This is a genomic window from Desulfosporosinus cupriresistens, from assembly GCF_001707885.1.
In the GTDB taxonomy this organism is placed as follows: domain Bacteria; phylum Bacillota; class Desulfitobacteriia; order Desulfitobacteriales; family Desulfitobacteriaceae; genus Desulfosporosinus.
In genome coordinates, this window is the sequence record NZ_MASS01000003.1 from 1 (window position 1) to 57,671 (window position 57,671).

The 57,671-nt window shown below is 41.5% G+C and carries 50 protein-coding genes and 1 tRNA gene; 8 read left to right on the plus strand and 43 right to left on the minus strand.

The features are described 5' to 3' along the window. Positions 1 to 88: 88 nt before the first annotated feature. The 4 genes from DSBG_RS01695 to DSBG_RS21570 all read right to left on the minus strand — a co-directional run bounded on the left by DSBG_RS01695 (position 89) and on the right by DSBG_RS21570 (position 2,445). The gene (locus tag DSBG_RS01695; RefSeq protein WP_068962509.1) at positions 89 to 487 is read right to left on the minus strand and encodes a VOC family protein; all 399 of its coding nucleotides are present in this window, start codon (positions 485 to 487) and stop codon (positions 89 to 91) included. A gap of 200 nt (positions 488 to 687) precedes the next feature. Beyond that, positions 688 to 1,182, minus strand: a complete 495-nt coding sequence (locus DSBG_RS01700; protein ID WP_176716134.1) for a GNAT family N-acetyltransferase — start codon at positions 1,180 to 1,182, stop codon at positions 688 to 690. Positions 1,183 to 1,274: 92 nt separating this feature from the next. Then, on the minus strand, positions 1,275 to 1,817 hold the full coding sequence (locus DSBG_RS01705) for a hypothetical protein (protein ID WP_068962510.1): 543 nt from the start codon (positions 1,815 to 1,817) through the stop codon (positions 1,275 to 1,277). A gap of 460 nt (positions 1,818 to 2,277) precedes the next feature. Next, on the minus strand, positions 2,278 to 2,445 hold the full coding sequence (locus tag DSBG_RS21570; protein WP_207647206.1) for a hypothetical protein: 168 nt from the start codon (positions 2,443 to 2,445) through the stop codon (positions 2,278 to 2,280). 183 nt (positions 2,446 to 2,628) lie between these two features. Here DSBG_RS21570 and DSBG_RS01710 point away from each other — a divergent pair, with 183 nt between their 5' ends. Next, positions 2,629 to 2,955, plus strand: coding sequence for a hypothetical protein (locus DSBG_RS01710; protein ID WP_068962511.1), 327 nt, complete (start codon positions 2,629 to 2,631; stop codon positions 2,953 to 2,955). Positions 2,956 to 3,244: 289 nt separating this feature from the next. Here DSBG_RS01710 and DSBG_RS01715 read toward each other — a convergent pair whose 3' ends face one another. From DSBG_RS01715 to DSBG_RS01730, 4 genes are all read right to left on the minus strand, one after another. Continuing rightward, a complete protein-coding gene (locus tag DSBG_RS01715; RefSeq protein WP_068962512.1) occupies positions 3,245 to 4,642 on the minus strand; it encodes a sensor histidine kinase in 1,398 nt (465 codons plus the stop codon). Beyond that, positions 4,632 to 5,327: a response regulator transcription factor gene (locus DSBG_RS01720; protein ID WP_068962513.1), complete on the minus strand. Its 696-nt coding sequence runs from the start codon at positions 5,325 to 5,327 to the stop codon at positions 4,632 to 4,634. Before DSBG_RS01720 ends, DSBG_RS01715 begins: the two co-directional genes overlap by 11 nt. A gap of 439 nt (positions 5,328 to 5,766) precedes the next feature. Beyond that, on the minus strand, positions 5,767 to 7,338 hold the full coding sequence (locus DSBG_RS01725) for a COG4705 family protein (protein WP_068962514.1): 1,572 nt from the start codon (positions 7,336 to 7,338) through the stop codon (positions 5,767 to 5,769). A gap of 292 nt (positions 7,339 to 7,630) precedes the next feature. After that, positions 7,631 to 8,176 carry a nucleoside-triphosphatase gene (locus DSBG_RS01730; RefSeq protein ID WP_068962515.1) on the minus strand — a complete coding sequence of 182 codons (546 nt, stop codon included), beginning with the start codon at positions 8,174 to 8,176 and terminating at the stop codon, positions 7,631 to 7,633. 295 nt (positions 8,177 to 8,471) lie between these two features. On the opposite strand from DSBG_RS01730, the gene DSBG_RS01735 reads away from it, so the two are divergent. The 4 genes from DSBG_RS01735 to DSBG_RS01750 all read left to right on the plus strand — a co-directional run bounded on the left by DSBG_RS01735 (position 8,472) and on the right by DSBG_RS01750 (position 12,472). Further along, positions 8,472 to 9,485 carry a FecCD family ABC transporter permease gene (locus DSBG_RS01735; RefSeq protein ID WP_068962516.1) on the plus strand — a complete coding sequence of 338 codons (1,014 nt, stop codon included), beginning with the start codon at positions 8,472 to 8,474 and terminating at the stop codon, positions 9,483 to 9,485. After that, positions 9,482 to 10,288: an ABC transporter ATP-binding protein gene (locus tag DSBG_RS01740; RefSeq protein ID WP_068962517.1), complete on the plus strand. Its 807-nt coding sequence runs from the start codon at positions 9,482 to 9,484 to the stop codon at positions 10,286 to 10,288. The genes DSBG_RS01735 and DSBG_RS01740 overlap by 4 nt, the downstream gene beginning before the upstream one ends. Before the next feature lie 32 nt (positions 10,289 to 10,320). After that, positions 10,321 to 11,427: an ABC transporter substrate-binding protein gene (locus DSBG_RS01745; protein WP_068962518.1), complete on the plus strand. Its 1,107-nt coding sequence runs from the start codon at positions 10,321 to 10,323 to the stop codon at positions 11,425 to 11,427. A gap of 244 nt (positions 11,428 to 11,671) precedes the next feature. Further along, positions 11,672 to 12,472 (plus strand): EFR1 family ferrodoxin, encoded by an 801-nt coding sequence (locus DSBG_RS01750; RefSeq protein WP_068962519.1) that lies wholly within the window; start codon positions 11,672 to 11,674, stop codon positions 12,470 to 12,472. Positions 12,473 to 12,610: 138 nt separating this feature from the next. Here DSBG_RS01750 and DSBG_RS01755 read toward each other — a convergent pair whose 3' ends face one another. From DSBG_RS01755 to DSBG_RS01775, 5 genes are all read right to left on the minus strand, one after another. Further along, positions 12,611 to 13,477, minus strand: a complete 867-nt coding sequence (locus DSBG_RS01755) for an SAM-dependent methyltransferase (RefSeq protein WP_068962520.1) — start codon at positions 13,475 to 13,477, stop codon at positions 12,611 to 12,613. A 145-nt stretch (positions 13,478 to 13,622) separates the two neighbouring features. After that, positions 13,623 to 15,860 (minus strand): ATP-binding cassette domain-containing protein, encoded by a 2,238-nt coding sequence (locus DSBG_RS01760; RefSeq protein WP_068962521.1) that lies wholly within the window; start codon positions 15,858 to 15,860, stop codon positions 13,623 to 13,625. Between the two features lie 398 nt (positions 15,861 to 16,258). Beyond that, a tRNA-Lys gene (locus tag DSBG_RS01765) sits at positions 16,259 to 16,334 on the minus strand. Positions 16,335 to 16,395: 61 nt separating this feature from the next. Beyond that, complete coding sequence (gene pepV, locus DSBG_RS01770) at positions 16,396 to 17,799, minus strand: dipeptidase PepV (RefSeq protein WP_068962522.1); 1,404 nt, start codon at positions 17,797 to 17,799, stop codon at positions 16,396 to 16,398. A 73-nt stretch (positions 17,800 to 17,872) separates the two neighbouring features. Beyond that, positions 17,873 to 19,891 (minus strand): penicillin-binding protein, encoded by a 2,019-nt coding sequence (locus DSBG_RS01775; RefSeq protein WP_068962523.1) that lies wholly within the window; start codon positions 19,889 to 19,891, stop codon positions 17,873 to 17,875. Positions 19,892 to 20,038: 147 nt separating this feature from the next. Between DSBG_RS01775 and DSBG_RS22775 the strand changes: the two genes are divergently transcribed. Then, complete coding sequence (locus DSBG_RS22775) at positions 20,039 to 20,206, plus strand: hypothetical protein (protein ID WP_009615111.1); 168 nt, start codon at positions 20,039 to 20,041, stop codon at positions 20,204 to 20,206. A gap of 262 nt (positions 20,207 to 20,468) precedes the next feature. Here the strand turns inward: DSBG_RS22775 and DSBG_RS01780 are convergent, their stop codons facing one another. From DSBG_RS01780 to trxB, 9 genes are all read right to left on the minus strand, one after another. Then, positions 20,469 to 21,455, minus strand: a complete 987-nt coding sequence (locus DSBG_RS01780; protein WP_083236683.1) for a rhomboid family intramembrane serine protease — start codon at positions 21,453 to 21,455, stop codon at positions 20,469 to 20,471. Positions 21,456 to 21,476: 21 nt separating this feature from the next. Beyond that, positions 21,477 to 22,277 (minus strand): nickel pincer cofactor biosynthesis protein LarC, encoded by an 801-nt coding sequence (larC, locus tag DSBG_RS01785; protein ID WP_068962524.1) that lies wholly within the window; start codon positions 22,275 to 22,277, stop codon positions 21,477 to 21,479. A gap of 13 nt (positions 22,278 to 22,290) precedes the next feature. Next, on the minus strand, positions 22,291 to 23,052 hold the full coding sequence (larB, locus tag DSBG_RS01790; protein ID WP_068962525.1) for a nickel pincer cofactor biosynthesis protein LarB: 762 nt from the start codon (positions 23,050 to 23,052) through the stop codon (positions 22,291 to 22,293). After that, on the minus strand, positions 23,049 to 23,882 hold the full coding sequence (gene larE, locus DSBG_RS01795; RefSeq protein WP_068962526.1) for an ATP-dependent sacrificial sulfur transferase LarE: 834 nt from the start codon (positions 23,880 to 23,882) through the stop codon (positions 23,049 to 23,051). The genes larB and larE overlap by 4 nt, the downstream gene beginning before the upstream one ends. A gap of 225 nt (positions 23,883 to 24,107) precedes the next feature. After that, on the minus strand, positions 24,108 to 24,389 hold the full coding sequence (locus DSBG_RS01800) for a ferredoxin family protein (RefSeq protein WP_040411296.1): 282 nt from the start codon (positions 24,387 to 24,389) through the stop codon (positions 24,108 to 24,110). Beyond that, positions 24,386 to 25,678, minus strand: a complete 1,293-nt coding sequence (locus DSBG_RS01805) for an FAD-dependent oxidoreductase (RefSeq protein ID WP_068962527.1) — start codon at positions 25,676 to 25,678, stop codon at positions 24,386 to 24,388. Before DSBG_RS01805 ends, DSBG_RS01800 begins: the two co-directional genes overlap by 4 nt. Positions 25,679 to 25,690: 12 nt before the next feature. Next, a complete protein-coding gene (locus tag DSBG_RS01810) occupies positions 25,691 to 27,022 on the minus strand; it encodes an electron transfer flavoprotein subunit alpha (RefSeq protein ID WP_068962528.1) in 1,332 nt (443 codons plus the stop codon). Continuing rightward, positions 27,022 to 27,855, minus strand: coding sequence for an electron transfer flavoprotein subunit beta/FixA family protein (locus tag DSBG_RS01815; protein WP_009615096.1), 834 nt, complete (start codon positions 27,853 to 27,855; stop codon positions 27,022 to 27,024). Before DSBG_RS01815 ends, DSBG_RS01810 begins: the two co-directional genes overlap by 1 nt. A 146-nt stretch (positions 27,856 to 28,001) precedes the next feature. Continuing rightward, complete coding sequence (gene trxB / locus DSBG_RS01820; RefSeq protein ID WP_068962529.1) at positions 28,002 to 28,916, minus strand: thioredoxin-disulfide reductase; 915 nt, start codon at positions 28,914 to 28,916, stop codon at positions 28,002 to 28,004. A 226-nt stretch (positions 28,917 to 29,142) separates the two neighbouring features. On the opposite strand from trxB, the gene DSBG_RS01825 reads away from it, so the two are divergent. After that, positions 29,143 to 31,887 carry a UPF0182 family membrane protein gene (locus DSBG_RS01825; protein ID WP_068962530.1) on the plus strand — a complete coding sequence of 915 codons (2,745 nt, stop codon included), beginning with the start codon at positions 29,143 to 29,145 and terminating at the stop codon, positions 31,885 to 31,887. A gap of 187 nt (positions 31,888 to 32,074) precedes the next feature. Here the strand turns inward: DSBG_RS01825 and DSBG_RS01830 are convergent, their stop codons facing one another. From DSBG_RS01830 to DSBG_RS01875, 9 genes are all read right to left on the minus strand, one after another. Continuing rightward, positions 32,075 to 33,316, minus strand: a complete 1,242-nt coding sequence (locus DSBG_RS01830; RefSeq protein ID WP_068962531.1) for a hypothetical protein — start codon at positions 33,314 to 33,316, stop codon at positions 32,075 to 32,077. A gap of 28 nt (positions 33,317 to 33,344) precedes the next feature. Continuing rightward, positions 33,345 to 34,310 carry a phosphodiester glycosidase family protein gene (locus DSBG_RS01835; RefSeq protein ID WP_068962532.1) on the minus strand — a complete coding sequence of 322 codons (966 nt, stop codon included), beginning with the start codon at positions 34,308 to 34,310 and terminating at the stop codon, positions 33,345 to 33,347. Between the two features lie 607 nt (positions 34,311 to 34,917). Continuing rightward, positions 34,918 to 35,334 carry an OsmC family protein gene (locus tag DSBG_RS01845; protein ID WP_068962534.1) on the minus strand — a complete coding sequence of 139 codons (417 nt, stop codon included), beginning with the start codon at positions 35,332 to 35,334 and terminating at the stop codon, positions 34,918 to 34,920. A 23-nt stretch (positions 35,335 to 35,357) separates the two neighbouring features. Next, on the minus strand, positions 35,358 to 35,939 hold the full coding sequence (locus DSBG_RS01850; protein ID WP_068962535.1) for an ANTAR domain-containing response regulator: 582 nt from the start codon (positions 35,937 to 35,939) through the stop codon (positions 35,358 to 35,360). Between the two features lie 154 nt (positions 35,940 to 36,093). Further along, positions 36,094 to 36,756, minus strand: coding sequence for a hypothetical protein (locus DSBG_RS01855; protein WP_068962536.1), 663 nt, complete (start codon positions 36,754 to 36,756; stop codon positions 36,094 to 36,096). A gap of 247 nt (positions 36,757 to 37,003) precedes the next feature. Next, positions 37,004 to 37,735, minus strand: coding sequence for a phosphatase (locus DSBG_RS01860; protein ID WP_068962537.1), 732 nt, complete (start codon positions 37,733 to 37,735; stop codon positions 37,004 to 37,006). Positions 37,736 to 37,822: 87 nt separating this feature from the next. Continuing rightward, entirely contained in the window at positions 37,823 to 38,401 is a 579-nt protein-coding gene (locus tag DSBG_RS01865; protein ID WP_083236684.1) for a hypothetical protein, read from the minus strand. A 127-nt stretch (positions 38,402 to 38,528) separates the two neighbouring features. Continuing rightward, positions 38,529 to 39,392 carry an ATP-binding protein gene (locus DSBG_RS01870; RefSeq protein WP_068962538.1) on the minus strand — a complete coding sequence of 288 codons (864 nt, stop codon included), beginning with the start codon at positions 39,390 to 39,392 and terminating at the stop codon, positions 38,529 to 38,531. A gap of 50 nt (positions 39,393 to 39,442) precedes the next feature. After that, positions 39,443 to 40,207, minus strand: coding sequence for a DnaD domain protein (locus DSBG_RS01875; protein ID WP_009612890.1), 765 nt, complete (start codon positions 40,205 to 40,207; stop codon positions 39,443 to 39,445). 228 nt (positions 40,208 to 40,435) lie between these two features. Here DSBG_RS01875 and DSBG_RS01880 point away from each other — a divergent pair, with 228 nt between their 5' ends. Then, a complete protein-coding gene (locus DSBG_RS01880) occupies positions 40,436 to 41,026 on the plus strand; it encodes an HD domain-containing protein (protein WP_068962539.1) in 591 nt (196 codons plus the stop codon). Between the two features lie 7 nt (positions 41,027 to 41,033). Here the strand turns inward: DSBG_RS01880 and DSBG_RS01885 are convergent, their stop codons facing one another. The 12 genes from DSBG_RS01885 to DSBG_RS01940 all read right to left on the minus strand — a co-directional run bounded on the left by DSBG_RS01885 (position 41,034) and on the right by DSBG_RS01940 (position 57,203). Next, positions 41,034 to 42,770 carry an MBL fold metallo-hydrolase gene (locus tag DSBG_RS01885; RefSeq protein WP_068962540.1) on the minus strand — a complete coding sequence of 579 codons (1,737 nt, stop codon included), beginning with the start codon at positions 42,768 to 42,770 and terminating at the stop codon, positions 41,034 to 41,036. A gap of 193 nt (positions 42,771 to 42,963) precedes the next feature. After that, positions 42,964 to 43,602: a response regulator gene (locus tag DSBG_RS01890; RefSeq protein ID WP_068962541.1), complete on the minus strand. Its 639-nt coding sequence runs from the start codon at positions 43,600 to 43,602 to the stop codon at positions 42,964 to 42,966. Beyond that, complete coding sequence (locus DSBG_RS01895) at positions 43,577 to 44,740, minus strand: sensor histidine kinase (RefSeq protein WP_068962542.1); 1,164 nt, start codon at positions 44,738 to 44,740, stop codon at positions 43,577 to 43,579. The genes DSBG_RS01890 and DSBG_RS01895 overlap by 26 nt, the downstream gene beginning before the upstream one ends. 112 nt (positions 44,741 to 44,852) lie before the next feature. Continuing rightward, a complete protein-coding gene (locus DSBG_RS01900; protein ID WP_068962543.1) occupies positions 44,853 to 45,797 on the minus strand; it encodes a hypothetical protein in 945 nt (314 codons plus the stop codon). 240 nt (positions 45,798 to 46,037) lie between these two features. Further along, positions 46,038 to 46,838 carry a methyltetrahydrofolate cobalamin methyltransferase gene (locus DSBG_RS01905; RefSeq protein WP_068962606.1) on the minus strand — a complete coding sequence of 267 codons (801 nt, stop codon included), beginning with the start codon at positions 46,836 to 46,838 and terminating at the stop codon, positions 46,038 to 46,040. A gap of 115 nt (positions 46,839 to 46,953) precedes the next feature. Continuing rightward, on the minus strand, positions 46,954 to 47,913 hold the full coding sequence (locus tag DSBG_RS01910; protein WP_068962544.1) for an acetyl-CoA decarbonylase/synthase complex subunit delta: 960 nt from the start codon (positions 47,911 to 47,913) through the stop codon (positions 46,954 to 46,956). A gap of 15 nt (positions 47,914 to 47,928) precedes the next feature. Further along, positions 47,929 to 48,690 (minus strand): ATP-binding protein, encoded by a 762-nt coding sequence (locus tag DSBG_RS01915; protein WP_068962545.1) that lies wholly within the window; start codon positions 48,688 to 48,690, stop codon positions 47,929 to 47,931. 25 nt (positions 48,691 to 48,715) lie between these two features. Further along, complete coding sequence (locus tag DSBG_RS01920) at positions 48,716 to 50,626, minus strand: ASKHA domain-containing protein (RefSeq protein WP_068962546.1); 1,911 nt, start codon at positions 50,624 to 50,626, stop codon at positions 48,716 to 48,718. A gap of 111 nt (positions 50,627 to 50,737) precedes the next feature. Further along, a complete protein-coding gene (gene acsC / locus DSBG_RS01925; protein ID WP_068962547.1) occupies positions 50,738 to 52,063 on the minus strand; it encodes an acetyl-CoA decarbonylase/synthase complex subunit gamma in 1,326 nt (441 codons plus the stop codon). A 96-nt stretch (positions 52,064 to 52,159) separates the two neighbouring features. After that, entirely contained in the window at positions 52,160 to 54,328 is a 2,169-nt protein-coding gene (gene acsB / locus DSBG_RS01930) for an acetyl-CoA decarbonylase/synthase complex subunit alpha/beta (protein WP_068962548.1), read from the minus strand. A gap of 16 nt (positions 54,329 to 54,344) precedes the next feature. Next, complete coding sequence (gene cooS, locus DSBG_RS01935; RefSeq protein ID WP_068962549.1) at positions 54,345 to 56,363, minus strand: anaerobic carbon-monoxide dehydrogenase catalytic subunit; 2,019 nt, start codon at positions 56,361 to 56,363, stop codon at positions 54,345 to 54,347. 75 nt (positions 56,364 to 56,438) lie between these two features. After that, positions 56,439 to 57,203, minus strand: coding sequence for an ATP-binding protein (locus DSBG_RS01940; RefSeq protein WP_009612877.1), 765 nt, complete (start codon positions 57,201 to 57,203; stop codon positions 56,439 to 56,441). Between the last annotated feature and the right edge of the window lie 468 nt (positions 57,204 to 57,671).

Consider the following 57,671-nt stretch of genomic DNA (forward strand, 5'->3'; position numbering starts at 1 on the left):
GTACCACAAGGGGTGGCTTCTTTATCGAACTTTATAATAAATTATGCTTTTTACTTGCTATCAACAGTGAAAAATGAAGTTCTTGTGTCTATTTAGGAAGATTTAGTTGCCACGAAACTCCAAAGCGGTCATTTAGCCAACCGAACTTTTTGCTAAAACCATAATCATCTAGAGGCATAAGTGCTTGTCCGCTTTCATTGAGTCTCTGATAAAGATTCCGAATTTCATCTTCAGTATTGCAAGTAACATAGATTGAGAACGATGGTGTAAAGGAGAACTCATGTTTTATATTACTGTCAATACACATAAATTCTTGTCCTTTTAAGGTAAAATTGGCTTGCATAATAGTCCCTTCGTCTCCACCTTCATTAGCACCATACCGAACTATGGTTGTAATTTCTGAATCCTCAATCAGTGAAGTATAAAAATTCATTGCTTCTTCTGCCTTACCATCTTGAAACATTAAGAATGGTATTACTTTTTCCATTTTGAATTTACTCCTTTCCATATCTATAGTCTTATGTATAATTTAATTGTATTATAACATCCCTTGCGAGTCATATTCAGGGTTTAACTAGCCTTATGACACACCTAAATTATGTAATTTTAAGAAACTGTACAAATAGACATTTTGTTCGTTATATCCTACCAATGCGTCACAGTTTAAGAATATTTAATAAAAGTCCTTTATAATTTCTTCTCAAGTAAATAAAATAATCCTTTTCTCCACTTTGCTTCTCCAGCCTTTTGATATCCAAGTGTTTGATACATTTTTGAGGCGTATGGATTTAGAGAAAACGCATCTAATCTTATAGATTGAATTCCCTCTGTCTTCAATAGCTCCTCTATCTTAATCATAGTGTCTTTCCCGATTTTTTTATTTTGGTGGATTGGGTTAACACACAGTCGATGTACTACGGCAAATTTGTCATTGTCATATCTCCAGTTGCCATTCTTATACTCTTCTTCACAGTCATTATTAATTACTAAAGCTGAAACGATTCCACCATCTTTAATTCCAACATACATTTGTCCATTTAATACGTCTTGTTCGAGATTTATATTAGTCGGGTAAATGTCATCCCATTGGTTAATATTGTTGTCATTCATTACCTTAATGGCATTCCTAAACATTTCTATGATTATATTTAAATCCTCATGCTTTGCTTTTCTGATTTGCAAACCGACACTCCCTTCTTATATAAAAAATAAGCAACCTTTCCTAACGCTTACTATCAATGCATAACAATGCGAAGTAAATTAAGACCAACAATTTAATTATATATTGGTCGCATTCCAAACCCTTTTTGCTTGTTCAAATCATATACCCTGATAAAATACTTGTTCTTTTCAAGAGTATCGGTAAACTCTTTGCCACCATCAACCGTTATTAAATACTTGGTTGGTTGATTATTAGTAATCATGCCAAAAAATACGCCATAATCTTTCTCTGAATTAGTGCCTTTATTTGTAACCAATACCACAGGGGACCCTTGAAAGAATGTATCATATCTGTATTTATTATTTGGCAGACGTTTAAATGCTGCAAGTCCAGTAACTTGAGAAAAATTTGGGGTTGGCCGGTATGACAAAAGCAGCAAATGCAAATTGTCAACATTTTCTTCTAAATCAATAATAAAGTTTATTGGTTTACCCTGAAACCAGTATTGGTCAATACATTTTGTTAGTTCATCGTGCGTTAAGTCTTTGTTCGCAATGAATGCTTTACTATTAATGTATACGGAAAATCCGCAAGACCCAATTATCAGTAGAATACCAACTAATACTACTAGAAATTTTACCTTATCTTTTGCCATTAACATCCCCCCTAATAACAAGCATCTAGTAACCATGTTATTACAACGATTTGAGTCATGATTTTATGAACAATTAGCAGTTTCAGAGTCAAGACAAAACCTAGTACCAATACGAATTAACTCTGACTACATGAACAGTCTACCATAATCGTCGATAAGTTTCTCTAATTATCTCCCACTTTACTCCATGCCCTGAAGAACATTTGAGTTATAAAAGTTTTACAAAATACACTCGTCTGTAACCGTCTTCTAATCGGCGTTCCACTCATACTTACACATTCAAAAATGGCCTGTTCATGTTTCCTTTCAGCAAGTTGAATATCTACAATACTCAACTCATTACACACCTCCTTAAAACTCATCTGACAAGCATGTCAATAATCACATTTCTAAAAATAAACCTGAAGAATAGTCGTTAGTTTCCATGGCCGCCCATAAGAGTGTCAGTCCATGGCTCTGGCTAATGTGGTAATTCTTTTTTACATTTTATCATTATAAAGTTTACTGGAGGTTTATTTTTCATATTCTTATTTGGCTCATCAATTTCTGAAAACTCTACCAATCCATATTTCTCGAATTCTTGTTTTACTGAATCAGTATCATAAAAAAATATTTTTATACCTTTCATTATTTCGAAGCGGTCGGGCTTGTTCTAATCATTCTCACTAGCATAGGAATTGGTGTTGTAAGCTATAGAGCAGGAAGTGCGGTTAAAAAGGATATTCTATCAGTAAGGGATGTTACGCGTACCGTCGAACAATCAGGTTTGACACTAACCTCAAATTCAACGGTGAACCCAGCAGACTACAAAATGGGTCAGGTTGAACCCAACATTTATCAAGTCAAAGATTTCGACGGAATGCTATTTATCTATAATTTTGCCTCTATCGGAGACCGGAACACAATCTATGATCATTGGCAAGAAAACAACCGGAAAAACAGTAATGGTTCAAACTTAAATATGTTTTCGCCAAAGTGGCAATATAATTTGGCTTATGCCGCAAGAAATACAATCACAGTTGTTTGTTTAAGCCAGTTTCCCAACGAAGAGTATGCACAGAAAATTTCACCGAGACTAAAGAACTTAGGTAAGGCGATTTTTTTCAACTTAAATGGAGGACAACAAACCGTATATTAAGGAGAAGGCGAGAATTGGAAAGGGAAAGTCATAATAAACTACTATAATCACTTTTGGACAGATGATAAAGGAGTTCTCCAATATGATGGCTGGAATCATAGGCAACCCGTACTGGAGTTTAAAGGGGCCCCTGGTAATATTCAGGGTGATTTAAGTTATGAATTTAAGTCTTCCATTGACAAATTTGGTGGCATGGATTCTAATGGGTTTGATGCAAGGCGATTTACCGAAAGCGATACTGCTGCAAACTATGGCGGTGTAATAGTTTCATTACTTAAATGCTATTTATTTAGGTTTCGGCTTTATAATTCATCAATTGTGGTAATTCAACAGTAATATTTGTTCCTTCACCAATGTTGCTTTCAACAGCAATCTTACCTTTATGTGCATCAACTATCCATTTAACAATTGCTAATCCTAGTCCACTCCCCCCTGTTTCCTTCGCTCTAGCCTTATCTGTTCTGTAAAATCGATCGAAAATTCGGATAACCTCCTGGGACGGAATTCCTATACCAGTATCTTTTATATTAATATTTACAGAATTATTATTGCTATATGCCAGCAATGTAATAGACCCATTTTCTGGCGTAAATTTAACACTGTTATCGATTAACGCTCGAAGCATCTGTTTAATCATTTTTCTATCTGCCAATAATGAAATTTCCCCAACTGATGTATATTGAATCAAATGTTTTTGACTGATTAATTCACTTTCTTTGCCAACTTCATCGATTAACTCATTAAAGCTAAATTCGTGTATTTTGAGCTTTTGATTTCCGCTGTCCCCTTTAGCAAGAAATAGAAGCTTTTCAATCAATTCCATCATTCCTATTGATTCATTTTTAATGGCATTAATTGACTCATGTAATACATCTGTATCTTCCTTACCCCAGCGATCTATCAAGCCTATATATCCTAGTATAACGGATATAGGGGTTCTAAGTTCATGAGAGGCATCTGACACAAATTGTTTTTGCTTTTCAAAAGATAAATGAAGTCTTTCAATCATTTCATTAAATGTCTTAGCAAGCCTTGACAACTCATCATCAGTTTGGCTCACCTCTATCCTTCGATTCAGATCATGAACGCTTATACTTTGAGCCGCCCTTGTAATCCTATCAATTGGATAAAGCATCCTCCTGCTCATTAGATAACCAGCAAATAGAGAAATCGCAATACCGACTAAGTCAGCACATGCCATAAGGACAAATAAAGCCTCTAGGAATACATATTCCTTATTCATGTTAACCACAACTTGCAGGTATGCTATGACCTTATCGCGATTTAAGATTTGTCTATTTGCAACCACTAGATGTAGTTTATCTATTTCTGTTTTTTTTACCGAATTATCTGCTAAAATCTGTAATTTAGACCAGTTGAATTTGTTTAATGAATTTATCATAATTTTTTTAGAATTTACTATTCTAGCACTAATAGTTGAGTCTTGCTCTGCTGCAAATAATTCAGGATCATCCAGAGACATCTGCTCACCGGTAGAACCATTTATTCTTTCTATGATCGAGTTACTTGTATCCATTGCCTTATTAATCGCCTGGTTGATAAGGTATAATCTTATGCCATAAAGCACTGAAGCACTCAACATCATCAGTACAAGTGAGAATATGGTTGCATAATAAATCGTTAGCTTCCAAGATATTTTTTGCGATTTAAATAACTTAATTTTCATTCCTTTCCTCCCGGATGATGTATCCAACGCCTCGAACAGTTAGGATCAACTTGTTTTCATATGCCTCATCTAATTTGCTTCTTAAATACCTAATATAAACATCAACAATATTTGTATCTCCCACATAATCATAACCCCATACTTTTCCCAGTATCTGATCCCGGGTAAGAACAATTCCTTTGTTCATCAGCAAATATTCCAACAAGTCGTACTCCTTCTTTGTCAGTTCAATTGCTTCTTTACCCCTAAATACCTGATGCTTTAACAAATCCATCCTTAAATCGCCTGATATAAGAACCTTTGAATTATGAGCTAAGGGAATTCTTTTTCTAAGTGCAGCTCTTATCCGGGCGAAAAGTACTTCAATGACAAATGGTTTTGTAATATAGTCATCCGCTCCGATATCAAGTCCCATGACCATATCTGTTACTTCATCTCGTGCAGTAAGCATAATAATTGGCACCTCGGAAAACTGTCGTATTTTCCGACAGACTTCCAAGCCATCAATTTCAGGCAGCATAATATCAAGTAAAATCAAATCCGGAACATATTTTTCAATCTTTCTTAATCCACCCCAGCCATCGTATGCAATATCCACGGCATAACCCTCATGCTTTAGCTCAAGCTCAAGAAATCTAGCTATCTGTTTTTCATCTTCTATAATCAATATCCTTTTAGGAAGCATATTAATGTTACTCCTATCTGCCTCAATGTTTATCAGTCAATCCCACATAATCCAAAAGTCATCCATATATTGCATGTTTAAGTCATTGTATAACTGCCATGTCTTTGGCGAGACTAATAATCGGTTTTTCAATACTATCAAGCCCCTAATGCCTATAAGGTATTAGGGGCAAATAAACACATTAGATCTTTCCATTATTTAGAATATTATTTTATTAACATTCCTAATAGAATTTGCTCTAATCTCATTTACTTATAGTTTAAGCAATACTTTTATTTAGGCTTAGTTAAACTATCGTGTTGATTTTACCAAAGATAATTTAAATAGTAGGCGATACTAAGAGTCATGCTTCGAAAATCATTTCCTTTAAGCTATCTTGAGTTTTCACTATATGCAGTAAACACAGTCGTATATAGATAAATGACCGTTTTTTTCTATATTAATTTGCACCGTTTAAAATGTTGGTTGAGTTTTGAATAGCGGATTTGCACTCTCCAGAATTAGGGTTATTTGAGCGCACTGCCGACAATACGCTATCAATGGTTCCGTCAATTTGTATCCATGTTGAACTATCGATCTTCCTCAATTTAGGTTCAGATGTATCCCAATCATTCTCCAATTCGTCAGCCTTCTTTTTTGCTGACGTAAAGTTTTTTAAATTCACGTAGTTTAGCATTTCATTTTCAATTGTAATAAAATCTGTTAATTGTCCTTTTAATTTTGTTGATGATGTTGTTTGTGGGTTTGATTGAGATGTTAATTTAGATGATGTTTGCAAAGAATTCGATGATGGTGCAACATTATTTGACTCGCTTAATACATTAAGAGAATTTTGAAGTACAGTTTTGCATTTATTGGCGTCAGGATTTTTTGAGCGCACTGCCGACAATACGCTATCAATGGTTCCGTCAATTTGTATCCATGTTGAACTATCGATCTTCCTCAATTTAGGTTCAGATGTATCCCAATCATGCTCTAATTCATCAGCTTTCGTTTTTGCCGAAGTAAAGTTATTTGAGCTTGCGTATTTTAGCATATCATTTTCAATTCTAATAAAATCTGTTAATTGACCTTTAAGTGTTGTTGGTGATGAATCTGTTTTGGACACAATATTATTATTGCACCAGACATATCCACCTATTCCAACAATTAAGAATGCAACCAATACTGTAAAGGTTTGTAATAAAACGTTTTTCTTACTTTCGCTTGTTTGCTTAGGTGATACTGTTTCAATTTCAATTTTGGGGCTCGTATCACATTTTGTAACAGCAAGAAAAATTATTATCGCTGAAATAGGTATAAGAAAGATCACGCTGGTAACTGTTGTACCAAAACCTAATCCACCATATTCTTTAGGTTGAGATAGAAAATCTCCTAGTGATGCTCCAAGTGGGCGGGTAAAAATATACGCAACCCAAAATGATAATACAGAATCAAGGTTAATCAATTTCCATGCTAAAAATGAACAAGCTATTATGATAGCTACGAATATTCCTGTGTGAAGATAACCAAGGCCAAGTTGTTCTGAATACAAGTCGCCGACTGCTGTACCGAGAGCGAACGTGAAAAGAATAGTAAGCCAATAGAAAGTTTCTCTTTTTCTTGTATAAATTGAGTGTACAGATAGTGTCTTTTCACTTAGATACCAAAAGAGAAAAGTTAATCCTAATAGCACACTGAAAACTACTGTACTTAACTCAAGCGGTACCCCGATTCCGTCTGTCAGATTATCAGTAACTAACGTTCCGAATACGCTTATAAGGACTACTGTTACCCAGTAAATTCCGGATACATATTTTGTTGTTTTAAATTGAAAATACAACATTATGACAAATGCTATTCCCATTATAATTGTAGTGAGGGTTAACCCCAATCCAACGTTGACATTTAAGAAATCCGAAAATGTTTCACCTACAGTTGTACATAATACTTTGATTATCCAAAAGAAAATTGTTACTTCAGGAACTTTGCTTAGCATACTTTTTGTTTCATTTACTTTGATCGTTTCCATTTAGCATCTCCTTTTAAAAATTCTTTCCGAAAACAATAATATACATTTTGTCTTAGAACTTTATTAGAATAAGATTAGAATAGGATTAGAAATATTAATATAAACTATCTGAGCTAGTTAAGCATGTCACTTTCGTCACGCCTTAAAGATATTCCCACTCTTTAGGTGCGGAGACATCAATTTCATAAAAAACCCAAGATGAAAATAACTAAGGCTTTCGCCTTAGCTATTTTCATCTTGACAAATTTCAAAACGCTTTAGTTAATACCTTCCTGGGACATTATTTTAATAATTAATCCTCCTTATAACACAATGCCCGAACTCTACTGAATGAATGAGCCAGCAGCCGCGGCAGCAGATCTCTGTTTTCCCGAGTTACCGTAAGCAGAGTCACCTTGGCGTGCTCTCTGATTTGGTCCGTCCAGCCGCTACTGGCTAGTTTGACGACACCGAGTATCGGCTTGGAGCCATCTAGGGCAGCTAAAATCTCCTGCTGAAATACCAGAGCCCTGCTCTCCAGGCTGCCGCATTCATCCATTAAAATCAGGGCTGAATTAGAATCAGCCCTGGCCGCGCGAATCAAATGGGCTCCATACCTGTCGAATCTTTCGCTCAAAACCTCCTGCTGCCGCCCTTCCCTAAAACGCACAACGGCCTTTTTTTCATTGTATGCCGGCGGCAGAGCTGCTGAATTCAGATAAAGCAGTCTATCCCCTTTGGCCCGATCGTGTCCAAAGTAAGTCCGGAAACCCTGAGGGGTTATCTTTAATAAATCCAGAGTCTTGTTGATGACTGTGCTTTTGCCGATTTGGATTTCACCGGTCAGAAAGATATGCACTGCTCATAGAACCCCTTTTGGTTATCTTTGTTTTTATTCTGTTATTTTATTTGGTATCTATAATTTATCCATTTATCAGCCTTTTGTCCAGTTTATTTATATTGGTTTTTATTTGCTTACTTACATTAGTGTTTGTTTATGTTCGTTGACAAAATGTTTCTCCCCTTGTATAATTTTTAACAAATCAGGAAATTACTTATTCTCTTGCCGGCTTTTTCCTCTCTCAAACCCTCTGCCTGCATCTTAATTTTTCCTGTACGTTTTGATGACAGTATCTTTAGAAGGCGGTAAGCATATGAGGAAAATGAATCGGAATCAAGTAGTGGTCTTCAGTCTGGGCATTTTGCTCATTTTCTCAATCATCATCTCCATTCGGTTTGGCCGCTACCCTATCCCCAGCAAAGAACTCCTGGGAATTTTGCTCTCCAAATTTTATCCCCTAGAGAAATTTTGGCCCGTACAGGTTGAAATTGTGCTGCTCAATATCAGGCTACCGCGCATCCTTTTAGCCTGTCTGGTGGGCAGCTGCCTAGCTGCTGCGGGCGCAGCCTATCAAGGGGTTTTTCAAAACCCTATGGCGGCGCCGGATGTCTTGGGGGCCTCTCAGGGGGCCGCCTTTGGAGCTGCTTTGGCGATCCTCTATTACAGAAACAGTACTTTTATTACCTGCAGCGCCTTTTTCTTCTCACTTCTGACGGTGGCTTTAGTGTTTCTTATCAGTCAGCGTGCCCAAGGAAAAAGCATTCTGGCTTTAGTTCTGTCGGGAATCATGATCAGCTCCCTCTTCTCCGCGGGTACATCGTTTATCAAATTAGTGGCTGATCCCACCGATCAGCTTCCCGCTATCACCTATTGGCTGATGGGAAGCCTGGCGGGAGCAAAGTTCAGCGATATTTTATTCTCCATAATACCCATGAGCCTTGGGCTTATTCCTTTGCTGCTTCTGCGCTGGCGCTTGAATGTTCTCACTTTAGGGGACGATGAAGCCAAGACCATGGGAGTCAATGTCCGTAAAATCCGCCTGCTGGTCATCATCTGCGCCACCATTGTCACGGCAGCCAGTGTATCCGTAAGCGGCATGATCGGCTGGGTAGGTCTGATCATCCCCCATTTGGCCAGAAAACTGGTGGGAAACAATTTCAATCATCTTATGCCCGCATCCATGTTACTCGGGGCAATTTTCCTCTTGTTTGTGGACAATTTCTCAAGAAATTTGTTTACAACGGAAATCCCCCTGGGGATACTCACTGCTTTTATCGGGGCACCCTTTTTCATTTACTTAATTACCAGAAAGGGGGAAAGTTTTTGAGTATTGAGGTGGCTAATCTGAGTTTCAGCTATGGGGATCGGCTTATTCTCGATGGGATCAGCTTTGTGGCCAAGGATAAGGAATTGTTATCTATCCTGGGGCCGAATGGTACAGGAAAAAGCACGCTGTTTCGCTGTATCCTCGGTCTGCTCAGCAAATATAAAGGGCAGGCTCTTTTGAACGGCATTGACATTCGTAATTTTGGGATCCAGGAAATGGCCCAGGTCATCGCCTATATCCCTCAATCACACTATCCTTCCTTTAACTATACGGTCTTCGATATGGTTCTCATGGGCACCACCGTTCAGGTATCCACTATTTCCAGCCCGGGCACCAAACAGCGCAAACTTGCGGAGTCTGCTTTGGAACGCCTGGGCATCGCTCATTTAAAGCAGCGGGGCTACACCCAGATCAGCGGCGGAGAACGGCAGCTTGTTTTAATGGCCCGGGCCCTAGTCCAGGAAGCCAGAATCCTAATCCTGGATGAACCTACTGCCAATCTGGACTTCGGCAACCAGATCCGGGTTCTCACCCAGATAAAATCCTTGGCCAAAGAAGGGTATACCATTATCCAATCCACTCATAATCCGGATCAGACCTTTTTATTTTCGGACAGAGTAATGGCTATGAAGGATGGCAAAGTTCTGGCTCTAGGCGCACCCTGTGAGGTGCTTACCCAAGAGCTCATTCAACAGCTCTACGGAATAGAAGTTGAGCTGCAAAGCCTCTATGAAGACAAAGCCAGAGTCTGCATTCCTAAGAGCATAATCGAAAGCAAATGCCCGCAACAATTTTGCTCTTAACATTAGAAATTAAATATTAAGGAGGACTTCCCATGAGAAAAAAACTTATCGCAGTGCTCATTGTTTTTTGTTTAGCCCTGACCATGACAACAGCCTGCGGCAAACTCACCGGCGAGCCCAACCAGCCTGCGTCAGCGCCCGCCAACAAGGGTACGGATGACAAAGCAACGGTCAGTTTTATGGATTCAGCCGGGCGAGTCGTTGAAATCCCCAAGCATATTACCCGCATTGTCCCTTCCGGCTCTATGGCTCAGATCGTCCTCTTTGCCTTGGCCCCGGATATGTTTGTGGGTCTTTCCGGAAAATGGGCTCCGGTTGCTGAGCAATATCTCGCTACCAAATACTACAATCTCCCCGTTCTGGGGCAGCTGTACGGAACTGCGGATCTGAATCTTGAGGAAATAGACAAGGTTAATCCCCAGCTTATCATTGACGTGGGTGATCCTAAATCCACCATCGTGGATGATATGGACGGGCTGACAAAACAGGTGGGAATTCCCGCAGTTCATATCAACGCAACCACGGAAACCATGGGCGACGCCTATCGGATGCTTGGCAAGCTGCTGGGCAGAGAAAAAGAAGCTGCAGTCCTCAACCAATACTGTGAAGAAATCAAGCAGAATACCGATGAGATTATGAAAAAGGTCGGCGAAGACGGTAAAGTGAATCTGCTCTATTGTTCCGGAGATAAGGGGCTTAATGTCCTGGCCAAAGGCTCATTCCACGCCGAGATTCTTGATCAGGTCGGCAACAATGTGGCCGTGGTCAAAGACATCTCCAGCAAGGGTAACGGAAATCCAGTGGATTTAGAACAGATCATCTTGTGGAACCCTGATGTGATTATTTTTGCCCCTGACAGCATTTACAGCACGGTTGCCCAGGAGAAGTCCTGGCAGGGAATAAAGGCCATCAAGAATGGCAACTATTACGAAGTGCCCCTTGGCCCTTATAACTGGATGGGCTCCCCTCCCTCTGTCAACCGTTATATGGGCATGATTTGGCTTACTCAGTTGTTATATCCCGACCAAACCCAGTATGATCTCTATAAAGAAGCAGCACGTTATTACGATTTATTCTATCACTCCAAATTAACGGAAGCTCAATACAAAGCATTGGTAGCCAATTCGATTTTGCGCTAATCACTGCCACCCGGGAGTGTCGCCAAACTACTTTTAGTAGTAAGCGATGCTCCCCTTTGATTCTCAAGCCAGGAGTACGTCAACGCGTTGCTGATCAATCCTATCTAGATAATTTATACCAGTATAATTTCACTCCTAGTAACATAATAAAATTTGTATTACTATAATTCTTGAAGAACTGGTAAAATAAACAAAAAATTTTTATTAACTTGCAGAAAGTCTAAAAATTAAAGGAGGACATGTCATGAAAATACAATCACTAAAACTAGTTTGTTTTTCACCTACGGGGACAACAAAAGCGATTATTCAAGGTATTGCGCGCGGAATTAATCAAAGCACTGTGGAACTAATAGATATTACGAAACCAGATGCGAGAAAACAACAATTACAAACATCGGAAAATGAATTACTTGTTGTTGCAGTGCCAGTTTATATAGGAAGAGTGCCTGCACTTTTAATTGAATGGCTGCATGCGATTAAAGCTTGTAATACACCTGCTGTATGTATCGTCGTTTATGGTAATCGTGTGTATGACGATGCACTACTTGAGCTTAAAGATATTTTGATAAAACGCGGATGTATGCCGATCGCCTGTGCAGCCTATATTGGAGAACACTCCTTTTCTAGTTCCGAAACTCCGATAGCCGAAGCCCGTCCTGATGCAAGTGACTTAAATCACGCAGAATTATTCGGACGTAAAATAAAGGAAAAACTTCTATCTGTTTTATCAGTCGATCACATTTCTGATATAAATATACCTGGCAACTATCCCTATAGAGGAGATTCGAAGCTATGGAGTGTTGATTTCATAGCAATTAGTAATGAGTGTACGCAATGCGGAATTTGTGCTGAAGGGTGTCCTGTTGGTGCTATCGATTCAGAAAATAGTAATTTGATTGATCAGGAAAAATGCATCACGTGTTGTGCCTGCATCAAGAACTGTCCTCAAAACGCCAGAACTATGAAAACCGGTCTAGTCAAAGATGCTGCTATGCGATTAAATAAACTGTATAAAGAGCGAAAAGAGCCGGTATTCTTTTTTTAAAGACCAAAGGATAATTCTTTTCAACAATAATTATCGTTTTCATTGATACTCTCCTTTCCAAATGATATAAACTGCCCGCTAACCTAATGAATATAATTCAAGAGGACAACCTTTGCCACGACAAAGATCATCCTCTTATTATAACTTTTCAGCATAAACCATTCGCTCGATTGGGGTTGAGGCAAGTATCCGACCAGACGGTTTAACATATTTATCAGCTAATTCATCGTAACCCACGTCCTCTATTACTTCCCAACCATAATCTTTAAGAAAATTTGACCACATTCTCTGCTCCATCCCAAAAATCCATATTTCCTTTGTTACCCACTTTTTGTAGCCTTTTTCCCAGTCATACATCGCTCGGCCATCAAGAAAGTCCTTGATGACATATGTGAAAGCAATACGGCTACCCGTTGCGGCCTGAGCCAGAAAGTCAAAGGTTGATCTAATGCCTTTCTCTGTCAGATATTGTGTAACAGCTTCCCATATAAAAAATGTCCGTTTGTCCGTCGAGTATCCGTTCGATTTTAGGACAGTACCAAGATCTTCATGATCAAAGTCAATTTCAACGAGTCTGACATGTGAGGGTATTGAACCGAAGACGTTAAGAAGTCGCTCCTTCTTTGATTTAATGTTTTGAGGTTGATCAAGCTCAAAAACAGGTTTACCTGAAATGGCGGGTAGCCGATATGCTCGAGTATCAAATCCCGCACCCAGATTTACTACAGCGTCAATCTGATTAAGTGAATCGATTAGTTTTTCATCAATATAGCGTTTTCTGCACATCATACCGCTCCATATACCGGGAGCATCTTTCTCTGTTGCCCGAACCATCCAATTCCTGACCAACTTAAAGTTCATAAACCATAGAAATGCTCTAGCCCCATTTGGTAGTATTTTATAAGCCAATTCATCTTCGATGATGCGTTCCTTTTTGGGAAAGTATTGCTCAATTGCAATGACTGCCGTAGGACCGGCACCCGTTTTAGCAGCCGCTTTGGCCATGATATATTCCCCCTTGTCAATTAGTCCCCTGATGTTACACCCTTGCTGATGTGATATCAACCTCCTTGCTTATCTCGCGCCCGACACTCAGACTCGTAATAAAGGGCCGTTTTAGTGAGTCAGGGGAGACTAAACTCCCACTCGTTTACAAGTATTTTGCAGTAATCGACTCTTTACAGCTTCTCAAGTTACCAGGTGTTCCTTCATAAAGAATCTGTCCACCCCTGCTGCCACCCTCAGGACCTACGTCAATAATCCAATCGGCATTACGAATTACATCCAGGTTATGTTCTATGACAATAACTGTATTGCCCTTGTCAACAAGACGATCAATAATGGTCAAAATGCCGGTAATATCAGACATATGCAAACCAGTTGTAGGCTCGTCCATGATATAGATATTACCCTTTTTGCTTAATTCCTTGGCAAGCTTTAAACGTTGACATTCTCCACCGGAAAGGGTGTCTAACGGCTGTCCCAGCGTCATATAATGCAGACCGACATCGACAATATACTTCAGCTTGTTTTTGATTTCTTTTTGAACAAAAAACTCAACCGCTTCTGCAATGGTCATATCAAGTAATTCAACAATGGTCTTACCATTGTACTTATACTCCAAAGCCTCATGCTTATACCGTCTACCGCCGCATTCCTCACAAATGGTTTCAATAGAATCCATGAAAGAAAGATCTGTTTCGATATAACCTCGCCCTTTACAAGCCTCGCATGCACCCTGTGAATTATAACTGAATAATCCAGCGCTTACCTTGTTTTCATCAGCAAACAATTTACGTATTTCATCCATAATGCCAGTAAAGGTTGCTGGATTTGAACGTAAATTTGCGCTGACTGCGGACTGGTCGATAATGATGGCATCTTTAAATTCCTTTGCAAAGACACCATTAACAAGCGTAGACTTGCCGGAACCGGCAACTCCTGTAACAACAGTAAATATACCTTTAGGTATTCGTAAACTGACATTTTTCAAATTGTATAAACTACTCTTTTTCGTTTCATAGAAAGCTTTACTTGTCCTTGGCTTACTCTTAATCGGCGAGCTCCTTCCAATATATTCTCCTGTAAGCGTCTTGGATTTCAAAAGGTCGTTATAGCTGCCCTCAAACACGATCCTACCGCCGTTTGTGCCTGCATGTGGCCCAACATCCACGATGTAATCGGCAACCTTTATGACATCAGGGTCATGCTCTACCACGATTACTGTATTGCCTTTATCTCGCAATTTTATAAGCAGTTCGTTAAGCCTGTGCACATCTCTGGTGTGTAATCCGATGCTTGGCTCATCGAAAATATACATGACATCCGTCAAGCTGCTGGTAAGGTGCTTGACCATTTTAACACGTTGTGATTCCCCACCGGATAATGTAGAAGTTTCTCTATCCAAGCTTACATAAGCTAGCCCAATCTGTATTAAATCATTCAACTGCTCAGTCAAATTTTTAATAATAGGCTTTACGCTATTATCATCTGTTTTTTGTATCAATTCCAGTAGCGCATCCACCTGCATACCCAAAAAATCTGCTATTGAATATCCCATGATCTTCGACGACAAAACACTTTCGGTATATCGTTTGCCCCCACAATCATGGCACTGCTTTTCAGTGACGAATGGCTCAATTTTCTTCTTTGATGCCTCCGATTTTTCAAACTCGGTTTTGATGTTCTGACCTATGAATCTCTCAACAAGACCTGCATAAGTGGTGTTCATTCCGTCAACGATGGCCGAATTAATTTTTACCGGTTTACAATATACAAGCTTGTCGTATTCCTCTTTTGAATAATCCTTGATTTTTTTGTCACAATCAAAAAAGCCTGTTGAGGCATACATTTTCCACTGCCAATTACCAGGTTTATAGCCCGGCAACAAAATCGCCCCTTCGTTTAACGACTTCTCTTTATCCAACGCTTTGTCAAGATCAAGTGTTACTATCCTTCCGATCCCCTCACAGGTCTTGCACATTCCATTTGGGTCATTAAACGAAAAATAATTGGAAGGGCCAATATGCGGCTGTCCGATTCGTGAAAACAGCAGCCTGATTAGTGGATTGATATCCGTTATTGTTCCGAGTGTTGAACGTGAATTACCGCCTATCCTCTTTTGATCAACTGTGATTGCTAACGATAGGTTTTCAATCGCATCAACATCCGGATGACCATGCTTAGGTAAATAAATTTGAATAAATTTGCTAAAGGTTTCATTCAATTGCCGGCCAGCTTCCTGAGCAATCGTTTCAAATACAATCGATGACTTACCTGACCCTGAAACTCCAGTAAAAATTGTTATTTTCTTTTTCGGAATTTTCAAACTGATATTCTTTAAGTTATTCGCACGTGCACCTACTATTTCGATATTCTCATGTTCCATATTTGGTCTCCTTATATAGAATTTTTTTTAAATCAGCCGTTTCGATTAACGCAAAAAGCTTTCGATCTCGTCATGATATTGGAAAGTACTGCGAAAAGCTTAACCTCCATGCTATGTACAATTCTTGAGGTGGGAATATGCTATAGCATTACCTAATACCTGAGTCCACAGTCACGCCTCTAACACTCTTAGTTTGTGGTTACCTTTTAACTTACCATTTAATCTGGGAAACGGGCCCGATATGTACTATAATTCCGATAGTGTCCGTATTGAATTTCTACAGAAAACACCCCATCTGGATCTACATTATATATCCATAACCTTATAGAAAACGTAGATACCCTAAAAAAATATCAGGCATCTCAGTATTCTGAAATGCCTGATATCAAATTTCGTTTTGGTGCGCCACCCAGGGATCGAACCAGGGACCTGCCGATTAAGAGTCGGATGCTCTACCAGCTGAGCTAGTGGCGCGTTAACAACAATCAATAGTATACTTCTAAAGCATAAAATAGTCAAGCCTTTTTTATGCTTGTCATCTATTCTCCGGGTCAGCTGCTAAGTTAAGTATAGCTTGGGCGTACACTTTGGTCGTTAAGAGAAGGTTATCGATCGTGATGTATTCATCGGCACAATGAATCACTTCCGGTTCGCCGGGAAATACGGGTCCAAAGGCGACCCCTTGAGGCAGCGCTTTAGCATAAGTTCCTCCCCCAATGGCAAAGGCAAAGGGCTCGAGTCCGGTAACATCGGTATAAGCTTTGAGCAGAGACTGAACTAAGGTGCTGTCTTTTGGTACGTGATGTGCTTCCTGATGATTTAATACCTTAATACCATATTGCTCGCTCTGGGCAATTTTTTCTATTGGAAGAAAAACATCGTCTCGCTTATACGTAACTGGATAACGAATATCAAGCACAAAGTTCATCTTGTCGGAACTTAATTCTAAAATGCCCAAGTTGAGCGAAAGTCTGCCAGAAGGTTCATCACTTAAAGCGATTCCAAAACCTTCCCCATAAAAACCTGTGCCAGGATATTTCAAAATGAAATCAAGTGCACCTTGTTCTTCAGCGCTTAGAGGTAAAGTCCTAAGAAATTGCAACGCATAAATTATAGCATTCTTACCTTTTTGGGGCAGACTTCCATGAGCTCCAACACCCTTAAAGGTGAGCATAATTATCTGTTCATTATTTTGGTTTTTAAGCTCACAACTAACTCCATTTGGAAAAGAGAACTCCTTCAATTGCTTGGCAATGACCTGGTCAGCAATCCCTTTTAAGGTAACTTCACAAACATCTGGAACAACGTTAGCCCGCTCTCCACCCTGAACTCGGACAAGATGGGGAAAAGAAGCTGCATAGGATTTACTCAATTCAAGATGAAGAATTCCTTTTTCGGCATGAATTACTGGAAACTCAGCATCCGGTGCAAATCCGATTTGTGGTACTTCTTCTTTTTGAAGATAATAATCCATATCGGCCCACCCGGACTCCTCATCAGTGCCTAAAATGAGGCGTACTTTCATATTTAAAGGAATGTTAGCATCTTTGATTGCCTTCATGGCAAAAAGCGCTGTCAAAGATGGTCCTTTGTCATCTAAAGCACCACGACCTAGAATTTTCCCGTCTTGGATGGTTGCACTATAGGGCGGGACAGACCATCCATCCCCTTCTGGAACGACATCGAGATGGCCCAGAATTCCTAAAAGGTCCCCGCTACCCATTTCAATATGACCAGCATATCCTGCAACATTTTTGACAGTAAAGCCAAATTTCTCTCCCAATGCTAAGGTCCACTCTAGGGCTTCTTGAATTCCTGGTCCGAATGGAGCACCAGGAGCGGCGTGTTCAACGTCCTTGACACTCTTAATCTGTATACATGCTTGAATGGCAGAGACTATGTCTTCTTTCATTAAATCAATCTGTTGGTCGAGACGCATCTTTTATTCCTCCATAATTCAGTATTGTTACAACTTATCGTAGCATACCCAAATTAAACAAATGAAGTTTGATTTACTGTACTAGGGAAGAAAACTTGACGTTAATGGTTGTACCCTTGGTCACAACCTTTCCAGCGAGGAGGGATTGTTGATTGACTAAGCCGCTGCCGGTAAAGTTAAAATGAAGCTCTGATTTTGCCAGTATTTCTCCCGCCTGCCGTATGGTCAAGCCTGTTAAATCCGGAACAACAACCTCTCCGCCTACGGGTGTACGCTCAGGGGTTACCGGTTTGGGCGATGGTCTGACAGCAGAATCGCTGGGAGAAATGGAGACGGTGCTCATAGTATTTTTATCCACTGGAAGACCATAATATTGCAGGGCTCCTTCTATAATCGCCTTAGTTGGAGGTCCTCCTAACGTTCCGCCTTGATGGCCTTCCTCTGATTTAGGCGTATCAATAGTAACCAGCACAGCAATTTTTGGATCCTCAGCAGGAGCGAACGCAGTGAAGGAGGCAATGAAATCCGTCGTTGAATAGGCTCCAGTTTTAGGGTCAACTTTCTGAGCCGTTCCCGTTTTACCTGCAACCTTAATGCCTGGGATTTGAGCTAGATGTCCAGTACCTTCGGAAACGACTTTTTCAAGGACATTCGTCATTTGTGAAGCAGTCGCTTTAGAGATAACCTGGCGTACAGGAGTCGGCTTTTGCTGTTTAACGACTTGGCCATCAGGCGTTGTAATTTTATCAACTATGTATGGGCGATAAAGTGTCCCCCCGTTGGCAACAGCAGAAATGGCAGTTAATAACTGGATCGGGGTAACTGAATTAACTTGGCCAAACGCCATTGTTGCCAAATCAGCATCTCGAACTTGGTCTTGGGGAAGGATTAAGCCACTTTGTTCACCTGCAATATCTATACCTGTTTTAGAGCCAAAACCAAATGCTTTTAGATACGTATAGAAAGGACTAAGTCCCAACTTCAGACCTACTTGAGCCAATACGACATTCGAGGACAACTCCATCCCTTGTGTAAATGTAGGGTTACCGTGCGGCTTTTGGTCAGAGTCCCAGTTTGTAATATAACGAGGCGCAACTCGTAGGTAGCCTGGATCAGCAAAGGTATCATCCGGATGAATAACGCCCTCCTCCAAAGCAGCTGATCCGGTAACTATCTTGAAGGTTGATCCTGGTTCATAAGACATTGCGATTGAAAGATTGCGACGTTCATCAGGCGTGGCTTTAGAGTAATTCGTGGGATCAAAGGTAGGACGGGATCCCATCCCCAAAACACGTCCAGTCTTAGGATCCATGGCTAGAATCGTTACCGAATTAGCTTTAGTGGTTTTCTGGATATTATCCAGCTGTTGTTCAACAAAATATTGAATTGTTGAATCTAAGGTTAAGGTTATCGAGTTCCCAGGGCTTGAAGGATCGTTTTGATGGAGAGTATCAAGGATGGAACGTGCACGAGTATCTTGTTCCTGAGACTGAAAACCGGGTTTTCCGAATAATTCGTTATCATAATACGATTCAATTCCTTCTACTCCGTGACCGTCGAGATTCACGATCCCGAGTGCAGCGGCAGCAAAGTTTCCCATAGGGTAAATACGTTTTTCTTCATCAGTCGTTCCGACTCCGGGAATTTTCAAAGCCATAATTTTATCAGCTTTATCGATATCCACTTGATGCGCCAAGCTTATCCACAATAAGTTTTTATTGAGTTTATCTTGAATAGTCTTTGTGTCTATTCCCAAGATACTTCCCAGCTCCTTGGCTACATCCTCTTTTGTGCTTTTGAATTGTTTTTTAGTGATCAGATCACCCAACGTTTTGGGGTCTGCATAAATTTGCTTAACTGGGATACTTTGCGCTAAGACATTGCCTTGAGCATCATAGATAGCGCCTCTTTCTGGTCGAAGGCTTTGATCGGTTGTTCGACGCTCAATCCCTTTTGCTTTAAGGTCAGAAGCTTGAACTACTTGAAGGGTAATAAGCCTTCCGAATACAAGAATAATGACCAATGATAATCCTACATAGACCCAACGATCACGTGAAAAGTAATGTTTATTAAGTTTTCTTTTTTTCTTCAAAGCTTCCCCTCATTTCTCCTTATCTATTATAGCATTTAACAGCGTTCTTCCTAACCCTTTTTTAGACGATTTGAATAAGTGTTACTTGCACAATTTGCCCAAGTGAACCATAGACTATCACAAAAATAAGGAAGGGGATTTAAGGATATGAATAGCCCTCAAGAGATTGCCACTCGAATTACCATGGCTTGGTTAAATGCCTTTGCAGTCGTCACTAAAGAGTTAGGTCACGTCGATCAACATATTCCAACCCCTCAAGAAGTAAGTGAGTTCTTTATTGAGATTCACCGCACAGCACAACAAACGAATACTTAAACCTAAATATTATATTTTCGATTCAATTTTGCTATAGAAGCTAAAGAAACAATTTTAGATTTTTTAGATGGGCGTTAATTAGCTACGCTGAAAAAACTCAAAAGAGCTTACGTTTTCTTAACTATCGATGGCAATATTAAAAGCCACCTTGCTAAGAAACCGCAAGCTCTTGATTGTATTTTGTCCTTAGAGGGGGCATAAATATGCTGCAAAAATAAGGTATTATTATGAAACTTTGGTAATCGCTTTCAGCTGTGGCACGTTACTGTCTAATATCTTGGATACTTTCTTTGGTTAAAAAAATGCTGGTTAGCGTTCCTGTAAGAAGTCCTCCCAGATGTGCATAGTTATCAATTCCTGGTTGGCTGATTCCGAATCCAAAATTCACTAAAATGACAACGACAAGATTCATACCCAAGCCGGATTTCCAAAGATAGGGCCGTTTAATACTGTAATACAACAATGCTCCTAGAAGTCCAAAAATTGCTCCCGAGGCCCCTGCCGAAAGGGCTGGAGAAAATAAATAGCTAGCTATTGACCCTCCTAGTCCGCTGAACATATAAATCATTAAGAACTTAGGATGCCCAAAAAATTCTTCGGTTAAAGGACCCAAAGCCCACAAAGCATAGAGGTTAAAGGCGAGGTGGATGATACCGATATGGATAAAGATGCTTGTTAACAAACGCCAGACTTCACCCGCTTGAATCAGATCATTAACTTTAGCTCCAAAGGTTATAAGAACGCGTTGGTCGGTCAATCCTGAACTATTGCTTGGAAACAGACTTAATCCGGCAAATACCATCAATAGAAAAACGACAAGGTTTATACCCAAAAAAGCATACGTAACGAACGGGACAAAATGCTTACCCACTTTGGAATCACTTTCCAGAGAAGCAGGATTCCCGCTGGCGAGCTGCTTTAACCAACGGGGAATTCGCTGGTCCTTGGTTGGTGGAAAGGGAAATAGGTTGCCCTGTTGTGTGTCCCAGTACCATAGCTGAATACCCGGGAACTGATGTTGTTTTAAACGCGCTGAATCCATCCCTTCCGGGCAAAACACAATCGCTTCCCACTGTGAAATATTAGTATAATCACGAATCCACAGCTTAAAATCTAGAGGAAGTTTACTGAAGTTACCGAATAAAAGTCCACGTTTTAGCGACACGTGCGTTGCGCAGACCCAATTTCCTTCTAAAGCCACAAGTGTCCAACCACTCTGCCTGAGATTATTAATAATTCGTTCGAGCATACATGGTATCACCTCAATTTTTTATATCTCCCCTAAAACCGCTCGCAATAGACTTGGAATGCCGTAATCATTTTTCCCTGATCCATAACCAACATTAAGCAACGTCATCTCTGGAAAAGCTGATTGCTTGGCTAAGGCCCGGATGAGGGCAGCCCCTGTTGGGGTAATAAGTTCACCTGTAATTCCTGACTCCCGAAATTTGTACCCTTGCAAAAGCATAAGGGTCGCCGGAGCGGGTAATGGCAGTGTTCCGTGGGCACAATGGACAAAACCATACGACCAGGGAAGCGTGGAGACTTGAATCGAGTCAATGTCGAGCTGGTCTAGGGCAATACAAGTCCCAACAATATCAACAAGAGAATCAACAGCCCCCACTTCATGAAAATGAACTTGGTCGGGAGTGGTTCCGTGAACATGGGCCTCTGCTTCTGCCAAAACGTTAAAAACTTGCATGGCATTTTTTTGAGCGCGCTCGGACAAAGCCCCACTTAGAATCATCTTTTGAATATCCGGAAGACGGCGATTGGAATGGTTATGATTATGGTCATGATTATGGTCATGATTATGGTTATGTCCATTTGCATGATCATGCTGTTTGGGAGAATGGGCATGATCATGTTTGTTTTCCGAAATGACCACATCAATATCTGTTGCTTGAATTCCATGAACTTGACGCGAACGTACTTCGAGTACAAACTCCGTTAAACCGATTGAGTGGAGTTGATCAATTATTATTTCCGGATCAGCACCTAAAGCAACCAATGATCCGAGAGCCATATCACCACTAATACCGGCAAACGTATCCCAATACAAAACTTTCAACTAAATGCTCCTCCTACTTATCTCTCGTTATACGACGAACTATCGCCGAGGCTAATGATGCTGCCCCAAAGCCATTATCAATGTTTACTACTCCGATCCCTGAGGCACAACTATTTAGCATACTGAGTAAAGCTGCAAGACCTTGAAAGTGAGCACCATAACCCACACTGGTAGGCACGGCGATAACCGGTTGTTCCACCAATCCGCCAACGACGCTAGCTAGAGCTCCCTCCATTCCAGCAACAACAATCAACACTTCTGCACGATCCATTAGCTCGCGCTGACCGAGCAGACGATGTATACCGGCTACACCTACGTCAAATAATCGATCTACCTCATGTCCCATATAACGAGCTGTCAACCAAGCTTCTTGAGCCACAGGTAAGTCGGCTGTTCCAGCCGTCATAACAAGTATCCTACCAGAAATTGTAGGCTCAGCTAAGGGACGAAGGAGCAAACAACGAGCCAAAGGATCATAATGGGCATTTGGAAAATGAGGCAAGATCTTTTCTGCATTTTCTGGTTCTAAACGAGTTGCCAACACGTTTTGGTCTTTAGCACTCAAGTGCGTTAAGATTGTAATGATATGCTCGGTTTGTTTTCCTTGGCAAAAAATCACTTCAGATTGTCCGGTACGCAGCGCACGGTGATGATCTAAACGAGCAAACCCTAAATCTTCAAAGGGCAGATCTTTTAATTGGTGTAATGCCTCACTCGGAGAACATGAACCTTGCTGCACGGATTCAAGCAGTGCTTTTATGGTTTCTTCATTCATAATGAAGCCTCCTGTTGTTGGATAGGGTTTAAACTTCCCGAACGCAGTCCACTTAAGTCTAACGTGACAAATCGAAAACCCAACGCTAGCAAGGGGATTGTGATTTCAGAACATTCCTGAACGAATTGGCTGAAGTTGTTTTGTGGAATCTCGATTCGTGCGATATCGCCGTGAACTCTGACGCGGCATTCCAGGAGACCTTTCTGGTGCAGCACAGCTTCAGCCTGCGCAATCCGTTGCAGGAGTTCTGCCGTAATCGAGTCTCCATAAGGAACTCTAGAGGCCAGACAAGCCATCGAAGGCTTATTCCAGGTCGGTAAATTACGCCGCTCCGATAGTATACGAATTTCGGCTTTAGTAAGGCCTACTTCTAGAAGTGGGCTTACAATACCCAACTCTTGAAGGGCTAGGCGCCCAGGACGATAGTCAGAGGCATCAGAAGCATTCGTACCCTCGATAACTGTAGAGTTGTCCGATTTATGGTTTAAATCTAAAAATGTCTCAAATAGTTTCTTCTTACAAAAATAACAGCGATTAGGCGGATTCTCTCGGAACTCCTTAATGGCTAAGACATCTAAGTCAATCACTTCTAACGGGAGATTATAATCTTCCACTAAAGCCAGGGTTTCCTTTTCTTCCTGTGGAGAAATCATAAGTCCTCGCGCAAAGACAGCTTTACAATTTTGACCTAAGACTTGGTGAGCGACTGCCAAAAGATAGGTAGAATCTACACCGCCCGAAAAGGCTACCAAGACTCTGTTGAGGGATTTTAGCCGCTTAATGAGTTGTGCTTCTTTTTCATATGCTGCTTCTTGTAGTATATTATCCATCAGCTGATCCCTTCTTTCCTATCCATTTTACAGATTAGGTATATGACTGTCAAAAGAACTTTACTCATGATGATTATAGGAAGGCGGAAATCGTTACAATTTACGAGTTGTTCCTATGGCCGTGTATAAGACAGTTTCTAGAATGCAAAAAGCAAAGAGTATCAGCTTTCATAGGGCTCTCTACTCTTTGCCTCTTTGTAATTTTTTTATTGGTGTGCTAAACCTTTAGCCGTTTTTCCAGGAAACTCCAAATCCGCCTCTAGGGTACTTCCAGTCAATATTTCCAAACGGACAACCAATTAGACATGTGCCGCACTCCAGGCACCCTTCGTACCCGACAGCTATACGTTTTTCTTCTTCGTCCCAATCATAAACATGGGCCGGGCAAAAACGCGTACAGGGTTTGTCTTGACACTGTTTTAAGCATACATTAGAATCATTAATCTTGATGTGATTTAATTTATCGGTATTAAACCGTACCAAAAAAAGTTTATCATCTAATTTCATAGCAGCGCCCTCCATGCCCCATACATATCTTTCAACAAACCGGCTTTAGAGCGATTTTCGAAGACCATCTTAATAATTTCCTTTTGCCGTTCTTTCTTAGGTGTCCCATCCGCAGTCAAGTACATCTTGGCAGCTTTCGAGAATATTTTAGGGTATGCTTTTAAGAGGTGAGTATTCTCTTCAAAGAACTTACCCATATGACGATAATGGTGAAGGTCTTTAAGCACGAAGGAATCCCGTAGGCGGGTTTCATAAACAGTCATGGCCTGGTCACTAACATCTCCGGCTTTGATCGATTGGGCTGCAACCTCGCCGGCAATTTTTCCCGATATCATTGCCAAGTTGGAACCTTCCCTGTTCAAAGAATTCATGAGCATTGCTGTATCTCCGACAACAAGCACTCCTTGCCGATGAAGTTTTGGTACTTGGGTATAGCCACCTTCAGGTATTAGATGGGCTAAATACTCCTTCGTTTCTCCGCCTTGCAGAAGTCGTTTGACATAAGGTTTTGATTTCAAATTCTCAAGGAGATCATTGGGGGTCCAATTATTGCGGATAATCGGTTCGAGGATTGCTCCAACTCCAATTGAAATTGAATCTTTATTGGTATAGATAAAACCTACACCCATCAACCCTGCAGTGGAATCTCCATATAATTCAATGGTTGCCCCTTGTCCTTCTTCAAGGCAAAAACGATCTTCGATCTTTTCTTTAGGTAAGGCGATCACTTCTTTGACTGTAACTGCAACTGAAGCGGGCTTTAATGGTTTAGCTAGTCCAGCCTTAACAGCTAAGAAGTTATTGACACCTTCTGCTAAGATCACAACTTTTGCTCCCAAATCACCTTCAGCACGTCCGGTGCGCACTCCAACAACATTGTTGCTTTGATAGAGGAGATCTTCAACTAAGGTTTCTGTAATGATCATTACCCCGGCTTTTTCCGCTTGCCCAGCAAGCCAGCGGTCGAACTTAACGCGTAAGATTGAATGAGCATTATAAGGATCAACCGCCCAAGCAGGATCGCGATAACCTGCCATAATACTCTCATCACCACTTAACATGGCAATCCGTTGTTCAATAATAGGACGTTCCAAAGGGGCTTCTTTCCAAAACTCTGGAACAACCATGTTTGTAGCTTTTGTATAGAGAATACCGCCCATGACGTTCTTGGTTCCGGGATAATCACCGCGTTCAATGACGACTGTTTTCATCCCAGCATTGGCAGCACTGATCGCGGCAGACAGGCCAGCAGGACCGCCTCCGACGATGATCACATCAAAGTTTTCCATGTTTGCCCCTCCTTAATTTGCCACGCCGTGCTGAAGGCGTTTCTTAAACTCTGCGGTCATCGCAGGTACAATTTGGAACAGATCTCCTACGATACCATAATTTGCCACCTTCAAGATCGAAGCTTCTGGATCATTGTTAATGGCAATAATAAAGTCTGACGTTTCCATTCCTACTAAATGCTGAATTGCTCCAGAAATTCCAATGGCAATATAGACTTTAGGACGGACCGTCACCCCGGATTGTCCAACTTGTTGATCATGGGTGAGCCAACCTGCCTCCACAGCACCTCGCGTCCCTGCCAGGGTCGCCCCTAAAACATCCGCTAATTCTTCCGCTAGGACCATGTTTCTTTTCGCGGCAATACCTAAACCAACCGCCACGATAATTTCAGCTTTGTCCAAGAAGGCACTCTTAGCATCGGAAGGGATAAACTCAAGAACTTTTGTTCGGAAATCACTTTCGACAGCGCTGAATTCTTCACGAATTACCTCACCTTCACGCCCTTCGACACGCTCTGGCATTGCCATAACTCTTGGACGGACGGTCGCCATTTGCGGACGGCTCTTACGGCACAGAATGGTCGCCATAATATTACCACCGAAGGCTGGACGGGTTTGTTGTAAGAGTTTCGTCTCCGGATCTATGCCTAACACTGTACAGTCAGCAGTTAGACCCGTTTGCATCTTTGTAGCTACAGCTGGAAAAACATCTCTGCCAATAGATGTGGCGCCCATTAAGATAATTTCAGGCTGATATTTTCTGACGAGACTTGTTATGGCTTCCGCATAAGGTTCTGTGCGGTAGTCTTTAAGTACGGGGTGATCGATAACATAGACTTTTTCGGCACCATGGGCAAATGCTTCAGGGACCACAGTATCTACCTGATAGCCTGTGACTACTCCACAAAGTCCACACCCTATTGCATCGGCCAGTTTACGCCCTTCACCTAGTAATTCCCAGGCTACTGGGGCGACCTTTCCGTTATTGTATTCAATAATTACCCAAACACCACTCCAGACATCCCCACCGGCGACGGGAGTCACTTGGGCGCGAATTGTCTTTTTCTCATTGCCTTGGGCGTAGTCCTCTACAGTATCTGGAAGAGGGTCCTGTATATTGAATTTGGAACCCGCCTCAGGATCACGTTTCCCATCGGATTTAGCTGGTTGATCCGGTAAAGAAAGTGCATCCGCTGGGCAAATCTTAACGCATTTGCCGCAACTAATACATTTAGCTGGATCTACAACAGCAAGCCCGTCAACTAAATCCAGAGCTTCTACCGGGCATTCCACAACGCACGCACCGCAGCCAATACACTTTGATTTTTCAATATTGAGAGCCATTAGTGTTTGCCTCCCTTCGCGAGGGGATGTACCATGATAATGTTTTGTTGGAAGATTTTTTGTACGACAGATTCAGCAGTTCCTTTAGGATCTTTCATTCCGTCAATTATTTCGCCTCCCGTACGACCGGGTGGTGCGAAAATCCTAGAGACACTGGTCGGTGATCCCTTTAAGCCCATCTGGGTAACATCAAACGGCAGGGAATTGAAATTCCACATTTCTGGTTCATACGCGGCCGCTTTCATCATATTGGGGAGGGAGGCGTAACTTAAATCGTTCAGTTCTTTTTCCACCGTGATTAGGGCAGGTAATTGAGCTTGTACGATCTGACGACCACTCTCCGTCTTGCGTTCTACCGTGACAGTCGTGTCGGTTAACTCTCTAACTTTAATGGCATACGTTAATTGCGGAAATCCAAGGCGCTGGGCAATTCCGGGACCCGTTTGAGCTGTATCTCCGTCAATCGCTTCTTTCCCGGCGAAGACTAGGTCAATGGGTTCAGTTTCATGTATCTTTTGAAGTGCAGATGAGAGAATATAAGCAGTTGCTAAGGAGTCTGAGCCGCCAAAAGCACGGTCACTCAAAAGAATTGCGCGATCTGCTCCAAAAGACATCGCTTTTTTCAGCGCCTCTTTGGCTTGGGGAGGTCCCATACTTACGATGGTTACTTTTCCGCCAACTTTTTCTTTAAGACGTATTGCTTCTTCCAAGCCATGGGCATCGTATGGGTTAATAATGGAGGGTACACCCTCCCGCATGAGGGTGTTCGTAACCGGATCGATTCGAACTTCGGAAGTGTCCGGAACTTGCTTTAGACAAACTACGAAGTGCACTGAAATACCCCCTCGTCTGTATTCTTTTTTCCACTTTTTAAAAATGGATTTGTTTGTACATTATAGTACAAAGTTTTCAGAATATCAAGTCTTCCCTTTCAATTTATTATATTCACAATTAATAAATTTTATAATTAACTGATAATTCAGTTCTTTTCGGAAATATACTTTTCCACTTCAACTGCTGCTATAGCCCCATCTCCTACTGCCGTAGCTACTTGACGCAGTGGGGTGTTACGAATATCTCCAGCGGCATATACGCCTTCGATATTAGTTTGTAAATGATGATCTGTGAGAATATACCCGCGATCGTCAGTCTCAATTTCGCCTTGGATGAATTGAGCGTTAGGATCTGTTCCAACATAGATGAAGACCCCATCCGCTGGGATATCTCTCGTTTCCCCACTGAGCACTCCATGTATGCGCACACCTTCAACATGGTTCGCACCCAGTATTTCCTCAACCACAGCATTAAGTTCAAAGTGTATTTTAGGATTGTCTTTAGCCCGGTTCACAGCGATCTGAGAAGCACGGAAGCCTTCTCGGCGGTGTATAATAGTAACTTCTTCTGCAAATTTAGTAAGGTATACACCTTCTTCAATAGCGGCATCACCACCACCGACTACTATAACCTTTTTACCTCTAAAGAAAGCGCCATCACATGTTGCACAATAAGACACACCTCGGCCTTTAAAAATCTCTTCACCAGGTACGCCCAGTAACCGAGGTTTCGAACCAGCAGCAACAATAACAGCATGCGCTTCCAATACTTGACTGTCTGTTTGAATTTTTTTAATAGGCATCATCAGATCAAGTTTTTGAACTTCCTCAAAAATGAACTCTACACCGAATGCCAATGCTTGCCTGTGAAATGAATTCATTAATTCATAGCCATTGATCCCCTCTGGGAAGCCAGGATAGTTCTCGATATTCTCTGTTGAAGCGGCCTGGCCTCCGGGCATTGCTAATTCCACAACAGCAGCTTTAAGCCCCCCTCGAGCAGCATATATACCAGCTGTTAGACCAGCAGGACCTGCACCGATAATAATAACGTCATACATGACTTTCAACTCCTCTTGATAATGTTTAAGATTTTTATACCCCTTAAGGGTATTACGGAAATAGTATACCATATCTTTTTCAGATTTAAAAATCAATTAACCTAAATTAAGATTATTTCATGAAGGGATTTTATATTTGCTAAGAGAATATAATAATACTAGTTAAGTCTAACACATGCTTTAGTGTTAAATTTAAATGTTCTAAATGTTAAAGGAGGAAAAACAGTTGCACCGTTTTGCCAAGTTTATAGTAGCCCTCATCATATTAGTTTCATTATTAACCGCTTCGAGTGGCCTATATGAGAATTGGTTGTGGTTTAAAGATCTCGGTTATTCTCAATTGTTTTGGACACCAATTCTTAGTAAAGCCCTTTTTCAAGCAGTTAACGGCACAATTCTTTTTATCTTTATTGCCGGAACCTTATTGTCTATTCGCCATGCCATCGTGACCTTTGTCAATGAGCGCTTGCGCCTACGTATGCGTTTGGTTCAAAACATGAACAGTAAGGTTTTAAGCCTGAGTCAACGTAGGGTTACAGTTTGGTTACTTATTATCTCTGTTGTCGTGAGTTTTGCAGTCAGCTTTGTTGCAGGGTTCACGGGCTGGTTGGATGTCTTGTCATTTCTCCACCCCACGCCCTTCGGGCAAGCTGATCCGATTTTCGGCAAGGACCTGGCATTTTACTTCTTTCAATTACCGTTCTTAAAGACCTTGTTCAATGCATTTTTTGCTCCTCTATTTTTACTTACTTTTTTTACAACAATCTTTTATGTCGTTACCGGTGTCTTACGATTTCATTCTGTTAAGCTTTGGCAAAATGGAGCAGTGGAAATAACCGCCAGTGCGCGACGGCACCTGGCCTTGTTAGTTGGGATTCTCTTTGTATTAAAAACTTTTGGTTATTACCTGGATATATTTCAATTACTCTATTCTATCCACGGTCATGTAGTTGGTGCTGGGTATGCCGATATGACTGCTACCCTTCCCGCACTCAAAATTCTAATTGTCATCAGTGGTTTGGGATTTATCTTAGCATGTATTTCCTTGGCGTTTAAAGATTCACGTTTGTTGACGATTCCGGTTGTTGGCATATTTGCCGTAGGAATCCTGATTTATGGGATTTTTCCATCTCTTCTTCAATCCTTTGTTGTTATTCCCAACGAGCTGACTAAAGAACAACCTTATATTAACCATGAGATAGAATTAACGAGATTCGGATATGGTTTAGACCATATTTCAGAAATTAATTATCCTGGTGACACGCCAATAACAACGAGTGCTCTACAAGCTGATCAAGGGACACTCAACAACATCCGCCTTAACGATACGCGACCCTTGCTACAGACTTTTACGCAAAAGCAGGGCATTCGTCTCTATTACAAGTATAATGATATTGACATTGACCGTTATATGGTCAATGGGGAATATAGGCAACTGATGATGGGACCACGTGAGATTTCAACCCCTGATTTAGACCCTAAAGCCAAAACATTTGTAAACCTCCGTTTTAAATATACCCATGGTTTCGGTGTCGCCGCCTCGTTCGCCAATGCAGTTACTTCAGAAGGGCTTCCCTCTTTTGCTATTAAAGATGTTCCTCCTGTCAGTGAGTTCCCCGAATTTAAACTGACTGATCCACGGATTTATTACGGTGAGCTGACCAATGACTGGGTTGTTGCCGATACCTCTGTCAAGGAATTTGATTACCCACAAGGGGATACGAATGCCGAAACCTCCTATCAGGGTAAAACAGGGATCCAGCTAACCCCCTTTAATAAGCTCATGCTTTCACTTAGTCATGGAACCTTACGCTTCTACCTAGCCAGTGAAGTGACATCAAACAGTAAAATGCTTATCTACCGCAATATAGAAGAACGAGTTAAAAAACTAGCTCCGTTTTTAACCTATGATACCGATCCTTATATGGTCATTGATAATGGCCGCTTAAAATGGATTATTGATGCCTATACCACATCAGATGCCCTTCCTTATTCCAATATGTATCCGAACGAGGAGTTTAACTACATCCGTAACTCTGTTAAAGTCATTGTTGATGCCAATGACGGAACGGTTGATTTTTACGCAGTTGATTCTAAAGACCCAATTTTGCAGACTTATGCGAAGATCTTCCCTGGCGTATTTAAAGATTTAACAAGTATGCCATCCAGCTTAAAGAGCCACCTGCGTTATCCTGAAACTCTATTTAACGTACAAAGTACTATGCTAAAAACCTTTCACATGACCAATGCCTCCGTTTTTTATAATAAGGAAGACGCCTGGGATATTGCCCAAGAACTCTTTCAAGCCCAACCTCAAAACGTAGCCCCCTATTACACAATTATGAAAATACCGGGTGAAGATAAACCTGAGTTCGTACTCATGCTTCCCTTTACACCGGCCTCAAGCTCATCGAATTCAAGAAACAATATGGTTGCCTGGATGGCAGCACGAATGGATGGAGAGCATTATGGGGAGCTCTTACTTTATAAACTACCCAAAAATATCGAAGTTGACGGCCCGTTGCAAATCGAGTCGCGCATCGATCAAGACCCCGAAATATCCAAGGAACTTTCCTTATGGGATCAAAAAGGCTCAAGTGTGATACGTGGAAATCTCTTAGCTCTTCCGATCGGTGGAAACTTTCTCTACGTTGAACCAATCTATCTACAGTCGGATAAAGGTGGTAGTATCCCTGAAATGAAAAAAGTCGTGCTCGCCTATCAGGATCGTCTGGTAATGACCGATAATTTAGGGTCAGGGTTAACCCAACTCTTCGGAGAAGGGGCGCCTCAACCAACAACTCCCGGTCAAAGCACACCTCCGCCTGTTCCTACTCCATCGCCTCAAACCCAAACACCAACGGGTCCTACCCCGAGCATAACGTCAATCATTGACCAGATGAATCAAATCCGCTCTTTACTCGACAACCTGGAAACCCAACTCAAAGGATTACAAGGCACTTCCAGTTAGATTCCTTAAAAGAATAATGACGTTAGAAAAGAGCCCTGAGGGCTCTTTTCTTTACCTTTAAAAGCAACAATTAGTTTATTAAACGTTCTAGTTATACCAATTGAATAAGAACTCGTAAACAGGAACATAAGAGCGTAATTTGTTTACGTTTAACTTAATGCTTTAATTATTATTTTCTCTTACTCTATTAATTGAGAGGCTGTAATTCTGCTTCAGTGGTTGTTTCTTCTCGGGTGAGTTGAATAAGCTCTGCGCCGTCAACTGAGATGTAATTATCATCGCCGTGCAAGTTCACCTCTTTAAGTTGACCTGCCGTGACAATATAAGCGGTTAGATGATCATAGACAACTATTTGACCCTTAGACCCGATAACTGTTCGCTGGGTATTATCAAAAGGAATTGAGCCTTTCCATTCAGTATTCAGAATTGGGTTACTCTTTACTTCACTCAGGTCTGCCGTGGTTTTAATCTTTACGAGTACATCATTTTCAACTTCGCCGATATAGACCTTTCCATCTCTAATTCCTAAGATTCGATCGTTATCGTTTTTAGAGATGGTTTGACGATTTGTCCCATTCAAGGCAATAACTTGTTGGGTACTCCCTATTTTACTGTCCAGATAAAGCGTTCCATAACGATCTGAGGCCGCCATATTATCGATCGTCTCTCCCGATTTGTTTAGGGTTCGTACATTTTTCATGACATCTATTTCCATTAGTTGTTCTGTTGATCCGTTTTTAACGGTGAGGTACATAAGATTGGTATAGGTTGAGACAACCCATTCTTCAATTTCTCCACCAGCCGGAAATTTGTCGATCGTTTGATTAAACCGATCATCTGGAGAGGTGTCTTCATCACTATCTGGAAGTTCCAGCGTATACAGTTCTGTAAGTTGCGGGTTTCCATACCGCTTTTCGGTTCGAGGCTTCACGGGAACCTCTTTGGTTGTGACCTTAGAAACTGTAGTTTTTTCATTAGGGTCTTCTGTTTTCGGAGTAGTAGACTGAGTAGTGGTTTGCTGGGTGGATTGGGGAGGATAGACAGTAACGTATGTTATAGGGTTTGGGTTTTTCTTGGCATAAAAATAGATTAGGGTATTTCGGTCAGGCAACCATTGGTACGTGAGAACGCCTAAGGCTTTATCATCGACTGAAGGTGACTCTTTCTCAAAAACAATTGTTTGCTTTTTAAGGTTAAAGACTTTGAGTGTGCCATTTTCTGAGTAGGCTATATAATCCTTCGCATAGGAAATTTGGACATTCGTAAGGTCAGCACTCGGGATAGTGGCTTTAAGCTGAAGTGTGATCGGTTCACTGGCAACTGGAGCCATAACTCTCTGGACTTGGTTGTTCAAAAGAGAGTAGACTCCAAATTGCAGGAGAAGTGAAACTAATGTCCAAACAAATATAATACGCAGTTTCTTCTTCATGCGCGATTTCTCCTTTTTGCTGAGTCCCTTATGGGGTAACTACAAAGGCTGTAGGAATATAACGTTCACCGAAAATATCCCAAAGCTTATTGGCAACTTTGCCGTTATAGACGAGTTCGGATGAAGAACCGCCATCGAGATTGACAGCATTTATAGCATGGTAATCATCAAAGACATGCATGAGATCTCTCAAGGTTGCGCCGATACTCCAAGTGGGTTGGCGTCCGTCGATGACCACAAAAATGACGGTTCCATCAGCCATTTGGCCAATGCCAGTTCGAGGAGCAATTCCCCAACCGCCGTCTCCAGAAATCATAGGTTTGCCATCAACAATAAGATTAGGACCAAAAGAAACTGCTTCCTGTATATGGTTCGCTTCCAATTGACTGGCCGTCATATCTCCGAGGACTAATTTACCTTCATCATTAAACCCCACAATATTGACAGTCTGATCGTTCACATTGTTATGAACCAGTTTTCCATCATGTACCGTTAAACCATCAGGAAAAGCTCCATTTCCTTTACCATTGGGATCATAGAATCCTCCGGCATTAATTCCGGCAAAAGCGTTCATATCCTTGACAAGATCGCTGACCCGTTCTCCTGTAACTCCGATTTCTTTGGTAACCGCCAATTTCACACGTTTAGGGTCTTTGACCAGCATCACTTTTCCTTTAAAGCTAGGGCCTTGGATATCTTCAATCGTTATCCCCGAACTCGCATCAGCAATTACATTCGTGCGAGCAATAGCTTGGCTAATGTTAACATTTTGAGTATCATTGCTATTCATAATCTTTGTTATTTCGTCTTGACTCAGAAAAGCTTGCACTACCTGCGGATGCCGTGATGTATAAACTGAGCCAACAGCCACAATTTTGAGTGCCTGAAATGGTCCCCAAAACAATACAAAAGGAGCAAGTAGCGCCGCAAAAATAAGGTTATAGCCTAGAAAGGCTATAATCATCTTTATCCTAATAGAACTTTTTTTTCTCATTTAAACTCTTTCTCCTCCTTGTAGAGTATGTTAGAAACAAATACATCATATAAAGAAAGCTTGGCGCCAACCCCCCAAAAAACAAGAGCCGCAGATTTTAAGATGCGACTGCTAAGCTCTAACGACTCTAATCATGTCGTTTTTTTAACTCAAACGTTAATTTCCATATGGAATAAATAATCAAGGCAAAATAAAGATAGAAACTAATCTGAATGGAGCCCCAATTAGAAATTCCGAGTTTTACGCCGATAAGTTCGCCGACTAAGCCGGCAAACATTCCAACAACTATGGTAGACCACATGTGAATTACTACATTGTGTTTCTTTCGTCGAGAGAAGTAGTAGAGGTAAAGTACTACGGAAATAAGAAACACGCTTCTCGAAACCATTAGAAGTATTGTCATTCATTTTATTCCTCATTTACGGCTAAATTCAGCATCAATGCCGTACTAAGTATAACAAAACAAATATGTTCTATCAAGGATTTGCCTATGGGTATTTATAGAATATAAATCCAGTACTTATATTCTAGGTCATACAAGAAAGGAAAAAGAGCCATTTTTCTGGCTCTCCCTTAAGTTCTTAGTTATTCAATTATTAATACTATCCTAGGTGGGGTTAATTTCAATACGGTATGTTAGGTCGGCAACCTTATCAATCATGTTGGCAACACTACAGTATTTATCCATGGAAAGTTGGACTGCACGTTGAATTTTCTCCCGAGAAAGGGACTCACCCCAAAACCTATAAACCACTTCAATATCTTTAAAGACGCGCGGATGATCGCTGGCACGTTCTCCTTCTACAGTTGTCTCAAAGCGTTGAACTTTGACCTGCATCTTTTCTAGAATTGTGACGATGTCCATACCACTGCAACCTGCGATTGCGATTAAAAGGAGTTCCATGGGACTAGTTCCACGCCCTGTTCCCCCAGCAGTGACACTGGCATCAATATTGGTGACTACTTTTGAACTTCCTTCACCCTGGAAATGCATCCCCTTCAGGTGCTTCACGGATACTATCATTCGTATGACTCCTTTCTGTCTGATCAATCCAGCTCAGGCAACCATAAGCCTTTGAGGACATCTTGGGCTACAGCTCGCATCGATTTACGCGTGGACATTGCTTGGTTGCGCAAAGCTGCGTAAGCAGCTTGTTCAGCAAATCCCCTCAGTTGAATAAGAGATAACATGGCTTGGAAAATAATCTTTCGCGTCTTTAGTTCCTCTTCCAAACGCTGGACCTGCTGCGAATTTTCGGATTCTCGAGTATAGCGACGTTCAGCAAGTTGTATGGCCGCTGCCATTTCAAGCGCACGCCATGGATAGAGAATAACGTGATGAGCATCCGCATTAATCACCTCTGATAAAACATGTTGTTCTTCTTGAGTAAGAACAACAATGACTGGACAGAGATGCTGAACGATCAGATTTTGAAGAACCTCCGATGAATTAAGGCCACGTAGATTCCACCCCATAATAATTAAATCGGGCTCAAATCGGTGTGCAAAACGTAAAGCTTCCATCCCGTTATCTGTTGTGGCTAGGACCTGATAACTTACAAGTGGCAACATCACTTTGATCTCCTGATTTAATGAGGCATTTCCTGAAACTAATATAGCCCTCTTCATCCTAAATCACTCATTTCAAACTTCTTTAAATTACTTGGGCCCTGCAAGAAGAGTTCTATACCTGTACCCTTATGTTTTAACAAATAGAATCAAATCCTCGGTTTAAGAGGATCTTTGTCAGTGATTAACGCTAATTCATTAAAATTTGGCAAGCTTATTTTGCTACAGCTCCAAGAGCTTCTTCAGAAGAACAATAATCAGGATCTTCTTGTACTAAAGAATGGGCAGGCATCGTTGTTTCCAATCTTAATGGAAAAATCAAAACCATTAAGGCCATCCCACCAATAGCAAGCGCCAGATATTGTAGAGATATCACAGCGAAAATGATAGCTGAAAGCTTGGCAGGTGTACCAATTGCATATTTAAATGGCTGGACAGTTCTCAAATTGTCATTTAGTAATTGAGGTGGGATCTTCTCAGCCCCGATTGCTTGATTGTTACTAGAACGGATCCAAACGGGTTTTCCCCAGAAATCCACAGAATCAATAAGCTGATGCCCCGTTTTATAGAATGGGTCTAAAGTAGATATGTATATAAAACCCTTGGTAGTATAAATGCGATCCTGTTCAACGTTTGTACCAGTGATAGCAGCCTTACTATAGGTCCGTTCAATTCTTAAGATGTCATCTCCGCTCACATTTACTGGCCCATAATCAGTTATGATTGTATACAGATCACGATCAACTAATTCAATATTTGACACTTTAACATCTAAAAGACGAATGGCAACCATTGAAAGCAGGATAACAAATAGACAAACAAATATAATAACTCCCGCAATGCGTTCGCGATCTACCTGTATCTCTTTAATAATCACAGTTCGACACGTCCTTTACTTCTACCTTTTGTCCTTTGCTCTAGTTTAACACAATTCTCATTGTACTATAAAAAATTTAGCCAGACAAATAAACTTTATCTTATAAACGCAGAAGAGAAGACAATTGTCTCTCTCNCGTTTATAAGATATTTTACACAAATTTTCGCCCGCCTCTGTTCCGAATTTTCTTTTTAATAGCCATACTTTATTCTGGATTGCTTTTACGGTTCGTTTAAGCAATTCTTCATTAAGTAATATTTGGGCGATTTTCACGGCGAGTTGCTAAATAATCTAACACTCGCTCAGCCGAAGTATTGAGAACTTGCTGCTCAGAGATTCCTACCTCGTGAACTAAATCGAGGGCGTGGCTAAATTCACCGACCCGGTCCCAAAAATGAGCATCACTTCCTAAAATGACGGGGCCTTTGTATTGCACCATATATTGGGCAAAGCGCCGACAATTCCCCCACGCTCCTTTTTTTTCTTTGGCCAGTGAACTATTATTAATCTCGACCGGGATATTCAGTTTCGCAGACATGTGAGCAATACGTTCTAGATCAAGCTCGAAATCTGGTCGTCCCGGATGAACCATCATATCTGTATAGGGATTCTCCATTGCTTTGATATAGGCCTGGGTATTTTGTTCAGTTGTTCCCCCAGGGTAACAGATAACATGAAGTCCTACAAGAACAAGCTTCATCTTCGATAGGTAGCGAATGGGCATATCTAATTCCCCATCATGGTTTATGATATTGGCCTCTACTCCTGGTAAGATTCGGACACCGTAAAGTTCTTCAGGGAGGATCGCCAAGTTTCCAAAATGATAAAGATTAGGGGCGCCCGGCATACTAGGAGCATGGTCTGTCATGCCAAGTAATTTGATTCCTCTGTGAGAGGCTGCTAGAGCATTTTCAGAAAGAGTACTATAGGCATGTCCACTCGATATAGTATGCGTATGTAAGTCTACTTGTATATTCATTACCAAAACACCTCAGCATCATTATAACCTTTATGAAAGAAAATACAAAAATAAGTGCTAATAAAAGCACTTATTTCTCATAAATAGTTACTGTCTCTTAACGGCAACTGGGGCTTTAACCGTAGAATCAACAGTAAAACGAAAACTGGCTTCAGTAGCCTGCACTACCCCCCCCTCAGGATTGGGTTTAATGCGTAAAGTCATTAGATGCTGCCCTGCTGTTGCGCTTTTCCCCAATGCATCCCCTAAAACTTTAATTTGCCGAAAAGCTACTCGTGCAGTGGCCCCAGGTTCTAAAGCAGGTAAGGTTCCGGGTGATATAACCTTTTTTGTGTCATCTCCAACAAGTGACACTTGTAATTCTACTGGAATATTTGTCATTTTGTTAGCCGTTGTGTTTTGAAATGTTGCGATTAGATCAAATGTTTTAGTAGTAATTACTTGTGCCCCTTTTAATGTTACACTCCCATAGGTGAGATCCTTTACTATTGAGGCTGGTTCTACTGTTACACCGAGCATCTTAATTTCGGGGATTTCGTTGATTTTGCTTACACTTGCATCTGAGTTATGCCAAAGTGAGAATCCAAGAAATCCAACAAGGCAAATTACGAAAGCACTGGCTACCATGGCAAGGTATTTGCGGTTTAGCGCAATAATTTTAGTCAAAACTGAACACCTCCAATTAATTTGAGATTTACTCCTTAAAAAAACGTATGCATGTCCTCTTACAGACATGCATACGTTTCAAAATTTATTTTTTATATTAAATTAAAATTTGTATTATATATTATTATTATTTTGTCCCTTCTCGTTCATCATACATTTGATGGCGGATATCTTCTTCAACAGTCAAGCGAAAAATTCGTGAAGACTGAATTATCCGGGATGTAGTACGCACCCCAATATAGTCTTCCATTTCATCAAGAGAAAGATTTGATGTTATAACTGTGGGTAGTAGCTCATTCATTCGGTAGTTAATAATTGAATAAAGGCGATTTCGAGTCCAATCAGTATAATTATGTGCTCCTAAATCATCCAGAATCAGAATTGGTATTGTTCGAGCTGTATCCAACAAATCCATTTCATTTACTTCAGACTTATATGATGCTCTTAATTCATCCAGTAGATCGGGAACCACTATGAATAGGACCTGCAGCTGAGCTTCTATCAATTCATTGGCAATGGAAGCAGCCAGATAGGTTTTCCCTGACCCAACTGGGCCTGTGAACAACAGTCCGAGGCCATGAGGGTTCTGTTGGCATTCATCCACAAAGCTTTTGGCTGCATTTAAGGCCTTTATTGCCCCTTCACGATGTGTTTGATCTTTCATTTGCGATCTGTAATAGTCAAATCTAAATTTTTCCAGACGACAGTTCTTCAGCACTCGCGAGATCCGGGCATGTCGAAATTGATTTTCCATTTTTCTCATTTTCATGCAACTGCAAGGATAAGCCACATCCCCGTCCAGTAAGATACCTCGATCTTGGCAAATAGGACACCTGAACGTTTCAACGGCATTTAGATGATCTGACGTTGCATGGTTTTCAGAAGAAGCTATGTTGGAACTCGGATTGTTATTAGGTGGGGAATTCAAGGTTGTATCGAACGTTTTAGCGGCTAGGACATTGCTTTTTAAAATATCTTTTACACTTTTCATTTTAAGTAATTCCCTCCTCAAAAATCAAGCTGCATCTTAACTACGCCGCCTTACAAATAGAACTTTTCATATTTATTAGAGGTCGTCTTGGGAGTCTGACTCTTAGACTTTGTTGCCTTTTTTTCTTGGCGGGACTGAAAATATGCGTCTTCTGCCTCAATTTCTGCTCGCGTACGCAAACCCTTTTTCTCCCATTCGCGAAGTATCGAGTCCAAATAGCGAAAGTTTCGAATACCAGCACTGACGCCTCTTCTTAAAGCTTCAATAATAAGCTCTTCAGAATAATTAGATGACAGCCAACGATCTAAGTTTTCACATTCTAAGCGGGTAAGCAAGCGGCCAAGTTCTTGCTCAAATGTACGGACTAAGTTTTCAGCTGACGAGTTAATTGCTGTAGATGTCGGTTGTGGTGACGATTGGCTTTGTTTCAGACTGCGCTCTTCTTCCAGTTGTTGCGAACGTTCAATGGCCCAAAGTTCGGCAAGTTCATCGATTAGACCAACAAGACTATAACTGTTGCTCCACTTTTGCTCGCTAGAATTCCAGTACCTTTCAATCGCCAGAAATTTCCGTTCCACCAATCGACCTACTACCTCTTCAATATCTGCAGGAGAAGCAGTCATGCGCCCAGCTAAGGTGGCGATTGAGGGATATGGATTAGTTTCAGCTTCACACAAGATCTGAATTAACACCATCATCTCTGCATCGCTTAAACCGATCTCTGTATAATGGGTTAAGAGATATTTCGGAATTGCAATGACACCGGAAAAGAAAAGAGCTTGTGTAAAGCTCCCATAAACACTTACTTTATTCATTGACGTTCACTCCCTATGCAGCCACCAAAGAAAATATTCCTAAAGTATTCTCACTTTTTGTGTATTATCCTTCCACGAAAACAAGGCACACAGGGGATATATTGGCCATAAAATGTTATAATTTTAAAAAAATGGTATAAACAGCTCGATATATTTTCCTTATTTTGGCAGGAAATTACAGCTGTTATGGCGTATATAGTTTGCAAACGAATCTAAGGAGGACAAGTTATGGACTTTCGGCAAGAGCTCATCCAAATCGTAGATAAATCAGGTGCTCATCCAGCGTGGGGCGTTAAACATTGTTTTAGAGTCTATCATCTGGCCAAAGAACTTTCTAGCCACTTAACCTTGGATGATGAGGTACTTTATGCCGCAGCTATGCTGCATGACACAGGAAAGTATCCTATCTATGCTCTCAAAAACGTCGATCACGCATTACGTTCCAAGGGGATTGCGGCAAATCTCCTCCAACAATTGATGTTCTCACCGCTCAAGTTGCCCATAGTTTTAGATGCTGTTGAAAACCACATGTATTACTCAGAACCGGGTCGGAGCGATGAGGCAGTCTATTTACGCGAATCAGATATATTGGACAATTTTGGAAATATCGGTTTAATGCGTTTATTCAGTCTGGTTGGGCAAGATGAATTGATTCAGACTCATGAAAACGCCATCGACCGAGCCCGCCTCTTTGCTGATGCGCTTCCAAACAAAGTCACTACCAAAGCAGGCAAGCGTTTGGCGATAAAGAGGCGGGAAGAAACTCTTCGCTTCTTAGCCGGTATTAAACGCCAAACCCTAGAATATGCTTGGCTTTGATAATGCTTTAGTGCCGTGTTTCCCGTTCTTGTTCTTCAAGCCAACGTGTCATACTGTCCAGGAGATTTACCACTCGATCAAAATTGCGGGTCCGTTGCCCTTCATCAATAAGTTTCTTAAGATGGTGGCGTAATCGAATATAAGCTCTATTGGCTTGAGCGCGAGATAAATGAGCTTCTGACGTTTTAAGACGTTTGGAAGTAGGCAGGACAGGCTGATGCTGTACTTTAGTAATCGGTTTTATGGAAGATGGTTGAACATTCTCTTCATTAGCAGGCAGCGGCGCATCCTGTGTTAGCCATTCCTTTTGAGGGGCGTGCCGAACGATTTGATCGGACATGAATTCAATCGTTTCTCCTAGTTGGGGGATAAGAGGAATTTTCCCAAACGTTTCTTGAATTTTAGAGGAAAAGATCGTTTGGGCATCCAATTCACCATGAATAAGAACGATTTGCTCTGCATTCTTTCCAAGAAGTGAGAGCCAATGAAGCAGCTCTGCTTGATCAGCATGAGCGGATAGGCCATCCATATGATTTATTCGGGCTTTAACCGCAATTTTCTCACCATGTATGGTTACACTGTCCACACCCTCTGAAAGGATTCGCCCAAGTGTGCCTTGAGCCTGATACCCTACAAAAAGAACGGTAGCCTTCTCCCGCCAAAGATTGTGTTTAAGGTGATGCTTAATACGCCCAGCGTCGGCCATGCCGCTAGCAGCAATAATAATCGAACCGCCTTCAATCTCATTAAGGGCCATCGAATCCGCGGCTGTTAAACTGAAATGAACGTTTGGCATATTTAGAGGGCTACTACCCTGTTTAATAAGTTCCTGCGTTTCCGAGTCAAAATTGTCGGTGTTTTCTTGGAATATTTTTGTTGCTGCGATGGCTAAAGGGCTGTCAATGTAAACCGGCAAAATAGGTATGCGATGTTCGTCCTGTAACTTACGGAGATAATAAAGAAGGTCCTGAGTTCGTTCAATGGCAAAAGCAGGGATAATCAAATTCCCGCCAGCTTCATATGTCGTACGAATTGTTTCTGCAAGTTGTTCAGCACGATTTATTCTCTTCTCATCTGCGGTTCCAGCATGAAGACGATTCCCGTAGGTTGTTTCCATAATGACAACGTCAGCTTCACTTAAAATACTTGGATTTTCAATATAAGGTTGATTAACATTGCCGATATCACCAGAAAATACGATAGTTTTACTGAAATCTAGCTCTTTGATGTGGAGCACAACATGTGCCGAACCTAGAATATGTCCTGCATCATAGAGTTGAAAAGATATTGTCGGAACAATATCAACTTTTTCTTGATAAGGTATAGCATGAAAATATGGAAGGGTATCAAGAGCATCTTGAACGGTATAAATCGGAACGAGGGGTTGAAGTCCTGCTCTCGCACGCTTTCGGTTCTTACGCTCCACTTCCATCTCTTGAATATGACCACTATCTGGCAGCATTATAGAACATAATTTAATTGTTTCAGCAGTAGCCCAGATGGTTCCTTTGAAACCAGCCTTAATTAGTTTAGGCAACATGCCAGAGTGATCAATATGGGCATGGGTTAACACAACAGCGTCAATGCTCGCTGGATTATAGGGGAAAGTATCGTAATTTAACTCTTTAAGCGCTTTAGATCCTTGAAACATGCCACAATCAATTAAAATACGTGATTCGCCAGATTCCACAAGGTAAGATGATCCCGTAACAACTTGTGCAGCGCCAAAAAAGCTGATTTTCATTAAACATCCTCCAAAAATACGTCTTTATAGCTAATCATAAGGCAAACTAGATCAGAGAAAGCTTACAAGACGCTTCTTTTATTATATTTTACGTCTTAATTTCACTATTTAATCTTATAATTATAGCATTATTTTACTCGTTTAGCAGGTATTTCGCAATGGAAATTACCCACCCTATATTTAAGCCTTTAGTCTAGTCGAGCTGAACAAATTTAAGTTTGACTGCTTTAAGAGCCGCTTGAGTACGATCCTCAACTGCCAATTTACGATATATGCTTGAAAGATGATTTTTCACCGTCTTTTCACTAATGAATAAGGCAGTTCCAATCTCCCTGTTAGAAGACCCTCGTACCACATAATGGAGAATTTCCATCTCGCGCTCACTGAGTCCACAGGTGTTTTTCAAAGGACTTGGATGGGTAAATCGCTCTAGCAATTTACCCGTAACAGCTGGAGATAAAATTGGTTCACCCGCATACACCTTGCGAATGGATTGAATCAAGGTCTTTGAGTCCACATCTTTCAGCAAATAGCCCGCCACCCCAATTTGAAGCACTTGGAAGACTTTTTCATCCGAATCATCAACGGTAAGCACCAAGATACCTATTTCAGGTCGTTCACGGCGAATAACTCGACCCGCTTCTAAGCCATTTACCCCGGGCATATTGAGATCCATTAATAAGATATCAAACGTCATATTGCGTGCAACATTTATAGCGCCTTGACCATCACCTACTTCAGCAACTACTTCAATTCCATCTTCAAATTCCAAAATTCGGCGTAGTCCCTCTCTTAAAAGTGGGTGATCATCGGCTATCACTATCCGAATCATGTTGTTTTTCCTCCTCATGTCTCGATGGAATTGATAGTTCGATCGTAGTCCCTTTCCCTAAGGTAGATTGAACAGAAAAAAGTCCAGAGAACATTTCAACTCGTTCGCGCATTCCAATAAGTCCATAATGTTCCCCTGAAACAGTAAAAAGGGAGTTCACTTCAAAACCAGTACCATAATCTTGAATTCGAGCAATTATCCAATCCTCTTGGTAAATTAACGTAACATCAACTTTTACCGAGCGTGCATGCTTCGCAACATTGGTCATTCCCTCTTGAATTAAGCGGAAAATGGCTACTTCCATTGCTGGCAAAACTCGTTTTTCACGACCTTCAATCCGAAGCTCACAAGTTATGCCATAGTTTTCCTGAAAGTTCTTTAGGTATTTAGAAATAGCAGGTAAAATCCCCAAATCATAAAGTGCCATTGGACGAAGATCAAAAATGATCCTGCGAATATCTTGTTGATTTGAGCGAACTAAATCCTTAAGGTCCGTGAGTTCGGCTTTAACTCTACTTGGATCTATCTCAAGTAACTTTTGGGCAATTTCTAAACGTAAGACGATATTAGCCAGCGTTTGGGCAGGACCATCATGTATTTCCCTTGCGACACGACGCCGTTCTTCATCCTGTGCTCTAATTACCCGTAAACCCATTTCTTGTCGTTGTTCGTGATTATGAGCTTGCAAAGCCTCCACTATTCCACCTTGCAATAAATTAGCCGCCATGCTCACCTGAGCCATCAGATTTTCGGCTCGTTCGATCGTCACTTGCATCTGCTGTAAGGAACGTTCCAAATCATCTCGCCGCTTCCGCAATTGCGTTTCTTGGCCTTGCAAAAGCTGTAGATTGACCTGAGCATCTTTTGCTTCTGCATACGCCGCGATCACATCTTGCTCTGAGTATTTTTTGTATGCTCGACTTATTTCCATCAATTTTTGACGCATACGCCGATCTATTTTTTCTTGAAAATCTACTTGACAGATGACTTCCGCTATATCAGTTTTAAGCTGAGCAAGTTCATTAGTCAGCCGTTGTGTCTCAGTCCGCGCTGTTTCAGCTATAAAAAAGATCTCTTCTCTTCCTGTTTCGATCGCTGTCAAAGTATTTTTTAAGATCCTCTCCAACAGATCAGACACAACTATTCCTCATTTCCGGGTCTAGGTTCACTTTACAAATATACACCTCCTAAACTATTTCGACAAAGAACTAATATTTCCTACTTCTACTCAATAAAAAACCTTTTAAGTCTTATATTTTAGAACTTTTCCCTAAACGCTGCATTTGTCTGATTCCTCGCTCTAATCTACGCGGGAACGATAGATCTTCCGAACTACAGATGAAGACCTTCCATCCCTCCTTTGTCAAGTCTTCAATAATAGCAGGAGTCTCTTTATCTAAGACATAAATCAGAATGTTATCGACTTTAGCCAATAAGGTTAAACCCATTATATTCACATTCCAAGATATCGAGCTGTTGGGGAATAGTTTGCTTAGAACGCGTTGTAGAGGGCCCTCCTGCTCAGATACTTGAGAAGCACACAACACTTCATAGGCCCTGGGGTTAATTGAAAGCTCGGTCTCAGATTCAGCCGTGATAACGTTTTGGACGCTAGGTATAAGCTCTATAGAATTATCATCAATATGAATTGTTTCATCTACTTCAAGTTGCAGAAACTCATTTTCGCTTTTTTGAATATCCTGGTATGTGAGAATATCCTGGTATGTGAGAACAGAAGCAAACGCAGGAATTGCAATTTCAGTCAGACACTCTTCATTTAGCGATTCCACTGGTCCGCCTATTGTTTGGTCTTGATCTTCGATTTGTTTTTCTTCATTAATTTCAATTGAAGAAATTGAAGTATCTAAGAGTTCACTATTGTGTCCATCGATCGCCTTCGACATACCTTCGCATAGCATTTTGTTCATAGTATCCTGAAACGATGGGAAGTTATTAATAACACGAGCGTCTGGAAGTTGTTGTTCAAGGAGCTGTTTAAGTCCATCCTCTAGATATTCTGATGGAAACGTTGAAATTCCCTGGAGTAAGGATGTAAGCTTACTGACAATTTGACAACCCCTTTGAAACTCTACCTCTGAGTCTACCCCATTTAATAAACATACCGTAAATACTTTTTCTGTGATTTGGTCAATCCATTCTTCAATTCGAGGATCATTATGAAAATATGCTTCCAAAATTATCCACCTCCAAATTATCTATCATTTGATAGCTATGCTTCTCGCCTGTCCAGTATGAATCCTCATTGGAAAATCCTTTAATTTTAAAGAATAAAAGGAAAAAGTGCCTCAGAAATTTCTGAGGCACTTTTCCTTCTTATTAAGATGACTGTAAATACTATTTTGGGCAAGCATTTACATTTACACTTACATCAAACCTAATCATGCTAAACTTAGCAATGCGACAGACTTAAGATATTAACGTGCGCGGAAAACTTTGAGATAAGAATCCGCATAGATGCTTCTACCAAGCAAGATTTGAGTTGTAGCAGCAACGTCGACAAGATCATCATCATTGGCATTCATAATGGCTGCGTCAAGTCCTGCTCCAATAGCCATAGCCAGGTAGGTTCGATTGAGTAAATTACAAATACTAGTCGGTGATTTTTGAGATACGTTTGTTAAGCCAAGAACCGTACGCGGTGCTGGGTCAGCGAGTTGCTTAATTTTGCGTAAAGCTTCGAGAACTTGGAGCGCATGCTCTTGAGCAACGTTAACAGGAAGAATCAATGGATCAATGTAGAGATCTTCCATTGGTAGACCATATTCGTCTGCAGCTGCAACTAATTCCATAGCAAAAGCTACCCGTAAATCATTGTCTAATGGAATACCTTTTTTATCCATGGTCAAGCCAACAACCCCAGCATTATAGTCAGCGGCCATTTTAAAAACTCGCTCCATTTTTTCTGGTGTTGCATCAACGGAGTTAATAATCGCAGGTCTTTTACAAAGTTTCAATCCTGCTTCAATAGCATCATAGTTTGTGGAGTCTAAAAGCAATGGAAGTTCGGAAACTTCTTGAACTACATTAACCATCCATTGATAAGCTTCTGCACGCTCTTCTTTCGGAATAGCAGGCCCGGAATTTAGGTCAAGGTAGTGAGCTCCTCCTTCTTCTTGCTTTGTTGCCCAAAATTGTAACGGTTTTGGGTCTTTAGCTTTCAGAGCATCTCCAATATCAGTGTACATCCCATTAATCCGCTCACCAAAAATAAGCATTGTCATTCGGTCACGACCTTTCTTAATTTTAGTTTTATAATGACTTAAATAATGACGTAATTATCCAAAAATGAGTCTCACATTTTGAATAATAATTGATAGTTTGAGCAGAAGCTTAGACACTCATCAATTCGTCGATGTTCTTTTTAACTACTTTCACTGCAGCTGGGTTACGCATCATAATAATACTGGCTCCAACTTGCATCAAACCAGAAGCAGTTAATGATTCCCAAAGTACGGCACGATCATCAAGATCTCCCCACTGAGGATTTTCATCAGCCGACGAATTGGATTCTTTGGTCCGATTGGCCTCATAGCCAACGGAGCAGAACATAGGCATGGCGAGCATTTTGTCATTTCCTAATGCTCCTAGGCGTGCACGTTCCATAATTGAATAGGCATACTCAATACCAAATCCAAGACCTGCAATTAGAGGGTCAATAACAATCTTGTTTAATGGCAGTCCCATTTCATTGATCAAAATATTAAGCTGTTTACAAATATTAATGTCGAGAGGCGACTGCGCAATCAAAGTGTGTTTATGAACCATTGCAGCTGCTGCATAAGTCTTATAGGTTTCTTGCTCAGCAACACCGATCAAGAGGTTTTCACCTGTTGCTGCTTCAGCGACGGCCGCAATAACTTCATTGTCCTTTGTTGAATCGCCGCATCCTACTACGATCAACGGAACTCCAACAGCTCCTAAAACTTCTTTAACAACACGAGCGCAATCTTCAGGTGAGCGATTTTCACCATCAGGATCTGCTCCAGTCAGTTTTAAATAGATGAGGTCTGCGCCAAAATCATCAACGCATTGTTTAGCCCAAGCCGCTGGGCTATTGAAGACATCTCCATATTGTTTGGTAAGCGTTTCATTCCATGTTGGGGGAATGTCGTTGACCTCCATAGCGATCACTGGACGGTTAACTTTTCCTTCAAAGTGCAGAAAAGGTAAGGCGGCATCCCCACCGATAGTCACAGTGGAGGTTCTCGTTCCTCCTTGTTCAGAAGTTGCGCCGAGTATTACCTCTCCAATTTTACCTGAAAATCTTTCTTTTACGATTGCAACGGACATGAACTTCTCTCCTTTCTAGTTAAAGATTCCGGCACGGTTCAAAATGCTCTCCACAGCCTTGACCGAGACGGCATCCTCAGGCAAATCGAATAATGGTTTGCCTGCCAAGTCATATTCAACAACTAAAGGATCTAATGGAATATCTCCAATTACACTTAGCCCTGTACGTTCTATCTCTTCGCTTAAGGATTCCATAGTACCTTCACTAGTTTTTGTTACTATCAAGTGAAGATTACTCACCGCGGACTTAAGTCCCCGAATAAGTTCGTGTACTCGTCCCGCTGAGCGAATACCCCGTGCTGAAGAATCACTGACTACGAACATCTCATCAATACGAGGGATGGTACGTCGGCTGATGTGTTCCAGACCAGCTTCAGAATCCACAACTACAAAGTCATAATTATCGCCAATGTTCTCAATATATTTGCGTAAAAGATCATTGGGATAGCAGTAACAACCTGCCCCTTGTGGACCACCCATAACGAGTAAGTCGATATCCTTAGTCTCTACAAGCGACTGCTGAAGTTTATACTCTATAAAGATTTGTTTTGGCATCCCCTCAGGAATCGCTTTAGGATCTTTAGTCTGTTCAAGCAATTCTGAAATAGTAGCAGTGACAGTTAAACCCAGAGCTTCTCCAAGATTGGCGTTTGGGTCGGCATCAACAGCCAGAACTGAAATCCCTCTCTTTTGATGAACCATTTGCCTTAGTAATAAAGCAGTGAATGTGGTTTTCCCTACTCCACCTTTGCCAGCTACTGCTATATATTTTGCCATGAATCTTACCTCCATTGTTAACACGTTAAGTACAAGATGGGAATAGAGAGAAATCCGTATGGGGCAAAAATAGAGCGGAAACATATTCATCCATAAATGTCGGTCCAACCGAAAGCTCTACATAAGTCATTTTTTGTCCCAATTCTTTCGCTTCACGCCATGCATTCTGCGAAAGTAAGGCAAGACGAGCTCCTTTGATCGAAGAGTTTCCGATAAACTGATAGAGTTCCTCTTCGAGATCTGGAAGCAGTCCAATTTGAATGGAATCCTGCACATTGAGGTAATTACCGAAACCGCCAGCAATAACGATCCGGCTAATCATTTCCATCTCTACAGAGACCATATTCAATAACGTTCGGATACCTGCATAAATGGCCCCTTTGGCGCGGATAGTATTTTTAACATCATTTTCTGTGATGACAACATCTTTTCCCCCGCCAGCTTGATCAGCCCACGCTAGCACGAATTCTTTGTCATCTGAAGTTGCCCTTAGCCGCGCTGAGTTTGCAGGATGTCCCATCTGGAAATTTCCGACGCGATCAATAATTCCCGCTCCCAATAGTTTGGACAAGCAATCCACAAGTCCCGAACCACATATTCCAACGGGGAGGATTTTGCTAATAACCTTGAGCGATACATCCAAGGTATCAGGATCAATAACAACTCGTTCAATAGCTCCTGGCATTGCCCTCATGCCAAATGTGATCCCGCCACCTTCAAAACTTGGGCCAGCAGAACAAGCACAAGAAACGAGCCAATCCTGGTTTCCAAGCACTATTTCTCCATTTGTACCTATGTCAATGAAGAGAATAATATCTTCTCCATTAGCTAAGTCCGTGACTAATGTCCCAGAAACAATGTCCCCGCCGACATAACTTGCTACTGAAGGATAACAATGTACCAAGGCATCAGGTAACATATGAAGCCCAATGTCTCGTGCAGGGATAGAAGGAACGTTAGCCATGGTAGGAATATAAGGTTCTAACCGAATGTAGCGCGGATCCACGCCTAGAAACAATTGAGTCATTGTAGTATTTCCGGCAACCACTGCTGATGAAAAATCGGTATTGTTCAAAGATTGACGTGCAAGTATCTTATCAATCAGTTCGTTGATGGTATCAACAACAGCGACTCGAATTTCCTCTAACTGCTGTTCATTTTCAACCGCATACACTATGCGAGTGATAACATCATCACCGAATTTTGCTTGTTTATTATAAGATCCCTGCTGATCTATAATCTCTCCGTTCGAGAGATTAATTAGATAAACGACAACCGTAGTTGTACCAATATCAATCGCCAGACCATACGGTGGATTGTCATTTCCAGGTTCCACATGGGTGACTGTAATCCCTGATTCAATATCTGTTAGAGTAACAGACACATCCCAATTTGCTCTGCGGAGTGCTTCGGGAAGATGTTTAAGGACTGATAAGGGAATATCAACTGGCTTTTCTCCGGTTTTTAGGACGCGGCGAATTTCCATGCTCAAGCGAGACCAATCACTCGTGTTTTCCGTCAAAGTCGGAGCCGAAAGTGAAATCCTCAGCTTCGTGGCGAGTGGCTGATGCCCGAATTTCTCGAGTAAATCATGGTCGCTTTCTTGTAAGAGCCCCTTTTGAACATCACCCATCAAAACCTGATGTTCTTTTAACCGGGATTCCAGAGGCACCTCAACCGTCATATCCCCTTGAATCATGGTTTGACAAGCTAGTCGAACCCCTTCTGAGATTTGTTCAGGCGTCAAGTTCCCGGTCCCGGTCACCAACGGTTCCCCACTTAAAACGACAACTTTACAAGCACCGCAGGATCCCTTACTACCGCATCCTGATTTGATAAATATCTCGGCCTTAGCGGCTGCTTGGAGCAGCGACGTACCGGAATCCACTTCAATGATGCGGTTTTCTGGCATGAATTTAATTTGAAATGGGGGCATCGTTGTCACTTCCTTACTCTACCTTAGAAATCCCTCTTTAAGAGCTATACAAAAAGACTCCTTGCATTGCTCTCTTTATCTTACTGTGGCGGAATTCAATCCAACCTGTTACTATTTTAAAGTTTTTGCGAAAGCAACAATTCCGCTGGATTCACGAGGACCAACAATAACATTCCAACCCGAAATCTCTTTAAGTTTGGCTGTGACTACAGCGACATACCCCGGGATAATAACATTTTTGTGTTTAAGAATATCGGGAACGCCCAATTTTTGCATTGTTTCCCAGATTAACTCTGGCTCGTATTTGCCAGCCGCGTAGGCAGTGAGCACCGAGGTTCCTTCAGTATTAACTGGGATAATGTAACTAGGAATTTTTGTGGATTCAACTTCACCCTCGACGCTGTAGTAGGTTAAGGAGAAATTCGTTGTGATATACAATGGTGAATCCTCGGTTACTTCGCCAATAGCATATAGTTTTTCCTCGACTTGAATCGGTTTCTGAGGATCAGTATAAAGGTTTTGCTTGAGTGCCATTAGAGGCAAGAGGTGTGCTTTAGCACTGGTTTTTAAGACAATAGCACTTGCATATTTACAAACGTAAACAGATGCTTCCATAATTTCATCCAGAGGATTTTCATGATTGGTAAAGACTATGACAGGGTAACCAAACGTACGGAATTTCTTCTTAATAGATAAACGGCGCAGTTGAGTCAGATCAGCTAACTGTTGAGCTGTACCTTTAGTGCCAGGATCTAAGACAAATTCCTTATAACCTAGAGCTACCGCTTTTTCAACAAGATCATTTAAGGCATCAAGGCCATCTGCTTTTAGAATTACGGGAACGGAATTTTCTTTACCAATATTAACAACTGCTTCATAATTATCGGCATTTGCCTCTCCAATAAGAGGCTTACGAGCTGCCAACGGAGCTACAGCAGCCTTTAAAGCTTCAGGGTTATTACTGATCAAGAGCAGTGATTTCTCAGTGCCTGCAGCCACAGCAGCAGCAACTTTTGCAAAGCGAGCAGCATCTCCAGATTCATTAACTACAGCTACACCCTCGACGGAATAGTGAAGTCCAACGCGGTCAAACTCCAAGCCGTTGATTTCAGCGAGTTTAGCGCTCACTTGGTCATCTGTTAGGGCATCAGACACTTGAACGATAATGGTTGTTTCGTGATAGAAAGTCTTGTCATGGCGATACATTACTGTTTCATCCCCCATAACAGAACCATTACCAAATTTGATGGCCTTGATCGGAGGGGCAGATGCGGACTCCAAATTCTCCCGAGCAGCATCCGTAACATATGGGCAGGTGTCCAATGCAGCTTTGCCTGCAGCCAATGCCATAGCAAAAGCTAGACAAGTTGGTACGCCACACTCTCCGCAGTTTTTCTTGGGTAGTTGTTTATAAATTTCTAAACCTGTTAGAGCCATTTTGAAACCCCTTTCTAAGTTAATTTAGTAGAAGTAGGCAAGTCTACCAAGGCCTCAGACGAATAAAATATTAGGCCTTGGCATCTTACGGGCTACTTACATTAGTGGATCAAGATTAAAGCAAGGATGTCCTTTTTCTTCTAGGAACGGTGTGATTTCTTCAGTTGTCGTTCCGATGGTTTCATCAGCGATCTTATCAATAAAGTCTTCGCCTAAGCCCTCGTCGAGGCAACGTTGTTTCAAATCCTCACGCAAGAACTCTTTCAGTTCTTTAGGCATCCAAATGATACGAGCAAGTCCACCATCAGCAGGAATAAATTTCTTGCTGACTAAATATGTGCGGCCAATTCCCATAAACCCAGGAGTTTGGTATCCACCACCGCATGTTCCAGCTAACGTGGAGAAGGACATGCCGCAAGGGGTCATTCCACTGTGTTCACGGGTGGTAACCATAATTCCATTGACTTCAGGAATGATGGCCATGATAGCCTCAAAGCAACCGCAAGAGGTCATCGGTTTATCCATAATTGTATAGAGATTAACCTCTTCTAAGGTGTTGTTGGATGTTGTATATAAATAATCGTTACAGCTCTTCCACATACCCTTTAGATCATCGATCGCCGGTCCTTTGGGAATTGGTTGGTTTGGTCCGGTGGGCGCAATCTCAAATGATGCTTTGGCATCTAACCAACTAACGGCTCCGCACAGACCAACCCGTTCTGGAGTAACAATACAAACGTGGTTCGGTGCAAAGGATTGACAAAGCAAGCAGGAGTAGAAGTCTTCGACGGAATCATCTGTCAAGGCCCTCATCCGATCGTCACGTTTACGGTATACTTCGCGGGCTTTGACGAGGTTTTCTTCAACTGCAGCCTGATCCGTATAGAGAACAACTTCTACACGGTCGATGATGGCCGGGAATTCCTGTTTTAATTTTGCCATCAGGAGCTCACCGATGTGTCTTATTAAGAAACCTTTAGCTCTCGCATCTTTGGAGATCCGAACCCAACACATATCCCGTTGAGCAACGTGCCAAATACCTTCTCCATAGTTTGTAAAGTAGTGAATTCTACGCTCCAAAACGCCTTCAAAATCATCTTGCATCTTACGACCATACACGTTAACCACAATACCCAAGGGCATTTTGGTTCCCTCTGGGACGGTATCAATTTCAGGACCGATGACAGTGATCTGACCATCAGTGATTTCATCAGGTCCTACTGAATGAACAAGTTCGAAAGAGGTAGTACGTCCGCCACCGAATTCAACATAGGTGTCTGCTTTACGGATGGTTTCTCCCTCAAAAGCAGGTCCGAAGTTAACCGGAATCGGGATATCGATACTTGTTAATTTAATTCCGCGAACTTCCATAGCCAACGGAACGATTTTTTCATAGTCCGGCTCAGAAATATACCAATCCGGAATTTGCTCCTCTTCAGTAAGTGGTTGATCCGTCAGGACTGGGAAGCCCATGAAGATCGCGCCCATCGAAGCGGCAATTTTGACATCGTCACGCTCGCCGAGATTAAGGACAAAGGCCAGAACACGACGTTTTTGATAATCAAGATGCTTTTCTCTGTCTCCAGGAGCAATCCCACCAAAGGCGAGGCCTGCACGGAAGGCATAGTTAACGGCATGAATAACTTGGGTAAAGTTTCCTACTGGGAATGCGATATAGTCTTCCCCAATTTTGACGTTTTCTTCGAGGCACTGCTCAATGACCTCATCACAAAGGAAGATCATAAACCCTTTATTCATGAGGTTTTCTACAATTTTCTTGGCCGCTTGAGAGTCTTTGGCTCGCCCAAGAATAACAGCAACACCAGGAATGGTCCAGTCCACCATCTTAATCCCGTGTTTCCGTACAATAGGATCGCCCAAGAATCCGGTCCAAGGCAGTTCTTTAGGATTATCTCCACGGAGATAACTGATTGTCTCAATAACCTCTGCGGCATATAGAACTGATTCACCCCAAAGCTTTGAATTCTCTACGGTGAGTTCAGTACGAACTTGACTACGTAAGCGGTTCAGAATGGGAACTAATTCACCCAGTGTCGTTACTTTTTCACCAGAAAGACACATGATGACCGGGAGGTGGTAGGCGGTATCTGGATAACCAACAACTTGTTGCTCACCAAAATCTTTGATCGCCCGATTCAACAGAATTTCTGCATAGGTCATTGCAATTATTGTACCATCGTAGGCTCGACGCAATAATTTTTTCGGTTCTTTAACTGCCTCTTCGTTAATTTGTTCTACAGACATAACTCTTCCTCCTTTCTTACCAGCCTTGCGCTAGCGCAGTTTCAAATTTTTCTGCAGTCTTTCTATGAACATTAAGTTTCCAGGTCCGATACTCAAGGGCATTTAAGAGTTTCTGAGCTCCAATAATAGGATCGACTTCTAAAATGAAGTTTCCGCCAAAGACGTCATGCGCGATTTGGGTTGTAACTCCATAGACGAGGTCACTTCCCTCAACAGGCGGCATAGCTCCGACGTGAGTTGGGAATCCTAATGTTACGCACCAAGAACCGATCGCAACTGCTTTTTCATGCATAGCTTCTGGAGCAGAGGCAGCAAACGGAACTTTAGGAATATCTACACCTAGTTCATTAGCCATTGCGACAGCTAGATCTGCGCCACGGCTGTTATCCACACAGGAACCAACATGGAAGACTAATGGCAGACCGGTTGACAATTGAGGATTGGCCGCTTCCAGCGATTTAATGAACGATTTAAGTCCTTCACCAGCATAAGTGTCAACAGCTGCAGGCGACATCATACCGAATTTAGCGATAGCTCCAGCAGAGCATCCAGTAGCGATGACGAAGACGTCGTTTTTCACAAGTTCTTTCAGAACTGCAATGTGGCCTTCATCTTGAGGACGTTTGAGATTGTTACAACCAGCCATGAGAACGACCCCTTTGAGTTGTCCGTTCAGAATAGCATCTGTCAGTACTGAGATCGGACGGTCGGGGTTAACCTTTGATAGAATTTCCGTAATCGCTTCAAGACTGAAACCTGCAACAAGCTTATGACGTTCGCTAGGAATGCAAATTTTCTTAGGATCCCGCTTCTTGAATGCTTCAATAGCGATATTCACAAGTTTCCTAGCATCAGCCATAGCTGTGGCTGTATTGAAGGCAACGTGTTGGGCATTAGGAGTTTTCATAATACCTTCAGTTGTGATGACCTTAGTGTGGTAACATTGCGCAAGTGTTTGCACCGATGGGTAAATACATTGAATATCAACAACCATCGCTTCCAGAGCACCCGTCAGGATAGCCATCTCCTGCGAAGCTGAGGAGGTTGCCAAATAAACACCTTGACGCATGAGAAGCTCATTACCAGTACAGCAAATCCCGACAACATTGACTCCTTCAGCTCCTGCCGCAACGGCCTCTGCTGTCATAGCCCGTGCCGCAGCGACAACCATTTCACTCAAAACGGGGTTGTGTCCGTGGACTGCTATATTTACCATCTTGGGGTTGATTACTCCCAGATTGGCTTCTGAGACAATAGGTTGTGGAACCCCAAACATAACGTCACTGAGTTTTGTTCCAATATATTCTCCACCTAAGTCAGACAGACAACACTTGAGACCTCCGAAAATAATATTTACAGGATCATTGTCAACGCCCATGGCAGTTTGAGCTATAATCTCAGTAACAGAGCGGTCAATGGCTGTCGGCATAATATTGGTTTGCATGAATTTTTTACGTCGGCCTTCTGTCATAAAAGAGTCCAAAAAGGCTAGTGGTCGATCCTGATACCGACCGAAATCGGCATATCCGATTTCAACAACGTCTTTAAGGATTTCCTTATCTGTACGGTTTACTGTGTCAACCCCTAAATCTTGAGCTAATTTTTGAAGTTTAGCTGGTGATTTAATTTCATAATCTGGAGCATGACCCTCAAGCATCGCATGAGCAGTATGCAAGACATGGCGTGCGTGCTCTGAGTGAGATGCAGCCCCTCCTGCAATCGCGCGGACTACGTTACGGGATACAATGGTATATGCACTTGCTCCACATACTCCACGACTTCCAGGCCCCTCTTCTGTCTTAACCCGACAAGGTCCTGCCAAACAAATTCGGCAGCATATTCCTTTATATCCAAACGCACACTGTGGTTGTTGAGCAACTGCACGGTCAAAAACCGTCTCTATTTTGCTTTCCTGTGCCATTTTTAACATATGAAGCGCGCCAGGGTCGGTCGTGCGAATGGGATTCTTAGGCTCAAAGTATCTTGGTGCGTCCGACGGCCGGGCGGTATGGGTTAAATCCCGATATCTAGGCATGTTACAACCTCCTCTTTTTTAAGATCTCTTTTTCTTATACTCTCAAACTCTTTCTGTTAATAACGAGAACCTCTTTCAACTCCCTTCATCGACAATTTTTTGGTAAATTGTATTTAGCTGAACTCCCAGAGACCCTGTGGGCAACTCTTCATTGCCAGTATTTATGGACATTTCCAACAGTTCCTCACTGTAAGGAATGATGCCAATAAGCTTTTCTGAGGAAAAGTGGTCTCTAAGAAAATTTTCTTCTTTCAAATTGCGGACTTTATTACCAACGACAACCACGTGTGGAATACCTAACTCAAGGGCGAGTTTTTGAATGACTTTTACAGTTTGTACGCTGACTTTTGATGGCTCAGTTACAATGACCAACACATCAACGCCAAGTGCCGTCCCTCGGGTGAGTTGTTCAATTCCTGCTCCCATATCTAAAATGACGGTGTCTTGTTCTCCAAGAATCAAGGAATTGATCAAGGCTTGAAGAAAGCTGTTTTCCTTACAATAACAGGAGGTTCCTCCCCCTTTGATGTTCCCCATGCGGAAAAAACGTAGAGTTCCTATGGGCACACTGTAGTCATCTAAGATATCGTCCACTTGAGGATTTAGCGGGTAATATGTTCCACTTCCTCCCATGCGTTCTTCAATTAGTTCTTTCATGTCGACAATGGGTTTTAGATCTGCAAGAATACCCTCTGAGATCCCCAAGACTGTCCCCAGACTGGCATCAGGATCCGCATCAACCGCCAAAACAGTGATCCCTTTTTGCGATAGCCAACGTGCAAAATTTGCTGTGAAGGTGGTTTTGCCCACGCCACCTTTGCCCGAGATTGCAATTTTCAATGGCCACAACTCCTTATGGGTATTTTCATTAGTCCAACTCTTACTACCAATTTTTCTTCTTGCTAGTGTATATTCTTTTTTTATTTGGATAATCCTGCAAACTTTCCGAATTTTTTTAAATATTTTGTTTATTTTCTTTTTTTTAAAAAATAAACTATTTATTATTATTCTTTTGCCGTTTTTGGATTATATAGGAATATTCAAAATATTTTTACTCTTAAAAAAGGAAATACCTCCTTAAAATTTCGAGAATGATAGTTGCCACACCAACACCGAAAAATTCGAGGGGATAATTCCTATAATTAGTATTCGATATGAAAGTCAATTTTCCTTGGAACATTTATCATAAAGTTCACTGGTAGAAGGGTATTCGTTTTTTTATTTCCAAAAGATTTATAACTGGTTCTTTTTGACGGACCTGCGCTGGGATACAAGAGTTCATATTCTTTAGACCGTTTAAGCGAGAGT

What these genes read in the sequence shown, in the direction of transcription:
- DSBG_RS01845 (WP_068962534.1), bottom strand. Translation starts at nt 35,334, where the DNA reads ATGATAGTATCCGTGAAGCACCTGAAGGGGATGCATTTCCAGGGTGAA.
- DSBG_RS01835 (WP_068962532.1), bottom strand. Translation starts at nt 34,310, where the DNA reads ATGAGAAAAAAAAGTTCTATTAGGATAAAGATGATTATAGCCTTTCTA.
- pepV (WP_068962522.1), bottom strand. Translation starts at nt 17,799, where the DNA reads ATGCGTCTCGACCAACAGATTGATTTAATGAAAGAAGACATAGTCTCT.
- DSBG_RS01870 (WP_068962538.1), bottom strand. Translation starts at nt 39,392, where the DNA reads ATGAAAAGTGTAAAAGATATTTTAAAAAGCAATGTCCTAGCCGCTAAA.
- DSBG_RS01715 (WP_068962512.1), bottom strand. Translation starts at nt 4,642, where the DNA reads ATGAAAATTAAGTTATTTAAATCGCAAAAAATATCTTGGAAGCTAACG.
- DSBG_RS01915 (WP_068962545.1), bottom strand. Translation starts at nt 48,690, where the DNA reads ATGGCAAAATATATAGCAGTAGCTGGCAAAGGTGGAGTAGGGAAAACC.
- trxB (WP_068962529.1), bottom strand. Translation starts at nt 28,916, where the DNA reads ATGTATGACGTTATTATTATCGGTGCAGGTCCTGCTGGTCTAACAGCT.
- DSBG_RS22775 (WP_009615111.1), top strand. Translation starts at nt 20,039, where the DNA reads ATGAATAGCCCTCAAGAGATTGCCACTCGAATTACCATGGCTTGGTTA.
- DSBG_RS01810 (WP_068962528.1), bottom strand. Translation starts at nt 27,022, where the DNA reads ATGGCTCTCAATATTGAAAAATCAAAGTGTATTGGCTGCGGTGCGTGC.
- DSBG_RS01880 (WP_068962539.1), top strand. Translation starts at nt 40,436, where the DNA reads ATGGACTTTCGGCAAGAGCTCATCCAAATCGTAGATAAATCAGGTGCT.
- DSBG_RS21570 (WP_207647206.1), bottom strand. Translation starts at nt 2,445, where the DNA reads ATGAAAGGTATAAAAATATTTTTTTATGATACTGATTCAGTAAAACAA.
- DSBG_RS01890 (WP_068962541.1), bottom strand. Translation starts at nt 43,602, where the DNA reads ATGATTCGGATAGTGATAGCCGATGATCACCCACTTTTAAGAGAGGGA.
- larE (WP_068962526.1), bottom strand. Translation starts at nt 23,882, where the DNA reads ATGGATAATATACTACAAGAAGCAGCATATGAAAAAGAAGCACAACTC.
- DSBG_RS01800 (WP_040411296.1), bottom strand. Translation starts at nt 24,389, where the DNA reads ATGAAATTAGATGATAAACTTTTTTTGGTACGGTTTAATACCGATAAA.
- acsC (WP_068962547.1), bottom strand. Translation starts at nt 52,063, where the DNA reads ATGGCTCTAACAGGTTTAGAAATTTATAAACAACTACCCAAGAAAAAC.
- cooS (WP_068962549.1), bottom strand. Translation starts at nt 56,363, where the DNA reads ATGCCTAGATATCGGGATTTAACCCATACCGCCCGGCCGTCGGACGCA.
- DSBG_RS01875 (WP_009612890.1), bottom strand. Translation starts at nt 40,207, where the DNA reads ATGAATAAAGTAAGTGTTTATGGGAGCTTTACACAAGCTCTTTTCTTT.
- DSBG_RS01745 (WP_068962518.1), top strand. Translation starts at nt 10,321, where the DNA reads ATGAGAAAAAAACTTATCGCAGTGCTCATTGTTTTTTGTTTAGCCCTG.
- DSBG_RS01780 (WP_083236683.1), bottom strand. Translation starts at nt 21,455, where the DNA reads ATGCTCGAACGAATTATTAATAATCTCAGGCAGAGTGGTTGGACACTT.
- DSBG_RS01830 (WP_068962531.1), bottom strand. Translation starts at nt 33,316, where the DNA reads ATGAAGAAGAAACTGCGTATTATATTTGTTTGGACATTAGTTTCACTT.
- DSBG_RS01910 (WP_068962544.1), bottom strand. Translation starts at nt 47,913, where the DNA reads ATGTCCGTTGCAATCGTAAAAGAAAGATTTTCAGGTAAAATTGGAGAG.
- DSBG_RS01805 (WP_068962527.1), bottom strand. Translation starts at nt 25,678, where the DNA reads ATGGAAAACTTTGATGTGATCATCGTCGGAGGCGGTCCTGCTGGCCTG.
- DSBG_RS01725 (WP_068962514.1), bottom strand. Translation starts at nt 7,338, where the DNA reads ATGGAAACGATCAAAGTAAATGAAACAAAAAGTATGCTAAGCAAAGTT.
- DSBG_RS01885 (WP_068962540.1), bottom strand. Translation starts at nt 42,770, where the DNA reads ATGAAAATCAGCTTTTTTGGCGCTGCACAAGTTGTTACGGGATCATCT.
- DSBG_RS01860 (WP_068962537.1), bottom strand. Translation starts at nt 37,735, where the DNA reads ATGAATATACAAGTAGACTTACATACGCATACTATATCGAGTGGACAT.
- DSBG_RS01710 (WP_068962511.1), top strand. Translation starts at nt 2,629, where the DNA reads ATGGGTCAGGTTGAACCCAACATTTATCAAGTCAAAGATTTCGACGGA.
- DSBG_RS01750 (WP_068962519.1), top strand. Translation starts at nt 11,672, where the DNA reads ATGAAAATACAATCACTAAAACTAGTTTGTTTTTCACCTACGGGGACA.
- DSBG_RS01735 (WP_068962516.1), top strand. Translation starts at nt 8,472, where the DNA reads ATGAGGAAAATGAATCGGAATCAAGTAGTGGTCTTCAGTCTGGGCATT.
- DSBG_RS01705 (WP_068962510.1), bottom strand. Translation starts at nt 1,817, where the DNA reads ATGGCAAAAGATAAGGTAAAATTTCTAGTAGTATTAGTTGGTATTCTA.
- larB (WP_068962525.1), bottom strand. Translation starts at nt 23,052, where the DNA reads ATGAATGAAGAAACCATAAAAGCACTGCTTGAATCCGTGCAGCAAGGT.
- acsB (WP_068962548.1), bottom strand. Translation starts at nt 54,328, where the DNA reads ATGTCTGTAGAACAAATTAACGAAGAGGCAGTTAAAGAACCGAAAAAA.
- DSBG_RS01905 (WP_068962606.1), bottom strand. Translation starts at nt 46,838, where the DNA reads ATGCTTATTTTTGGTGAGCGGATTAATGGGATGTACACTGATATTGGA.
- DSBG_RS01920 (WP_068962546.1), bottom strand. Translation starts at nt 50,626, where the DNA reads ATGCCCCCATTTCAAATTAAATTCATGCCAGAAAACCGCATCATTGAA.
- DSBG_RS01850 (WP_068962535.1), bottom strand. Translation starts at nt 35,939, where the DNA reads ATGAAGAGGGCTATATTAGTTTCAGGAAATGCCTCATTAAATCAGGAG.
- DSBG_RS01755 (WP_068962520.1), bottom strand. Translation starts at nt 13,477, where the DNA reads ATGGCCAAAGCGGCTGCTAAAACGGGTGCCGGTCCTACGGCAGTCATT.
- DSBG_RS01695 (WP_068962509.1), bottom strand. Translation starts at nt 487, where the DNA reads ATGGAAAAAGTAATACCATTCTTAATGTTTCAAGATGGTAAGGCAGAA.
- DSBG_RS01720 (WP_068962513.1), bottom strand. Translation starts at nt 5,327, where the DNA reads ATGCTTCCTAAAAGGATATTGATTATAGAAGATGAAAAACAGATAGCT.
- DSBG_RS01760 (WP_068962521.1), bottom strand. Translation starts at nt 15,860, where the DNA reads ATGGAACATGAGAATATCGAAATAGTAGGTGCACGTGCGAATAACTTA.